This window comes from Rhodococcus sp. 66b (genome assembly GCF_002076325.1).
Lineage (GTDB): Bacteria > Actinomycetota > Actinomycetes > Mycobacteriales > Mycobacteriaceae > Rhodococcus_F > Rhodococcus_F erythropolis.
On sequence record NZ_MUZB01000001.1, the window covers coordinates 1 to 57,671 of the forward strand.

The 57,671-nt window shown below is 62.0% G+C and carries 49 protein-coding genes, 1 rRNA gene, 1 pseudogene and 1 riboswitch (1 of these 52 running past the window's edge); of the genes and pseudogenes, 30 read left to right on the forward strand and 21 right to left on the reverse strand.

What is annotated here, in order from left to right; all coding sequences use genetic code 11:
* Positions 1–75 (forward strand): 5S ribosomal RNA (gene rrf, locus B0E55_RS32575); the annotation flags it as partial.
* Positions 76–370: 295 nt separating this feature from the next.
* Here rrf and pdxR read toward each other — a convergent pair.
* The gene (pdxR, locus tag B0E55_RS00005) at positions 371–1,762 is read right to left on the reverse strand and encodes a MocR-like pyridoxine biosynthesis transcription factor PdxR (RefSeq protein ID WP_198538378.1); all 1,392 of its coding nucleotides are present in this window, start codon (positions 1,760–1,762) and stop codon (positions 371–373) included.
* A 49-nt stretch (positions 1,763–1,811) separates the two neighbouring features.
* On the opposite strand from pdxR, the gene B0E55_RS00010 reads away from it, so the two are divergent.
* The 4 genes from B0E55_RS00010 to B0E55_RS00025 all read left to right on the forward strand — a co-directional run bounded on the left by B0E55_RS00010 (position 1,812) and on the right by B0E55_RS00025 (position 6,040).
* The gene (locus B0E55_RS00010; RefSeq protein WP_020905998.1) at positions 1,812–2,270 is read left to right on the forward strand and encodes a carboxymuconolactone decarboxylase family protein; all 459 of its coding nucleotides are present in this window, start codon (positions 1,812–1,814) and stop codon (positions 2,268–2,270) included.
* 620 nt (positions 2,271–2,890) lie between these two features.
* On the forward strand, positions 2,891–4,339 hold the full coding sequence (locus B0E55_RS00015; protein WP_241895975.1) for a thioester domain-containing protein: 1,449 nt from the start codon (positions 2,891–2,893) through the stop codon (positions 4,337–4,339).
* Between the two features lie 127 nt (positions 4,340–4,466).
* Positions 4,467–5,165: a class F sortase gene (locus B0E55_RS00020; protein WP_070387124.1), complete on the forward strand. Its 699-nt coding sequence runs from the start codon at positions 4,467–4,469 to the stop codon at positions 5,163–5,165.
* A 77-nt stretch (positions 5,166–5,242) separates the two neighbouring features.
* On the forward strand, positions 5,243–6,040 hold the full coding sequence (locus B0E55_RS00025; protein WP_020906001.1) for an SDR family NAD(P)-dependent oxidoreductase: 798 nt from the start codon (positions 5,243–5,245) through the stop codon (positions 6,038–6,040).
* A 14-nt stretch (positions 6,041–6,054) separates the two neighbouring features.
* Here the strand turns inward: B0E55_RS00025 and B0E55_RS00030 are convergent, their stop codons facing one another.
* Complete coding sequence (locus tag B0E55_RS00030) at positions 6,055–7,176, reverse strand: GGDEF domain-containing protein (protein WP_019746669.1); 1,122 nt, start codon at positions 7,174–7,176, stop codon at positions 6,055–6,057.
* 175 nt (positions 7,177–7,351) lie between these two features.
* Here B0E55_RS00030 and B0E55_RS00035 point away from each other — a divergent pair, with 175 nt between their 5' ends.
* Both B0E55_RS00035 and B0E55_RS00040 read left to right on the forward strand, forming a co-directional pair.
* Positions 7,352–7,996 (forward strand): GntR family transcriptional regulator, encoded by a 645-nt coding sequence (locus tag B0E55_RS00035; RefSeq protein ID WP_021342704.1) that lies wholly within the window; start codon positions 7,352–7,354, stop codon positions 7,994–7,996.
* Positions 7,996–9,270 (forward strand): MFS transporter, encoded by a 1,275-nt coding sequence (locus tag B0E55_RS00040; protein ID WP_080908853.1) that lies wholly within the window; start codon positions 7,996–7,998, stop codon positions 9,268–9,270. The genes B0E55_RS00035 and B0E55_RS00040 overlap by 1 nt, the downstream gene beginning before the upstream one ends.
* A gap of 49 nt (positions 9,271–9,319) precedes the next feature.
* On the opposite strand, the gene B0E55_RS00045 is transcribed toward B0E55_RS00040, so the two are convergent.
* From B0E55_RS00045 to B0E55_RS00070, 6 genes and pseudogenes are all read right to left on the reverse strand, one after another.
* Positions 9,320–10,891 (reverse strand): flotillin family protein, encoded by a 1,572-nt coding sequence (locus tag B0E55_RS00045; RefSeq protein WP_020906004.1) that lies wholly within the window; start codon positions 10,889–10,891, stop codon positions 9,320–9,322.
* An 11-nt stretch (positions 10,892–10,902) separates the two neighbouring features.
* Positions 10,903–11,417: pseudogene (locus tag B0E55_RS00050) on the reverse strand (hypothetical protein).
* A gap of 148 nt (positions 11,418–11,565) precedes the next feature.
* Complete coding sequence (locus B0E55_RS00055) at positions 11,566–12,867, reverse strand: M1 family metallopeptidase (RefSeq protein ID WP_044480251.1); 1,302 nt, start codon at positions 12,865–12,867, stop codon at positions 11,566–11,568.
* 11 nt (positions 12,868–12,878) lie between these two features.
* On the reverse strand, positions 12,879–16,772 hold the full coding sequence (locus B0E55_RS00060; RefSeq protein WP_003941141.1) for a Pls/PosA family non-ribosomal peptide synthetase: 3,894 nt from the start codon (positions 16,770–16,772) through the stop codon (positions 12,879–12,881).
* A gap of 122 nt (positions 16,773–16,894) precedes the next feature.
* Positions 16,895–18,748 carry a BCCT family transporter gene (locus B0E55_RS00065; RefSeq protein ID WP_007727149.1) on the reverse strand — a complete coding sequence of 618 codons (1,854 nt, stop codon included), beginning with the start codon at positions 18,746–18,748 and terminating at the stop codon, positions 16,895–16,897.
* A 428-nt stretch (positions 18,749–19,176) separates the two neighbouring features.
* Positions 19,177–19,581, reverse strand: coding sequence for a hypothetical protein (locus tag B0E55_RS00070; protein WP_029254361.1), 405 nt, complete (start codon positions 19,579–19,581; stop codon positions 19,177–19,179).
* 39 nt (positions 19,582–19,620) lie between these two features.
* On the opposite strand from B0E55_RS00070, the gene B0E55_RS00075 reads away from it, so the two are divergent.
* Positions 19,621–19,947, forward strand: coding sequence for a hypothetical protein (locus B0E55_RS00075; protein WP_046377860.1), 327 nt, complete (start codon positions 19,621–19,623; stop codon positions 19,945–19,947).
* Between the two features lie 15 nt (positions 19,948–19,962).
* Here B0E55_RS00075 and B0E55_RS31795 read toward each other — a convergent pair whose 3' ends face one another.
* Positions 19,963–20,103 (reverse strand): hypothetical protein, encoded by a 141-nt coding sequence (locus B0E55_RS31795; RefSeq protein ID WP_003941170.1) that lies wholly within the window; start codon positions 20,101–20,103, stop codon positions 19,963–19,965.
* Positions 20,104–20,347: 244 nt separating this feature from the next.
* Here B0E55_RS31795 and B0E55_RS00080 point away from each other — a divergent pair, with 244 nt between their 5' ends.
* The 8 genes from B0E55_RS00080 to B0E55_RS00115 all read left to right on the forward strand — a co-directional run bounded on the left by B0E55_RS00080 (position 20,348) and on the right by B0E55_RS00115 (position 30,306).
* A complete protein-coding gene (locus B0E55_RS00080) occupies positions 20,348–21,079 on the forward strand; it encodes an SDR family oxidoreductase (protein ID WP_080908854.1) in 732 nt (243 codons plus the stop codon).
* Between the two features lie 166 nt (positions 21,080–21,245).
* Positions 21,246–22,613 carry a purine-cytosine permease family protein gene (locus tag B0E55_RS00085; protein ID WP_020906011.1) on the forward strand — a complete coding sequence of 456 codons (1,368 nt, stop codon included), beginning with the start codon at positions 21,246–21,248 and terminating at the stop codon, positions 22,611–22,613.
* Between the two features lie 30 nt (positions 22,614–22,643).
* Entirely contained in the window at positions 22,644–24,224 is a 1,581-nt protein-coding gene (locus tag B0E55_RS00090) for a hydantoinase/oxoprolinase N-terminal domain-containing protein (RefSeq protein ID WP_080908855.1), read from the forward strand.
* Positions 24,221–25,330, forward strand: a complete 1,110-nt coding sequence (locus B0E55_RS00095) for a DUF917 domain-containing protein (RefSeq protein ID WP_020968290.1) — start codon at positions 24,221–24,223, stop codon at positions 25,328–25,330. The genes B0E55_RS00090 and B0E55_RS00095 overlap by 4 nt, the downstream gene beginning before the upstream one ends.
* Positions 25,331–25,336: 6 nt before the next feature.
* Positions 25,337–26,395: a DUF917 domain-containing protein gene (locus B0E55_RS00100; protein WP_080908856.1), complete on the forward strand. Its 1,059-nt coding sequence runs from the start codon at positions 25,337–25,339 to the stop codon at positions 26,393–26,395.
* Entirely contained in the window at positions 26,392–27,927 is a 1,536-nt protein-coding gene (locus B0E55_RS00105) for a PucR family transcriptional regulator (protein WP_080908857.1), read from the forward strand. The genes B0E55_RS00100 and B0E55_RS00105 overlap by 4 nt, the downstream gene beginning before the upstream one ends.
* A 60-nt stretch (positions 27,928–27,987) precedes the next feature.
* A riboswitch (SAM riboswitch) is annotated at positions 27,988–28,102 on the forward strand.
* A 53-nt stretch (positions 28,103–28,155) separates the two neighbouring features.
* The gene (locus B0E55_RS00110; RefSeq protein WP_019746685.1) at positions 28,156–29,481 is read left to right on the forward strand and encodes an aminotransferase class V-fold PLP-dependent enzyme; all 1,326 of its coding nucleotides are present in this window, start codon (positions 28,156–28,158) and stop codon (positions 29,479–29,481) included.
* Positions 29,482–29,691: 210 nt separating this feature from the next.
* Positions 29,692–30,306: a hypothetical protein gene (locus tag B0E55_RS00115; protein WP_021342717.1), complete on the forward strand. Its 615-nt coding sequence runs from the start codon at positions 29,692–29,694 to the stop codon at positions 30,304–30,306.
* On the opposite strand, the gene B0E55_RS00120 is transcribed toward B0E55_RS00115, so the two are convergent.
* Entirely contained in the window at positions 30,285–31,163 is an 879-nt protein-coding gene (locus tag B0E55_RS00120) for a DNA-binding transcriptional regulator (RefSeq protein ID WP_030245214.1), read from the reverse strand. The genes B0E55_RS00115 and B0E55_RS00120 overlap by 22 nt on opposite strands.
* 143 nt (positions 31,164–31,306) lie before the next feature.
* On the opposite strand from B0E55_RS00120, the gene B0E55_RS00125 reads away from it, so the two are divergent.
* Together B0E55_RS00125 and B0E55_RS00130 are read left to right on the forward strand one after the other, a co-directional pair.
* The gene (locus B0E55_RS00125; RefSeq protein WP_198538384.1) at positions 31,307–32,305 is read left to right on the forward strand and encodes an alpha/beta hydrolase family protein; all 999 of its coding nucleotides are present in this window, start codon (positions 31,307–31,309) and stop codon (positions 32,303–32,305) included.
* On the forward strand, positions 32,298–33,509 hold the full coding sequence (locus B0E55_RS00130) for a saccharopine dehydrogenase family protein (RefSeq protein WP_080908859.1): 1,212 nt from the start codon (positions 32,298–32,300) through the stop codon (positions 33,507–33,509). Before B0E55_RS00125 ends, B0E55_RS00130 begins: the two co-directional genes overlap by 8 nt.
* Here the strand turns inward: B0E55_RS00130 and B0E55_RS00135 are convergent, their stop codons facing one another.
* Positions 33,510–33,854, reverse strand: a complete 345-nt coding sequence (locus tag B0E55_RS00135; protein WP_019746690.1) for a hypothetical protein — start codon at positions 33,852–33,854, stop codon at positions 33,510–33,512.
* A gap of 92 nt (positions 33,855–33,946) precedes the next feature.
* Entirely contained in the window at positions 33,947–34,324 is a 378-nt protein-coding gene (locus B0E55_RS00140; protein ID WP_080908860.1) for a hypothetical protein, read from the reverse strand.
* A gap of 63 nt (positions 34,325–34,387) precedes the next feature.
* Between B0E55_RS00140 and B0E55_RS00145 the strand changes: the two genes are divergently transcribed.
* Together B0E55_RS00145 and B0E55_RS00150 are read left to right on the forward strand one after the other, a co-directional pair.
* Positions 34,388–34,966, forward strand: a complete 579-nt coding sequence (locus B0E55_RS00145) for a CGNR zinc finger domain-containing protein (RefSeq protein ID WP_080908861.1) — start codon at positions 34,388–34,390, stop codon at positions 34,964–34,966.
* Between the two features lie 159 nt (positions 34,967–35,125).
* Positions 35,126–36,733, forward strand: coding sequence for an ABC transporter substrate-binding protein (locus tag B0E55_RS00150; protein WP_080908862.1), 1,608 nt, complete (start codon positions 35,126–35,128; stop codon positions 36,731–36,733).
* Positions 36,734–37,074: 341 nt separating this feature from the next.
* Here B0E55_RS00150 and B0E55_RS00155 read toward each other — a convergent pair whose 3' ends face one another.
* Entirely contained in the window at positions 37,075–38,577 is a 1,503-nt protein-coding gene (locus B0E55_RS00155; protein ID WP_019746694.1) for an MFS transporter, read from the reverse strand.
* Positions 38,578–38,735: 158 nt separating this feature from the next.
* Here B0E55_RS00155 and B0E55_RS00160 point away from each other — a divergent pair, with 158 nt between their 5' ends.
* Positions 38,736–39,410 (forward strand): TetR/AcrR family transcriptional regulator, encoded by a 675-nt coding sequence (locus B0E55_RS00160; RefSeq protein WP_080909042.1) that lies wholly within the window; start codon positions 38,736–38,738, stop codon positions 39,408–39,410.
* On the opposite strand, the gene B0E55_RS00165 is transcribed toward B0E55_RS00160, so the two are convergent.
* Positions 39,400–40,359, reverse strand: a complete 960-nt coding sequence (locus tag B0E55_RS00165; RefSeq protein WP_080908863.1) for a DMT family transporter — start codon at positions 40,357–40,359, stop codon at positions 39,400–39,402. The two genes, B0E55_RS00160 and B0E55_RS00165, sit on opposite strands and share 11 nt — an antisense overlap.
* Before the next feature lie 452 nt (positions 40,360–40,811).
* Here B0E55_RS00165 and B0E55_RS32085 point away from each other — a divergent pair, with 452 nt between their 5' ends.
* Positions 40,812–40,910 carry a YHS domain-containing protein gene (locus B0E55_RS32085; RefSeq protein ID WP_228117936.1) on the forward strand — a complete coding sequence of 33 codons (99 nt, stop codon included), beginning with the start codon at positions 40,812–40,814 and terminating at the stop codon, positions 40,908–40,910.
* 79 nt (positions 40,911–40,989) lie between these two features.
* Here the strand turns inward: B0E55_RS32085 and B0E55_RS00175 are convergent, their stop codons facing one another.
* From B0E55_RS00175 to B0E55_RS00185, 3 genes are all read right to left on the reverse strand, one after another.
* Positions 40,990–42,312, reverse strand: a complete 1,323-nt coding sequence (locus tag B0E55_RS00175; RefSeq protein WP_019746698.1) for an MFS transporter — start codon at positions 42,310–42,312, stop codon at positions 40,990–40,992.
* Positions 42,296–42,823, reverse strand: coding sequence for a carboxymuconolactone decarboxylase family protein (locus B0E55_RS00180; protein WP_021333740.1), 528 nt, complete (start codon positions 42,821–42,823; stop codon positions 42,296–42,298). Before B0E55_RS00180 ends, B0E55_RS00175 begins: the two co-directional genes overlap by 17 nt.
* Before the next feature lie 73 nt (positions 42,824–42,896).
* Positions 42,897–44,327, reverse strand: a complete 1,431-nt coding sequence (locus B0E55_RS00185) for an MFS transporter (protein ID WP_020968303.1) — start codon at positions 44,325–44,327, stop codon at positions 42,897–42,899.
* 251 nt (positions 44,328–44,578) lie between these two features.
* Between B0E55_RS00185 and B0E55_RS00190 the strand changes: the two genes are divergently transcribed.
* The 3 genes from B0E55_RS00190 to B0E55_RS00200 all read left to right on the forward strand — a co-directional run bounded on the left by B0E55_RS00190 (position 44,579) and on the right by B0E55_RS00200 (position 46,365).
* The gene (locus B0E55_RS00190) at positions 44,579–45,385 is read left to right on the forward strand and encodes a hypothetical protein (RefSeq protein WP_024487558.1); all 807 of its coding nucleotides are present in this window, start codon (positions 44,579–44,581) and stop codon (positions 45,383–45,385) included.
* Positions 45,386–45,583: 198 nt separating this feature from the next.
* Positions 45,584–45,949 carry a metal-sensitive transcriptional regulator gene (locus B0E55_RS00195; RefSeq protein WP_020968305.1) on the forward strand — a complete coding sequence of 122 codons (366 nt, stop codon included), beginning with the start codon at positions 45,584–45,586 and terminating at the stop codon, positions 45,947–45,949.
* 35 nt (positions 45,950–45,984) lie between these two features.
* A complete protein-coding gene (locus tag B0E55_RS00200) occupies positions 45,985–46,365 on the forward strand; it encodes a 6-carboxytetrahydropterin synthase (protein ID WP_080909043.1) in 381 nt (126 codons plus the stop codon).
* Between the two features lie 41 nt (positions 46,366–46,406).
* Here the strand turns inward: B0E55_RS00200 and B0E55_RS00205 are convergent, their stop codons facing one another.
* Entirely contained in the window at positions 46,407–48,008 is a 1,602-nt protein-coding gene (locus tag B0E55_RS00205; RefSeq protein WP_080908865.1) for an ABC transporter substrate-binding protein, read from the reverse strand.
* A 168-nt stretch (positions 48,009–48,176) separates the two neighbouring features.
* On the reverse strand, positions 48,177–48,614 hold the full coding sequence (locus B0E55_RS00210) for a hypothetical protein (protein ID WP_080909044.1): 438 nt from the start codon (positions 48,612–48,614) through the stop codon (positions 48,177–48,179).
* Positions 48,615–48,725: 111 nt separating this feature from the next.
* On the opposite strand from B0E55_RS00210, the gene B0E55_RS00215 reads away from it, so the two are divergent.
* On the forward strand, positions 48,726–49,400 hold the full coding sequence (locus tag B0E55_RS00215; protein WP_020968309.1) for a class I SAM-dependent methyltransferase: 675 nt from the start codon (positions 48,726–48,728) through the stop codon (positions 49,398–49,400).
* Here the strand turns inward: B0E55_RS00215 and speB are convergent.
* Positions 49,364–50,320 (reverse strand): agmatinase, encoded by a 957-nt coding sequence (gene speB / locus B0E55_RS00220; RefSeq protein ID WP_003941134.1) that lies wholly within the window; start codon positions 50,318–50,320, stop codon positions 49,364–49,366. The two genes, B0E55_RS00215 and speB, sit on opposite strands and share 37 nt — an antisense overlap.
* Before the next feature lie 146 nt (positions 50,321–50,466).
* On the opposite strand from speB, the gene B0E55_RS00225 reads away from it, so the two are divergent.
* From B0E55_RS00225 to B0E55_RS00240, 4 genes are all read left to right on the forward strand, one after another.
* Positions 50,467–51,102, forward strand: a complete 636-nt coding sequence (locus B0E55_RS00225) for a helix-turn-helix domain-containing protein (RefSeq protein ID WP_020968310.1) — start codon at positions 50,467–50,469, stop codon at positions 51,100–51,102.
* Positions 51,103–51,235: 133 nt separating this feature from the next.
* Entirely contained in the window at positions 51,236–52,081 is an 846-nt protein-coding gene (locus B0E55_RS00230; RefSeq protein WP_080908866.1) for a carbon-nitrogen hydrolase family protein, read from the forward strand.
* Positions 52,078–53,766, forward strand: a complete 1,689-nt coding sequence (locus B0E55_RS00235) for a flavin monoamine oxidase family protein (RefSeq protein ID WP_020906039.1) — start codon at positions 52,078–52,080, stop codon at positions 53,764–53,766. The genes B0E55_RS00230 and B0E55_RS00235 overlap by 4 nt, the downstream gene beginning before the upstream one ends.
* 127 nt (positions 53,767–53,893) lie before the next feature.
* On the forward strand, positions 53,894–57,115 hold the full coding sequence (locus B0E55_RS00240) for an NAD-glutamate dehydrogenase domain-containing protein (protein WP_080908867.1): 3,222 nt from the start codon (positions 53,894–53,896) through the stop codon (positions 57,113–57,115).
* Here the strand turns inward: B0E55_RS00240 and B0E55_RS00245 are convergent.
* Positions 57,092–57,671, reverse strand: the 3' end of a protein-coding gene (locus B0E55_RS00245; protein WP_019746725.1) for a PucR family transcriptional regulator. The gene runs 938 nt beyond the window's last position; 580 of the gene's 1,518 nt are visible here — the last part of the coding sequence; its start codon lies off the right edge, out of view; it ends in the stop codon at positions 57,092–57,094. The two genes, B0E55_RS00240 and B0E55_RS00245, sit on opposite strands and share 24 nt — an antisense overlap.

The window sequence follows — 57,671 nt, forward strand, 5'->3', positions numbered from 1 at the left end:
AACCCGGAAGCTAAGCCCTTCAGCGCCGATGGTACTGCACTCGACAGGGTGTGGGAGAGTAGGACACCGCCGAACACAACTTGAGAAGCCCCCCAACCAGTGATGGTTGGGGGGCTTTCTCGTACCCAAAACACCCCCCAAAAACCACCCCCCGGATCGAGCGAACGGTACTTTCGTCGCCTCAGATCGACCGAACGTACCGTTCACACCATCAAGGGGCGGGCGCACGGCCGGCTCACCACCCCGTCCGGGATCGAGTGAACGACACTCTCACCGCCTCCAACGAGATGAACGGTACGTTCACTCCATCAGGGCAGGGCAGGGCAGGGCAGGGCAGGGCAGGTGAGCGGATGGGTAGATCCGACAGGCGTTATCGCAGAGCCGCCTGCAACACCTCGCAGAGCACATCCAGCGTTCTGGAGTACTGCGACTGCGTCGGCGTGCTGTAACCGACGACGATGCCGTCACCGCCGACTGACGATACGTCGGGATGTCGGAAGACGGACAACCCTTCGAGCCCGAGATCGCGCGCCTGCGCCGCCGCAAGAACAGATTGTTCGGTGCCGGAGGGAAGGCGGATCACAGCGTGAAGACCCGCGGAGATCCCCGCGACCCTGACCCGGGGTACTTGCTGTGCAAGGGTCGCAACCAGTTGATCGCGTCGTCGTCGATAAGAGGTACGCATCTTTCGAATATGGCTGTCGAATCTTCCGGATTCAATGAAGTCTGCCAAGGTCAATTGATCCGTTGAACTTACCCAGCGTTCGTAGGGTCCCTTTGTTGCGAGGACGGGTTCGATCAGCCTGTCCGGCAACACCATCCATCCGATGCGAATGGCCGGCGACAGTGTCTTGCTGACAGTGCCCAGGTACGCAACGTGCTGCGGCGCGATTCCTTGGAGTGCGCCGACAGGCTTTCTGTCGTAACGGAATTCGCCGTCGTAGTCATCCTCGATGATGACGCCACCGGTAGTCGAGGCCCATTCGAGAGCGGTCGCGCGCCTCGCCGGCGTGAGGGGACCTCCGAGAGGGAACTGATGGGTCGGCGTCAGCAGAACACTCTCAGCAGACGTTGACGCCAATTCGTCTGTGCAAGTCCCTGATTCGTCGACTGAAATGGGAATTGTCAGCAGTCCTTCGTCGACGAGTAACTGTCGGTGCAGGTGAAGGCAGAAAGCATCGACCGCAATCGTTCCTCCGAGTGCACGGGCGAGGAGGGAGATCCCGTGACCCGAGCTGGCACTGATCACAATGCGGCTCGGATCGACGCGAACGCCTCTGGTGCGGCTCAGGTATGTGGTGAGGGCGTTTCGGAGTTCGACTCGGCCTCTGGGATCAGTGGTCGCGAAAGCGTCGGTCGGCGCGGTGGTCAAAGCACGTCTGGCGGACGAAATCCATGCAGTGCGGGGAAACGCCGAAGCGTCCGGTGATCCGGGGAGAAGGCTGTAGGTCAAGCGCCGTCGGGTCGGTGATGGATCGACCTCGCGACTGTGTGTGCTGGCGAGCGTGGCGACCACGGTTCCGGAACCCGGCCGCGTGACAAGCCATCCCGCGGCGGCGAGCTCGGCATAGCAGTCCGCAACGGTGTTTCGGGCAACTCCGAGGTCGAGTGCGAGGGTGCGGGAAGGTGGGAGTCTGGTGCCGGGCTTCAACAGTCCACTGTCGATCGCGTCGCGAAGCGTCTGAAGCAGCGCAGCGCGAACCCCGATTCCCTGTGGCAGCTCGATATGCAGATCGAACCCAAGATTGGCCCATGAATTCATCACCGGATTGAACCATGATTCGGGGTCTTTTCGGGATTACGGTTTGAGTATGACTACAACAACAGGCCAACGACTGGATATCGCAAAGCTGGCGCCCGAGGTCTACAAGGCGATGATTGCGTTGGATGCCGCTGCGCGCAAGGGACTGGAGCCGACGCTCGTCGAGCTGGTCCTCACGCGTGCGTCGCAGCTGAATCATTGCGCGTGGTGCCTGGACATGCACACTCGCGACGCCCGAAAGGTCGGCGTGACGGAGCAGAAGCTCTACCTACTGAACGCGTGGGAAGAAGCGCGAGGGATGTACTCCGATCGCGAACGCGCCGCACTCGCCTTGACCGAGGCCGTGACAGTCCTTACCGACGGTTTCGTTCCGGACGAGGTGTACAGCGAGGCGGCCGGCGAATTCTCGGAGGAGGAACTGGCCCAGCTCATCAGCGTCATCTTCACGATCAATGCGTGGAATCGCATTGCGGTTACCACAAGGAAGGCGCCTCCGGTCCGAGACTGATCCGAGGCTCGTACTCCGCTCTCTGTCGGGGGCAGATTGCCGCCGTCGAAGATCTGGGTAATCGACACAAAGAGGACCAAAAGATTGGTTAAGACTGTGAACAAAACCAACAGATTCTCTAAATGTGAGGCAAATCACATTTAGGGAATCGGTGGATTGTTCCGAGTATCTGCAAGTTGTCTGAATCCAGACAAAGCAGTCTCGGTTGGAAGTTCCGGTGAAGGGGTCCGCATTGCGGACCCCTTCTTTTGTGTGCGCGCTGAAAACGCCCCTTGCTGTGAGTTTCCCCAGAATGTCCGAGTTACCGACCGGCTAGCGTCGGAGGAATGCCGGGAACGCCCCGGTTACGTGAGCCGATTTTGAGTTGATCGCGATAGTTGTGCGGTTGGACAAAGGTGCAGTCATCTTGTTGGCTAACTCGTCGTCCGGAGGTTCAAGCTGCGTACGGGGGCTCGACGATCGGGTGGACTTTCTTGAAACATGCACTACATTGCCATCTAGTAACTGGCTGGTTGCCAAAAGCGATCAGCCGATCCTCTCGGAAGTGAGCGCTGGGTGGCGTGGCCTTGGGAATCCAAGCAACCTTCCCGCTACCGAAATGTCTTGAAAGGGAAGCTTTGATGACTGTGTCTGGTTCACGGCGTAGGCCGCTTGTTCTCCGGCTCTCGCTAACTGCAGCTATTGCCGTAACGGTGGCCGGTAGTAGCGTTGCTTTTGCTTCACCAGCTGTGTCCGCGCCGATGCCGGTGCGAACCGCGGCTGCTCCGGCGTTCACCGCCGGGTTGTGTGAGGGCACCGAGTACACGCCCTCAGAGCAGATGCTCGACATCTCCGGCATTCGGCTGGATCACTTCAACGACGGCAACATCGTGCCGATGTACGGCACCACCGATCGGGGTACATCGGCCGCGGTGGATGCTCCGGTCTGCGGTGTCCGCGACGTCGACGGAATTGCGAAGTCGGAATGGATGTACTGCACGGACTTCGATCTCGATCCATGTGCCGGCGTCGACGAAAACGGTTTGCCCGTGGACAAGCACAACGACGAGATGGGTGCGACGGTTCCGTCATCGGGCAATCCCGATCTGTCAGCCGACGATCGCGCTGTCATCAGTTGGTTGCTGCAGAATCCCGCCAAGCTCGACGGCGTCGTTTCGGGAAATGGCAGTGAGGATGCGCGTTCGGCGCGGCAGACGCTGGTGTGGTGCGTTTCGGACTACGACAATCCGCTGATGGCCGATTTCAAAAGCCTGTGCGACAGGAACATCGGCGACGACGAGCGAGCTCGCATCGTCGAGATCATGAACGTCACGCAGACGCTCGACCTCGTTCGTAAGACACCCGCGACGGGAACTCTGAAGGCCGGCGAGACTGCCGTGTTCACCCTGAACACGAATATGTACCGGAAGCCGATCAATGTTCAGTCCTCGGCGGGCACCGAACTCACCGTCTGTGGCGACAACGCCAAGGCAACGTTGAGCGCAAACCAATTGACGGTCGACGGCCGCGGCGACGCACCGACTGCCGTGGATCTGTGCCTCACCACTGCGGACAGCGGTGACTACTCCGTGACCGCAAGCGTCATTCCGGATTCGGTCGAGAACCTGCACTGGAACACGGCAGGCGCACAGTGCCAGATCTTCGCGTCGTTCGACACCGTTCGGCCGGCGTTGATGAATGCGTCTGCCAGCGTCGGATATGCAGCAGCGCCCACGACGACACCCGCAACGACGACACCGGCAACAACGACACCGGCAACCACGACGCCTGCAACTCCGGTCGTTCCGATTGTGCCCATCGTGCCGATTGTTCCGATCGTGCCCATCGTGCCGATTGTGCCGGTCGTGCCCGTAGTTCCGGGTGCGCCTGTTCCGTCGCAGCCGGTTGCAACTCCCGCTGCTCCGGCGCCGTCGGCTCCGAAGCAGGCCACCGGACCTCGCCCGGTTGCCATCGACGGTGGTGCCGCTGAACAGAATTCAGGCCGCAATGTTGCCGTCGCAGTGACGGGCCTCGGGCTTGTCGGTATGGCTGCTGCCGGAGCAGTTGCTCTCCGCCGCAAGCGTTCCTGACGCCAGGCAGATGTAGTAGACGTCGGCACCGGTCACGATTCGTGTGATCGGTGCCGACACAGATCAGACGCAGGGGGTCAATTCGCAAGAGGCGCCGGGGGTGCCTCATCCCGCAGGAGACAGTTCGATGACCATGTACGAGTCGGATCCCAATCCATCCAATCCATACGACGATTCCAACCGCGATCAGCCCGCGAACATCGGCAAGGGGCGTCGTGTCGCGTTCATCCTGGCCCTCGTCGCGTTGCTTGTCGCCGGTGCTTCCATGGCTTTCGTCGGCCTGCGATCCTCCGATGACGATGCTGCGATTCCGCCGAGTCCGGGAGTTGTCATGTCGCACTCTGCGAATCCGGCGGCGCCTTCGGATGAGTTGATGGCTCCCAATACCCTTTCGCTCGATCCGGTCGGTGTTCAGGCGCCGATCGTGGACGCCACCGTGCCGGAAGGAGTTCTCACTCCGCCGGAGAACGTCAAGAACGTCGGAATCTGGCTCGACGGTGCCTCGCTCAACTCGGTCACCGGCACGACTTTGATTGCCGGGCATGTCAATTTGACCGGCCAGGGTAACGGTGCGCTGTTCGACCTGGGCACGATCGAACCGGGTGAAGTGATCCGTACATCCGACGCGACGGGCAAGAGCACGTCGTGGAAGGTGACTGCGGTGACGACGCGCCCGAAGGCCGATGGCGTGGAGGAAAGCGTGCTGGCCGGCCCGGAGGGCCCTCGCAAGTTGGCAGTCGTAACCTGCGGCGGCGAACTGCAATTCGAGGACGGTGTGGGTAACTACGCCGACAACGTCTACCTGTACGCGGATCTGATGGTCTGAGACACAGAAACAATCCAGTCGGTCCCCGATCCCTCTTCGTAGAGATCGGGGATCGCCTGTTGGATAGTGTCGCAGGTATGGATCTTCACCTGTCTGGAAAGCGTGCGATCGTTGCCGGTGGTAGCAAGGGGATCGGTCTGGCAATCGCCAGAGGTCTGGCCGCTGAAGGGGTCGACATCGCGATACTCGCGCGCACTGAGCAAACGGTCGTGGATGTTGCCCGAGATTTGGCTTCGGAGTTCGGAATTCGTGCGACCGGAGTCGTGACGGACACACGAGACGACGACGCAGTTCAAGCGTCGGTGCGGCAAGTAGTAGAGGAGTTCGGCGGCGTCGACATTCTGGTCAACTCCGCAGCGACTCCGTTCAGCGCCGGAAAGCCGACGGATTTCGAGGCGACCACAGACGACGTCGTGCGCGACGAAGTCGAAGTGAAAGTGCTCGGCTACCTGCGCACTGCGCGTGCTGTAGCGCCGTATCTGATCGATCAGGGTTGGGGTCGGATCATCAACATCAGCGGTTTGGGTGCCAGACAGGCAACCTCGATCGCCCACACGATCCGCAACGTCAGTGTGTCTGCGCTGACCAAGAATCTTGCAGACGAGCTGGGCCCCAAGGGAATCAACGTCACCGTCGTCCATCCGGGCGTGACGCGGACCGAGAGGTTGACCGCGCGGATTGCGCGCGAGTCGGAAGAATCCGGCCGCTCGCAGGCGGAGGTGGAGCGGGGTATCGCGACGAATTCGATACACCGGATCATCGACGCCGAAGAGGTGGCTGACGTCGTGACCTTCCTGGCATCGCCGCGAAGCATCGCGATCACCGGTGACGCGGTGGCAGCGGGTGGAGGAGTGCCGGGGCCGGTCTATTACTGAGAACTCACGTACTGCTACCTGCTCGCGGTGGTGACGATCGTGTGAACACGTCCGCCGCCGAGTCTCTTGCTTTCGTACATCGCCGAATCGGCGACTTTCTGCATGTCGGTGAACGCTGTTGCACGCTCTTCTCCGGCGACGAATTTGTGGGTACGCACGGCGATTCCGATGCTCGATGTCGACGGTATCTCGTCGGTATTCGAGTGCATTGCCGGTCCGATCGAGTCGAGCATCGGGCCGATGGCCGGCACGGAAAGTCTTTGAGCGAGGATGAATTCGTCGCCGCCGACCCGTGCGACAACAGCATCGGCATGTGCCCAGGCGGACAACCGCTGTGAAACCCGGAGAATTATGCGGTCGCCCACGTCGTGACCGTGTACGTCATTGATCGTCTTGAACCGGTCGATGTCGATCGCGATCACGAGTAGTGCCGCCGATTCCTGACGCTGGAACTCCGCGAGTACCTTCTCGACGTGGCGGTCGAGGCCACGACGGTTCAGGAGCCCGGTGAGGGGATCGAGGTCGGAGCTGGACGCGTCCATGCTGAGCATCGTCAGCACGATCTGCGAGATGAACGCACAGACCACGAGTGCGGTGACGACAACCAGCACTTTCGAAACACCGAGCGCAGGATCTCGCTCCGGCCCGAAGAGGATCGGCTGCGCAGCCACCACGATCATCACAACCGAGAAGGTCAGGTGTGCGATCTGCAACTTCGGATTGTGAAAATAGGCGATGTAGATACCGATCAGCGCGTAGATGACACAGGTAAGTAATCGCGCAAGCTGCGAGGAATCTCCAAGTACGGAAATCGTGACTGCGATGTCGCAGAAGACTACGAAACCGAACGAGCGGCGCTTTGTCGGGCCGAAGACCCACCATGAGACTCCGACCATGAAGCACGAGATCACGACAACAGTGTTGAAGAACAGCGCAATCGTGCTTGTCGGACCAGCCGGACTGAATCTGTTGAGTAGTGCGCACACGCCCAGTCCGATGACAATGATGCCAAGTAATAGCCGGGTGGCGGTCGTGAGGCCGTTGTCGCGGAGATAGCGAGTGAATCGGTCGTATTGATCGGGGAGGGCCAGCCACTCGCGGGTCAGGGTCCTCATGGACTTCATCTGCGACGTCATGAGTGCATCAGTCTGCGATGGCGGGAGCGTGCGCCGTTCATCGTGAACTGACTCCTCTTCTGTCTGGCACCTTGCAATGCTAGCTGGATCGATGCCGTGTTGGACCGAGATGTTCGGATCGGCGACCCGAATGTCTGGGTTCCGCCAGCGTGGAGTATAAATACATCTTGTGTCTATGTTGTATTCCGCTTCGGAAACCGTCTTCCGCGAAGTCAAGGAGCTGATCCTTTCCGGCGAACTCGCCGGCGGGGAGCTGATCAGCGAGGGTGACATCGCCGCTCGGACCAATGTGAGCCGAACGCCGGTGCGTGAGGCGTTTCTGCGTCTCGAGTCGGAAGGTTGGATGCGCCTCTACCCGAAGAAGGGGGCGCTGATCGTCCCGGTCGCGGATGGGGAAGCGGAACACGTAGTCAGTGCCAGACAACTCGTCGAGACTCAGAGCGTTCGAGTGGTGTCGGTCCGACCGCACGCACGTGAAACGCTTGTCGCAGCGTTGCGCGCGAATCTGATCGAGCAACGTGAGATTGCTGATCGCGGGGACGTTGCCGCGTTCAGCGCGATCGATGCCGACTTTCACAAGATGATCGTTGCCGCCGGTGGGAACCCTTTGCTCGACTCGTTCTACGCGAGTCTGCGCGACAGGCAACGACGGATGACAGCGCGGTCGATCTCACGCGACCCCGGCCAACTGTCTCGCATCCTTGCCGACCACACCGCGCTTACCGACCTCGTCGAAACAGGCGATGCAGACGGATACAACACTGCCGTCCTCACACACATGCGCCAGGTGCACGGCCTCGGCTTCGAAGGAACTCTGTGATGAGCACCCAAACGATAGACGCTGGGACCGCAGCCGAACGTCGTCCAGGCAGTGAACGTGGCACCGCCGGAAAATGGCTGTGGCTGACCGTTGCCGCCAGCATGTTCGCCGCGGCCTGGGGCGGCAACGAATTCACGCCACTGCTGGTGATGTACCGACTCGATCACGGCTATTCGCCGGTGATGGTCGACTTCTTCCTCTTCGCCTACGTCGTCGGAATTGTGCCGGCCCTGCTGCTCGGCGGCCCGCTGTCCGATCGATTGGGTCGACGCCCGATCATGCTCCCCGCGCCGATAATCGCGATCGCCGGTTCGACGCTGCTCGCTTTCGGGGCCGACTCCGCTGCCGCTCTCATTCTGGGAAGAATCCTCTGCGGCATCGCCTTGGGGATCGGTATGGCCGTCGGCGGCTCCTGGGTCAAGGAGTTGTCCACGCAACCTTGGGATTCGACGGCGTCGGAAGGCGCAGGTGCTCGGCGAGCGGCGATGAGTCTGACCGCTGGCTTCGCCTTGGGGGCGGGTGCCGCGGGAATCTTGGCGCAGTGGGCGCCCATGCCGAGTGTGTTGGCGTACGTCCTGCACATCGCGATCACCGTCCTCGCCGCCATCGCGCTGTGGCGTGCTCCCGAAACACGACCGGCACAGGCGAAATCCGACCGTCGCAGGTTGATCGACGACCTCAAGATCCCTTCGGCAGGTCATCGTAGATTCCTCTACGTTGTTGTTCCGTTGGCGCCGTGGGTGTTCGGTGCTGCCAGTGTCGCGTATGCAGTTATTCCGGCACTCATGACCGGGCACAGTGGCGATGCGCCCGTGGCCTTTTCGGCTCTACTGTGCATGGTCGCGCTGACATGCGGATTCGCGATTCAGTCGTTGGGGCGCAAGATCGACACCGACCGCAGTGCTCGTGGCGCCGTTGTGGCTCTGGTGTTTCTGGTCGTCGGTATGGCCGGCGCTGCTCTGGTTGCGTCGACGCTGACCGTGGCGATCGCGATCGTGGCTGCAGCGATCCTCGGTTGCGGGTACGGCATGGCATTGGTTTCCGGGTTGCTGGAGATCCAGCGAATCGCGGGGCCGGACGATCTGGCAGGACTGACCGCGGTGTTCTACTCGATCACCTACATCGGTTTTGCTGTGCCTGCGTTGCTGGCGATGCTGTCGGAAAGCATTCCGGCGCTGAGCTACACGGTGACTCTTCTGTTCGGATCAGCCGCCGCCGCTGCCTGCTTGATTCTGATTCTCTTCAAGTCGCGTTCACATCTTCCGAGCGCGTGATGCCGTCCGGTCCGCCGACCCCTGCGAGAGTCGGCGGACCGGGGCGAAATCACGCGTCTACAGTTGCGGAACCGTTTTCCGAATTGTGGACCGAATTGTGTACCGAACCAACCGGAACCGATGCGGTCTTGTTCAGGCCGTTGAGCAATCCGGTGATATCGACGCCTGAGCTTTCGAGAGTTTCGATGACGCCGGCGATCACCTGGGGGCTGATGCCCAGGATCGAGCCGATCGAACCCTGGGCCCCATCACTGCCGCCGACGATGGAGATGCGGTCGATGTCGCCGACCGGCTTCGCCGCCGCTGCGGTGGCGTCGACCAACGCCGCCAGAACATCGGGCAGAGTGAGCAACTGCGCGGCCTGCGGGGTGTAGGAATTGAGCGCCTCGGCGATCTGACGCTTACCGGCAGCTTCGGCTTCGAGCTTGGCGCGCAAACCATCCGCCTCGGCTTGTTGCTCGGCACGAACCGCGTCTGCCGCTACCTTGCGGCCGTCGGCTTCGGCTTCCAGACGTGCTCGAAGGCCGTCGGCATCAGCCTGTTGTTCCGAGCGAACGGCGTCGGCGACGAGCTTTCGTGCATCGGCCTGAGCGCCGCCGGCCTGCCTTGCTGACTCGGCCTGTGCCTGGGCGCGGAGGATCGCGGCCTGTCGCTCACCCTCTGCGCGTGCGATGGAGGCTTGGCGTTCGGCCTCGGCCGGTGCAATGACATCTGCCTGCAATGCCGCTTCCGATTGCTGGGCGCGACGACGCTCGACCTCGGTGCGAGCTTCGACGCGGGCCGCCTCGGCCTGCTCACGTGCGATGCCGACGGCCTTCTCGGCTGTTGCCTGCGCGAGAGGTCCGGCCTGGTCGGCTTCTGCGTTCTCGGCTTCGGTCTGTGCTCGCAGGCGAGCGAGTTCGACGTCGCGCTTCTGATTTGCACTCGCGATCGCGGTGTCGGCCTCGGCCTGTGCGACCGAACCTGCCTGTCGCGCCTTTGCCGACTGGATCTGCGAATCACGCTCTGCTTCAGCAGTTCCGATCGCGGCATCACGTTTGACCTCGGCGATGCGGCGCTGACCGAGCGATTCGAGATAGCCGTTGAAGTCGGAGATTCCCGCGATCTTGATGACATCGACTTCCATGCCGATGCGGGCGAGGTCGCCGCCTGCCTCCTCGACCACGCTGCGAGCGAGCGAATCGCGATTGGAGTTCAGATCCTCGACCGTCATGGTCGCGGTGATTCCGCGCAGGCTGCCTGCGAGGATTTCGTTGATCTGCTGCTGGAGCTCGTCCAGGTCGGAAGTCAGGAATCGTTGCACCGCTGTCTGAACCGCTTCGTCGGCGGAACCGATTCGCACCAGGCCGACTGCCTCGACGTTGACCGGAACACCGTCGTTGGAGAGCGCATTCTTGAGATTGATGCTGACGTTGAACGGCTCGAGCGACATGATGTCGACGCGTTCGATTCCGGGAATCTTGAATCGGGCTCCGCCGCGGACGACTTTCGGCTTGCCTCGTCCGGTGAAGACCGCCACTTCGTTCGGCGGGACCTTGACGTAGTTCTTCACGTAGATCGCGGGGAGAACGATGAAGATGATTACTGCGACTACAACCGCAATGATGATGATTGGCAGCATGTATCGAGTCCTTAGATCGCGTCGTCAACCGTGACGACGTGAAGGTATTGATCGTCTACATCGGCGATGTAGACGGTGGTGCCGGTGGTGAGCGCCATCGGCTGTGCACTGACGGCCTTGGCCTGGACGCGATTGCCTTCGGCGTCGACGAACGAGACTTCTCCCAACCTTCGGCTGCGATGGTGAGGGTGACCGTGCCCAACAGTCCGTGGTATGAATTGCGCCCGATGTGCGAATTATCTTGTTGTTTAAGGAGATAGGGGAGAAGAAGGCCGCGCGTGACGACAACGAGAACGGCGGCGAGTGCGAGTGCTGCAATCACCGCTACCAACGTCGGAGCGTCCGCGAGAGTGGCAGCTACGCCGCCGGCGCCGAAGCCGAAAAGTGCTGTGGCCAAAGTTGTCAGGCTCAGAAATGGCAGCCCGTCTGCGTGGCCGCCGCCCAGATCTGCAACCTCGCCGACGGCAAAGGCTCCGATCAGGGCGACGACCCCGATCACGAAACATATTGTGAATACAACAAACATCGATCCCCCGATCTACCTGTCGAGGAAGCGTGCCCTGAGAATTGTGTTGTCGGGGTCGTCCCTCGGCCCACCTCTATAGTAAAGGTAAGACAAAGCTAATCGGCGCATTCGGAATGTTTCGGCGTGGTGCTACGGCTGGGGGAAAGCGTCAAAGCCGAGGTAGCGGGCGTTGATTCAGCCAAGCATCCCAGAGAGGGCGCAGTGGGGTGTCGGTGAAACGTGAAGCGAGATCGGTGAATTGCTCGGTGCTGACCGTGCTGTGCCGATGCTTCGTAGTCCACTGGCGAATCAGTTCGAAGAACTTCTCGTCTCCGAGAACGCCGCGCAGGGCGTGCAGAGTCAACGCGCCCCGCTTGTAGATTCGATCGTCGAACATCAGGGCAGGCCCGGGATTGGCGACGATCAAGTCCTGAGATTTACGCCCGAGCCCTTGATAGGCGTTGGTCGCGAGTTGGTTCGAGGATGGGCCACCGGAATTCTCGGACCAGATCCACTCCGCGTAACAGGCAAAGCCTTCGTGTAGCCAGATGTCGCACCACTGCCCGAGAGTGAGGCTGTTGCCGAACCATTGATGGGCAAGCTCGTGTGCGACAAGACGTTCGGAACCGCGCCTACCCGTGCAGTGGTTGGCTCCGAAGATCGAGAGTCCCTGCGCTTCGATGGGGATTTCGAGTTCGTCGTCGGTGACCACAGCGGTGTAGTCGGCAAAGGGATACGGGCCGAACAGCTTTCCGAATACCTCCAGCATCTGGGGTTGGCGCCCGAAGTCGACGTCGAACGCTGCGCGCAGCCGAGGTGGGTGAACGGCGAAGACCGGTACCGGCCCGGCGCTCACTTGTCGGTGCTCGTACTGACCGATCTGAATCGTCGCCAGGTAGGTTGCCATCGGTTCGGTCTGCTCGTAGACCCACGTCGTCTGACTCGCACGGGTCTGCTTGCGGATCAGCTTGCCGTTGGCGAGGGCATAGAACGGGGAATCGGTGGTGATCGAGATGCGGTACGACGCTTTGGAAATCGGATGGTCGTCGCACGGGAACCAGGACGCCGCGCCGTTGGGCTGACTTGCGACCAAAGTTCCTTCGTCGAGTTCCTCCCAGCCGACTTCGCCCCACAGGCTCTTGATCGGCTCGGGGTTGCCGCTGTACGCGATGGTGACCGACAGGGCACCGCCCGCGGGGATCTTGGTAGACGGCGTGAGGATCAGCTTGTTGTTCAAGTGCGCGTACTTGGTGCCGCGGGCACCGTTGACGGACACCTTGGACACCTGCAGGTTCTGCGCGAGGTCGAAGCTGAACTTGGATCGGCTCTCGGTGGTGACAGCGGTGATGACTGCCTTGCCGGCGAGACGGTTACTGAAGACCTTGTACGTCAGTTCCAGTTCGTACCGAGACACGCGGTAACCGCGGTTGCCGTTGTGTGGCAGGTACGGATCGAGCGGCTCTTCGAGCATTCTGTTCGGCTTCACGACGCCACCCACGGTGCAATCGGATTGCCCTGCCAGCGGGTGGAGGGCGGAACGGTGTCACCTCGCATCACCAGAGATGCAGGCCCTACCGTCGCTCCCGCGCCGATCCCGGCTGCGGGTAGCGCGACACAATGCGGTCCCAGCGTTGCTCCTGCTCCCAAGGTGACGGTGTCCATGGACATGATCCGATCATGGAAGAGATGAGTTTGCACGACGCACCCCCGTTCCACTGTCGCTCCGTCGCCCAAAGTCACAAGATCTGCCTCGGGTAGCCAGTACGACTCACACCAAACGCCCTTGCCGATCTTGGCCCCGAGCCCACGCAAGAAGATATTCAGTACGGCAGTACCAGTCGCCGCGCGAGCGAACCACGGCGCCGCGACGGTTTCGACGAACGCGTCGGCGACCTCGTTGCGCCAGACGAACGAACTCCACAGCGGATGCTCGACCTTTGCGATGCGTCCGACGACGATCCACTTGGCGGCGATGGTGATGGCGCCAGCCACTGCTCCGGCAACGAGCAGAATTACGCCGCTCAACAGAGCCGCGAACCAGAATCCGACGGCGCCGACCAGTGCTTCGAGTGCAAACAGAACGCCGAGACCGATGCCGAACGTGACCATCACGGGGATCAGTCGGCAGGTTTCGACCACTCCGCGGGCGATCTTGAGTCGCATCGGCGGATTGAACGTGCGGGCGGCGTCGGTGTCCCCGGCAGCCCTTCTCAGACGTACCGGTGGACTACCCAGCCACGATGATCCGGACTTGGCCTTGGACGGGGTGGCCGACAGAACCGCCACGAGACCGTTCTTGGGGACGCGTCGACCGGGTGCGGTCATACCGGAGTTGCCGAGGAACGCACGCTTGCCGATCTTCGCCTGTTCGATGTGCATCCAGCCGCCGCCGAGGCCGTAGCTCGCAACCATGGTGTCGTCGGCGAGGAATGCGCCGTCGGCGACCGTCGTGAACTTGGGAAGGAGGAGCACGGTGGATGCTTCGACGTTCTTGCCGATCTTGGCGCCGAGGAGGCGGAGCCATCCCGGCGTCAGCAGGCTCGCGTAGAGCGGGAAGAGGAAGGTTCTGGCCGAGTCGAGCAGGCGTTCGGTCGCCCACACCTGCCAGCCGATGCGGCTGCGGACAGGGTGGTAGCCGGGGGTCAGCCCGATCGAGAGAAGACGAACGGCCACCAGTGTGACGACTGCGAAGACGAGCAAACTCAGGATGGTCGCGACGGGAAGCATGATCAGCGATTGGAGCACTGCACTCGCGAGCGTGTCGGTGTCGCGGATCCACCAACCGATCAAGGCGATTCCGGCCATCAGAGCGAAGATCGGCATACCGGCCAGGAAGACCGAGGTGACGCCGTATACCGGCACCCAGCCGGGTGCGCGCTTCGGATGTTCGGCCGGCCAAGGATGATTCGCTTTCCCGACCTTGGTGGCGGGGGAGCCGGCCCACTGCTGGTTTGCCTTCACTCGGCCGAACACCGCAGATCCGGGTTCGACGACGGCGTCCCGACCGATACGCGCGCCGGGCAGAAGCGTCGAGCGTGAACCGACGGAAGCGCCGTCGCCGATCTTGATCTCACCGATGTGAATGACGTCGCCGTCGATCCAGTGGCCCGAGAGGTCGACTTCGGGTTCGACGGAGCAGCCGTCACCGAGTTCGAGCATGCCGGTGATGGGAGGAAGTGTGTGGAGATCGACGCCGCTGCCGATGTCGGCGCCGAGGGCGCGGGCGTAGTAGAGCATCCACGGTGCGCCCGAAAGGTTGGCTGCGCCACTGGCTTCGGTGAGTCGCAGCGCTATCCACAGACGCAGGTGTTCACTACCACCTCGCGGGTACGTTCCTGGTTCCAACTTGCGTAGGAGCAGGCGCGCCCCGACGACGGCGATGGTCATACGGCCGATCGGCGTGATGAACACGATGAACGCCAACAGGATCCACCACCACGAGACCGTGGGTGCCCAGCTGACGTCGACGAACCAGCCGAGGACGTTGTTCGCGATCGCCAGCCACGTCACCCACTGCAGTCCGGTGAGCGTCGTGAGTGGAACGGTGACGGCGATCTGCGCCAGCTGAGTTTTCAAGGGTGTTGGAGCGACGATGCGCGGCTCCACAGTTTCGGTGGGTGCCAATTCGTCGAGATATTCGGCGAGCGATCCCAACCGTGGATGGTCGTAGAGTTGTGCGACGGTCACTTCTGGGAACCGCTCGCGCAGGGCGGTCACCAACTGAGCAGCAGAGAGGGATCCGCCGCCCACTTCGAAGAAGTCGTCGTCGAGTCCAGTGATCTGGGCTCCCAGGATCGATCCCCACAGGCCGGCAACCCAGGCAGCGGTGCCGTCGAGGCCCAACGCGGCCCCGGCATCTTCACCGGCGCCGGGCAACGGCCACGGCAGCGCATTGCGGTCGACCTTGCCTGACGTACGCGTCGGAAGTTCGTCCATCAACGCCAGACGCGGCACGAGGGCTGCTGGTAGCTGCTCGCTGAGCAGTGCATGAGCGGCCTTGAGATCGAAGTCGGGATCCGTGCTGGCGATGTACCCGACGAGGAGCTGGTTGCCGGCTGCCGTCTTCTTCACGGCTGCGGCAGCGCCGCTCACGCCCGGCAGATTCTGCAAGGCGTTGTCGACCTCACCGAGTTCGATGCGCCTGCCGCCGAGCTTGACCTGATCGTCCGCGCGGCCCTGGAACATCAGGCCGGTGGTCTCGAGCCGGACCAGGTCGCCGCTTCGGTAGGCGCGTTCCCACCCGAGCGAGGGCATCGACGCGTACTTCTCGGCGTCCTTCGCGGGGTCGAGGTAACGGGCGAGGCCGACGCCGCCGATCACCAGCTCGCCCACCTCGCCGACCGCGACGGGATTGCTCTGGGCGTCGACGACGGCAAGGTCCCAGCCGTCGAGGGGGAGGCCGATGCTGACGGGGCTCTTGCCGTCCATCAGTGCGCCGCAGGCGACGACGGTTGCCTCGGTGGGGCCGTAAGTGTTCCAGACCTCGCGGCCCTCGACGGCCAGGCGCTCTGCCAGTTCGGGTGGGCAGGCTTCGCCGCCGAAGATCAGGAGTCGAACGGCTTCGAGGGCCTCGGCCGGCCACAGAGACGCAAGCGTCGGCACAGTGGAGACGATGCTGACGTCACGCGAGACCAGCCACGGGCCGAGGTCCATGCCGCTGCGAACCAGCGAACGAGGAGCCGGGACGAGGCAGGCGCCGTGGCGCCACGCGAGCCACATCTCCTCGCAGGACGCGTCGAATGCCACGGAGAGTCCCGCGAGGACGCGGTCACCAGGCCCGATGGGCTCGTCCTGGAGGAACATGCGCGCCTCGGCGTCGACGAAGGCTGCGGCATTGAGGTGAGTGACCGCGACGCCCTTGGGGGTGCCCGTGGATCCTGAGGTGAAGATGATCCAGGCGTCGTCCTCGGGTTCGGGTTCGCGAACCGGTGGATGTTCGAGCCGCTTCGGCGCCGTCCCCGGCTGGATTCCGTCGCCGGTGATGATCGCCGCTACCTGCGCCTCGCCGAACACCAACTCGGCGCGCTCTTCCGGATCGTCGGCGTCGACGGGAACGTAGGCGGCGCCCGCCGCGAGGATCGACAGGATCGCCACGTACAGCGAACGCGAACCTGACGGCATCCTGATTCCGACGCGGTCACCTGCGCCGACGCCGGCATCACCGAGCCAGCGCGCACCGAGCGCGATCTCGTCGAGCAACTCCGAGTACGACAGTGTGGTGTCGCCGTCGTCGATGGCAGGTGCTTCCGGGTTGGCCTCGGCTGAGGCCCGCACGATGTCGATGAGCGTGCGCGGCGCAGGTGCATGCGCCGACCGTAGGAATACGGACGGAATCCCGAAAGATTGTTCCGTCTCCGACTGCGACTGGAGTGGCAAACCCGTTGGTCCTGTTCTACTCACGAAACTTAGAGTCCTGCGAACTGTCGAGTTGAAAGTCTCATGACAAGTTTGCGAGTTGGTGAACAGATATGCCTAATGCAACATGCCGAACGTGCCGGTCAGTCCGTACTGGCAGCTTGCGCGTGGCCTTCTGCCGAGTCGGCGAACTCGGGTGTGTCGAACACCTCTCCGCCCAGCGGATCGACGACCTTCGATTCCTCGGAGAAGTCGACGGCGCCGGTATCCGGGTCGATGTTGACCGCATGGGCGGGAACTTCGTGGACCGCGACGAGCATGTGGGCGTCGGAGGGATCCGTCATGATTCCGCTTTGTGACGGGGTGAGCCCGGCGAAGGTCGACGAGATCTTCAGATCGCGGAGCCGCTTTTCGGTGGGTTGCGGAACGTCGGTCGAGGCCGAGGCATTTGTGGAAACCCGCAGGTAGCGTGGTGCCGACGCGACCTCGTATCGGAACGCCTTCAGCATCGACAGACATGCAAGCACCATGATGACCGAGAACGGTACAGCCGTGGCGATGGCAACGGTTTGCAGCGCCGTGAGCGATCCACTGCCACCCACGATGAGGAGAACTGCGGCCGCGGCACCGGAGAGGAACGTCCAGTAGACACGCGTGATCTTGGAGGTCTCCAAGCTGCCACCGGTCGCGAGGATGTCGATGACGATCGAGCCGGAGTCCGCGGACGTGACGAAGAAGAACACGATCACGACGATCGCGAGAACACTCGAAATCGTTCCGAGCGGAAGTCCGTCGAGAAGCGTGAACAGCGACGTGTTGGTGTCCACTGCGCCGGATGCGTCGAGCATCGTGCCCTCGTTGCGCTGACGCAGAATGCCGGAGTTACCGAAGATCGTGAACCACAACGAACCAACCAGCGTCGGGGCCAGCAGCACACCGAAGACGAATTCGCGGATGGTGCGGCCGCGTGAGATGCGCGCGATGAACATGCCGACGAACGGTGCCCAGCTCATCCACCAACCCCAGTAGAAGATGGTCCATGCGCCCTGCCAGCCGTCTTCGGCGAACGGGGACGTGCGCAGCATCAGTTCGGGCAAGGCCTGGACGTATCCGCCGAGGTTCTGCACCCACGACTGCATGAGGAACAGCGTCGGTCCCAGAATCAGGACGAACAGTGCCAGCGCGGCAGCGAGCATCATGTTGATGTTGGAGAGCCACTTGAGGCCCTTCGTGACACCGGAGACGACCGAGAAGGTCGCCATGCCCGTCACGATGACGATGATGGTGATGACCAACCAGTTGTCGGTCTCCACCCAGCCGAGGTAGTCGAGGCCGGCCGAGATCTGCTGGACACCGAAGCCCAGCGACGTCGCGACACCGAACAGCGTGCCGACGATGGCGACGACGTCGATGGCGTGGCCGATCTTTCCTTCGATGCGAGCCCGTCCGAGGAGCGGCTCGAGCAGCCAACGGATCGACAGCGGGCGACCCTTTCGGTAGGTCATGTACGCCAGACCAAGGCCGACGACGACGTAGATCGCCCATGCATGCAAGCCCCAGTGGAACAGCGTCAGTTCCATGGCTTGATTGGCTGCGGCGTCCGTGGATCCGGCGATCTGCCCGGCGACGGGTGGGGTCACGTAGTGCGAAAGTGGTTCGGCTACTCCGTAGAACACGAGCCCGATGCCCATGCCGGCGCTGAAGAGCATCGCGAACCACGAGAGCATCCCGAACTCGGGCTGCTCGTCGTCACGTCCCAATCGGATGTTGCCGATGCGGCTGATTCCGCAGTACAGAGCGAAGATCACGAAACCGGTGGCCGAGAGGATGTACCACCAGCCGACGCCGTCGCTGATCACGTTGTTGAGTGTTTCGAAAGCATCCGCGGCGGTTCCCGCGTAGATCACGGCAAAGGCGATCAGGGCAAAGATCACTATCGACGCGGGGATGAACACGGGTTTCCGTAGTTCACGCCACGCAGTTTTGACCGCAGTCATTCCACTCCTCGAACGTTCAGGCATTCACAGCGCCCATCAGGGCGGCCACGTGTCACGCGTAGGTGGGCGTTTCGCTCACACCATCGCAGGTCAAGACCGGGCTATTGCTTTGAAATTCAACGTAACGTCAAGTTTCGGTCAACTCAACTGGACGAAAGATGCTGCACTGTCGCGAAAGTTCTCACTGGATGCCGTAGTTCCGGTTGTAAATCGTTGGGTAATAGTGGCATTGGGCCATGAGTGGAATGCTGAACGGCGAATTCGATTGGTACGGTGAGTTGAATCGGTCGAGTCGACGCTCACCGATTGACCACATTTGTCAAACTCGGCGAAACAGCCTGTCTGTCAGGTGGTTAACTCCTGGCGTGCTTGCCCGATCGTGGCGGTCAGGTGTCGATACCTAACTGTGATTGTGATGGTCGCAACTATCAGTGATGCGGGCCCTGTTCGCCCCGCTGAGCGTCGATCAGATCCATCGCATCCTTCAGACCCAAGCCCGGATGCAGTTCGCGTAGTGCCTTGATTGCCGGAATACGGTCGTCAGTCGACGCGAGTGCACTACGGACGTCGTCGGCAGGGATTTCGGTGGGGGCAGTTGTCCCTTCCCACCACACCGACTGAGGTTTGTTCCTGTTTCGCCAGGCTTGGACTGCGTAGTAAGCAGACCCGACCGTCGCGAAAAGCCAGATTGCGAGGAATGTCCAATTCCAAGCTGTGGGTTCTGTGATGACCTTGTCGATGGTGCTTGGGCCGAAGAAAACGAGTAGCCAAACCAGCACGATCGTCTGCCACCATCGCTCGACGCGCCTGCTCGGATTCCACCACTCGGCCATCGACCGATACTCGCACAGGGCTGCTGTTTCGGTGCGACGATGGAGATCATGGAGATTCGTGATGCGGTGGAGCGACTTCGGGCGGATTCCGGGACCTCGATGATCTTCGGAGAACCGCACCAGACCAGCGACGGATCGACGATCATCACGGTTTCGCGACTACACCGGCAGTGGCGGGGCGACCCGATACCGGTGCCAGTGGGAGTGTTCTCGATCCACGAGGGTGAGCCGTCGTGGTCACCGGCCGTCGATCACACCAGGGCGGCTTTGATGGGGGAGTTCATCGGGCTGGCGGCCGCGGTGATCGCAACCCTGGCAGTTCTACGTCGACCGCCCTGGCCTGATGTGACGATTCGGAAGGGGTGACTCAATAGGGGCGACTCAGAAGGGGTGACCCAGAATTACGCCGATCAGTTGGAACGGCATCGCGAGGAACATCGATCCGACGTAGAGCGGATAGCGAATCGGGTCGCCGGCGAGGTAACCCTCGGCGAGCCAGGCCATGACATCTGCTGATCCCATATTCGTTACTTCCCTTCGCGGTTGTGGTTCACCGACATTTTCGGTCGTGGGAGTTGTTTTGTTACAAGCGAACTCGAAGGAGGAGTGCATGTGACGGCAGTTTCGACGCAGCAAACGTCGTCAAGCGAGATCCCCGGGGGCGGCAATCTCTACCAGCTAAGTCTCGATACTTAGCACCGTGTAGTGGTGAAATCTGTGCATTCTGCACATGTCGGGACAATTCGGTGAGCCTTACAGTCGCTGCATGACAACGACACCTTCTCCTCTCTCAGGCAAGACCGTCGTACTGATCGGTGGCGGAACAGGCATCGGGCTGCGGGTGGCGCACCTTGCCGTCGACGCCGGCGCGCAGGTAGTTCTCGGTGGCCGAACCGCATCCAAGCTGGAAGCAGCGGCCACGCAGCTGGGTGAGGCGGCGCACTGGTTCACCGTCGACACCTCCGACGACGACTCGGTGAAAGCGTTCTTCACCAACATCCCCAGCGTCGACGCTCTCTTCACCACGGCTGCCGATTACCAGGTCGGCTCGTTCCGCGAACAGAGCGTCGAGGAAGCGGCGTCGCCGTTCACCTCCAAGTTCTGGGGGCAGTACCGCGTCGTGCACGCTGCGCTCGACAGGCTGACACCCACCGCATCGGTGGTCCTCATGTCCGGTGCTGCCAGTGTGCGGCCACCCGCGGCTGCCGCGGCCTACGTTGCGGCCAATGCGGCAATCGAGGGACTCGGGCGGGGGCTGGCGGTCGAACTGTCGCCGATTCGCGTCAACACCGTTGCTCCCGGAACCATCGACGGGCATCTGTGGGCTCAGCGCCCGGCGGAGGTTCGGGAGGCGGCGTTCACCTGGAGTGCGGAGAACAACGTGCTCGGCCGTGTCGGGAACGAAGACGAGATTGCACAAGCGGTGTTCTATCTCTTCACCAACACGTACACAACGGGTTCCACGCTGTACCCCGACGGCGGGTACGCGTTGCGCTAGACCCGTGCCATTTGACGACTGAGTGAAATGACGACTGAGTGAAAGACGACTGTGCGAAATGCATTGTCGTAACACGAAGAAACGCCAATTCGCCCATAGGCGTGACCCCGGCCACATTCGTACCGTCTTCTCCAAGAACACTTCCCAACTATTCGAGGAGTCCGTCATGAAAAACACATCAACGACCGCCGCCGGCGGTGAAGTGTCCGACGGTGACGACTACGCGCTCACCCGCGTTCCCGACGAAGCACGGTATTCGTGGTTCTCGGTGGCAGTACAGCGATTCGGTCAGGTATCGGCACTCGCACAGTTCCTGCTCGGTGCGACGCTCGGCTACGGCATGACGTTCTGGAATGCCTTCTGGGCATTGACAGTCGGGGCGGTGATTCTCGAGGTCGTCTGTATTTTCATCGGCATTATCGGGGTTCGTGAAGGGCTCAACACGTCGGTGGTCGCACGCTGGTGCGGATTCGGGCACGCTGGTTCCGCGGTGATCGGCCTGGTGATCGGAGTCAGCCTGATCGGTTGGTTCGGCATCCAATCTGCTGTCTCTGCATCAGGTTTGCACGGAATCATGCCGTTTCTGCCGCAGTGGGCGTGGGCCCTGGTCTTCGGCCTTCTGATCACCGCGATAGTCCTTCGCGGATTCGGCTCCATGCAGCTGATCGCCAACATCACCGTTCCCCTGTTCCTGCTTCTGGTGGGTTGGGCCGTCATCTCCGAACTGCGCAATCACTCGCTGTCAGATCTGATGGCATCTGCTCCAGCCGGGCCGGAGCTCAGCTTCCTCGCCGGAACCACCATCGTCGCAGGCGGTTTCATTGCCGGAGCAGTGATCACACCCGACATGACGCGATTCAACCGCACGGCGGGTGACGTCGTGAAGCAGACACTCGTCGGAATCACATTAGGCGAATACGTGATCGGATTGACCGGTGTACTTCTTGCGCATGCCGTTCGCAGTTCCGATATCGCCACGATCATCCTGTCGTCGGTCGGCTGGGTCGGCGTTCTCATCATTGTTCTCGGAACTTTCAAGATCAACGACTGGAATCTGTACAGCTCGGGGCTCGGCATCGTGAACTTCATCGACGTCGTGTTCGGGCGACGCATCAATCGCGCCGTCGTCACCGCTGTGGTCGGTGTGACCGGTTCGATCCTCGCGGCTGCCGGAATCCTGAACTCGTTCACCGACTTCCTGATCCTGTTAGGCGTCGGATTCCCGCCGATCGCCGGAATCATGGTGGCGGAGTACTTCATCGTCAAGACCTGGCGCAAGGACCTGGAAGAGAGTCGAGCCGCGGGTACCCTCCCGAACTCGGCGCCCACTTGGGTGCCGGCCACGTTGGTGATCTGGATCGTCTCGGCGCTGATCGGGCATTACAGCACCTTCGGTTTGCCGTCCATCAACGCGGTGGCCTCGGCATTCGTTCTCTACGTCGTCGCGGGTCGACTCGGCCTGATTCGCGGGGTCGGACGCACCACAACCGAAGCGCCGCAAGAGCCTTCGGGAACATCTGCGCTCACGCACTAGCACTGCAAACACTGTAGAAGGGAGTTCGCGATGCGAATCGGAATCGACGTCGGTGGTACAAACACCGATGCGGTCCTGATGGACGGGACCACCGTCATCGGGCATGTCAAACACTCGACCAGCAAGGACATCACCGGCGGAATCGGCGGAGCTCTGACGGCGCTGCAGCAGCAGTACTCGTTCTCTCCCAGCGCTGTTCAAGCAGTGATGATCGGCACGACGCACTTTCTCAACGCTCTCATCGAGCAGCGAGGACTTGCACCAACAGCGGCTCTGCGATTGGGGCTTCCGGCGACCGCAGCGCTTCCGCCGATGGTGGGGTGGCCGCGAGACCTGGTCTCCGCTGTGCAAGGAAGGCACTACCTCGCTCACGGTGGGCACGAGTTCGACGGTCGTCGTATCTCACCGCTGGATCCCGACGAGATTCGTCGCCATGCCGCCGACATGGCTCGCAGCGGTACTCGTTCGGTCGCAATATCGTCGGTGTTCTCTCCGGTCAATCTCGAATGCGAAGCGGCGGCAGCGGAGATCGTGCGTCAGGAACTCGGTCCGGACGTCGCAATTTCGCTCTCTCACGAGATCGGTCGAGTGGGTCTACTCCAGCGGGAGAACGCGACCATCATCAACGCTGCGCTGCGCGAGCTTGCCGATCACATCGTCGACGGTCTTGCCAGTTCTTTGGTCGAGCACGGCATCGCCGCACCGCTGTATCTGAGCCAGAACGACGGAACCTTGATGGACATCGAGTACGCAAGGCGTTATCCGGTGGCGACTTTCGCGTCGGGACCGACCAACTCCATGCGAGGCGCCGCTGTTCTGTCCGGTCTGGCCAGCTGTGCGGTGATCGACATCGGGGGCACCACAACCGACGTGGGCGTACTGACCAACGGTTTCCCCAGAGAAGCCACCACGGAGGTGACGGTCGCGGGGGTACGGACCAATTTCCGTATGCCGGACGTCTTCTCGATCGGTATCGGTGGTGGTTCGCTGGTGGATGCGGACGGACTTACAGTCGGACCCGAATCTGTGGGATACGAATTGGGTTCACGGGCACTCGTATTCGGCGGTGACACGTTGACGGCCACCGACATAGCCGTCGCGGCAGGCTTGGCCGACGTCGGAGATCGCAGCGCGGTGGCGCACCTCGACCGCGGTCTGGTGTCGACGGCACTCGACCGGATCTCGCGCCGGGTCGCCGACGCCGTGGAACAGATGCGGACCACGTCGGATCCACTTCCCGTTGTGGCGGTTGGCGGGGGATCGGTTTTGCTGGAGCACGAACTTCCCGGCCTGGGAACGGTGATTCGTCCTGAGCGCTTCGACGTTGCCAATGCGATCGGCGCTGCGATCGCGCAGGTCAGTGGTGAGGTAGATCGAGTCGAAGCGGTACGGGACGGGCGCAGGCAGATTCTTGCCGACGACGCTCGCCAGGAGGCGATCGATCGGGCAGTCGCAGCAGGCGCACGGCCCGAGTCGGTGCAGATCGTGGAGTTCGACGAGGTCCCGATTCCGTATCTGCCGGGCAACGCAACACGTATTCGAGTGAAGGCAGTCGGTGACTTGGCACTGCACAGTGCTCTGGTCTCCACCGGTCAGGAAGGCTCACGATGAGTTGGACACTACGAACGGCAGACCTCGACGACCTCGCCAGGGGCGCAGCTTTGTTGGGGACCGGCGGCGGGGGAGATCCGTTCGTCGGCAAGATGTTGGTCACGCAGGCGCTCGGGGAAGCCGGTGAAATAACGATTCTGGATCCGGAGGAGCTCGACGACGACGCGTGGGTGATCCCCGTCGCGCAGATGGGTGCACCGACCGTCGTGGTCGAGAAGATGCCGCGCGGAACCGAACCCGAGCTGGCGCTGATCACGTTGGAGAAGCACACGGGGCGAACTGCAGATGCCACGATGCCGATGGAGTGCGGCGGGATCAATTCGATGATTCCGTTGCTGGTGGCAGCGCGGCGCGGACTGCCGGTTGTCGACGCCGACGGGATGGGACGAGCCTTTCCTCAGCTCGAGATGGAAACCTTCTCGGTGTACGGGATTTCGGCGAGTCCGCTCGCCATGGCGAACGAGCACGACGAGGTGGCGATCTTCGACACCGGCAGCGACAACAGCAGATTGGAGGGCCTCGCACGCGGGGTGACGTCGAGGTTCGGTGGGATGGCGCATATCGCGCAGTACTCGATGACGGGTGCAGATGTGAAGCGGACGGCGATCCCCCGGACTCTGTCGTTGGCCTTGGCCATCGGTCGGTCCATCAGGCTTTCACGTGAGCAGCGGGTGGACCCGGTTCAGGCGCTGGTGGACGGTCTCTCCGACACGCTTTACGGATACGGGCGAGTTCTCTTTCACGGCAAGGTGATCGATGTCGACCGGCGAACCGATGAGGGGTTCGCTCGAGGTTCGGTGCGGATCGCCGGCGTCGGAGACGAAGAGCTGGAAGTTCAGTTCCAGAACGAAAATCTGATCGCCGTGCAATCCGGAGTAATGGTGGCGATCGTGCCAGACCTTATCTGCATCGTCGAGGCCGACACTGCCGAGCCCATCACCACCGAGGGATTGCGGTACGGGCAGCGAGTTGCGGTCATCGGGATCGCGACTCCGCCGATCATGAGAACACCGGAGGCACTGGCGGTCTTCGGCCCGGCAAGCTTCGGACTCGATCGCCCGTTCCTGCCGGTGGAGACACTCGAGCAACCTGTACTGGCAGAATAGCGAGCCGTGAGCAGGCTGCACGCAGTCCGGGAGGCCGACCTCGACGCGATCGCAGCGGGGGCGGTGGTCTTGGGCTGCGGTGGGGGTGGCGATCCACGCCTGTTCGTGGAAATGCTGCGTCCACTGATGACGTCAACGTCCGTGGAAGTCATCGCGCCGGACCAGTTGCCGTCCGGGGCGCTGATCATGCCGGTGGGAATCGTCGGATCGGCCCTGGCTTTGGAAGAGCAACTGCCCTCCGGGCATGAGTTTGCCGACACTGCAGCAGCTTTGACGCGGTGGACTGGTAAACGTCCGACCTCGGTGATGACTTTCGAAGGCGGTGGACTCAACGCTCTCTCCGGCATTGCGGCGGCGTTGGCGTTGGGGATTCCCGTGGTCGACGCGGACCTGCTCGGTCGAGCGATGCCTCGGCTCGATCACTTCTCTCTCGCCGCAGCCGGGTTGGAATTGTGCCCGGTCACTCTCGCCCAGCCCGGCGGCCTCATTACCGTCGTCGACGGAGTGGATGTGCTGGGCGCCGAGGTAGCAGTGCGGTCGTTGATCGGGAGAACCAGCGGTTGGGGCGCTCTGGCGATCGCGTCGATCGATGCGCGGACTGTGCAGGAGGCGTGCATTCCGGGAACTCTGTCCCGAGCATATGAACTGGGTCAGCACGTCGGGACCCTCGGCAGTTGGCGGGAGATCGCCGAAAGCTCCGGGGGGCGAGTAATGGGGACAGGCCGGGTGCGTGCGGTGCGTCGTAGTCGCCCGAACGCCGGCGATCGTCGGGGCAACGTGATTCTCGAACACGATTCTGCGGTGATACGAGTCGAATTCGAAAGTGAGTTCCTGACCGTCGCGTCGGACGGCGAGATGATTGCGACATGTCCGGACATCGTGACGTTGCTCGACGTCCGGACCGGTGCCTTCGTCTCGTGCGAATCAGTGCACCAGGGGCAAGATGTGGCCGTGTTGGTTCTGCCCGGCCCTCAGTGGTGGGCGGAAGATGTGAGCAGGTTGAAAGTTGTCGGCCCGCGGGCCTTCGGGATCGACCATGACGCAGTGCTGATGGAGGCGCAATGAGCGCGAGTGTGTCGGCGTTGCTGAACAACCCGATCTTTGTCGGGTTGTATCGACTTGCCGGCGAAGGTGATCCCGTCGTGACGACAGTGGGAGCGCTCACCGGGGAATCGGCACAGTCAGCCGAGGCCGTGTCGGGTGCGGCGGGTGCAGGATCAGTTCTGGTGATTCTCGATCGAATCGACGTCGGGGAGTGGAGATTCGACGCTCTCCTTCGACGCACGGCGGCGACCGGCTGCCGGGTGCTCGCGGTACACAGCACTGCGGCGGAGGATGCGAATCTCTCGTTGCTTGCCGATCGCCTCGGACTGGTGGTGCTCGGAGTATCCGACCCGTGGCAGTTCAGCGTGGATCTTCGTGATCTTCTCTCGAATTCGCGGGCGGTGATGGCCGACGCGGTACTGCGGGCGACACACGCGGGCCAGCGGGCCGGCGGAAGCGTCGAGAATCTTCTGTCGGTGCTGCTGAACACATTTCAGCGTTCGTTCATCCTCCTGGACGCGTCCGGACGCCCGCTGACCGGCGCCGATTTGTTGTCCGACGCTGATCGAGCAGCCGCCGGTATGTTGTCGGGCCGCGGGGCGCCCACCACTGTTGAATTGGACTCCGGCGGGGTCCTGATTGCGTGCCCGGTGATGTCCGGCGCAGCCCGAGAGCCCTGGCTGGCGGTGCTGCTCCCGGTGCGTCAAAGCGTCGAAGAGGCTTCTCTCTCAGTGGTTCTCGACGTGGCCTCGTTGGCTGCCGGGCACCGACTGGCCGTTGCACGCATGGTCGACGAGCGTGAAGCGCGCCGGCGTAGCGCGCTACTCGGTGAACTGATCGACACGTCAGCAGACGCCACACCCGGACTGCTCCGGCGCGCACTCGACGCGGGTTGGGCACTGGACGGATGGCATATCGGCATCAAAGTCCTGGCGGTCGGTGAGGTCGACCTGGTGGCCAGGCGCAGTGAGGTCGCAGACGCCCTCGCCGCCGAGGGAATCGACGCCAATGTCGTGGAACAGGCTGACGGCTGGGCAGCGTGGACCACTCTGCCGGGCGAGCCGCGACCGGAGTCGATCACCAGGATCGCCGAGAGCATCCGTGCAGCTCAGGCGAGGTTGGAACCCACGATGGAGACCTGGGTCGGTGTGGGACGCGCACACGACGGTCCGGCTGGAATCGGTGCGTCCCTGTCTGAGGCCGGGGATGCCGCTCGGCTCGCGGGTTCGAGGTCGCAGACAGGCCGCTTCCTGCACGTGGACCGCCTGGGTCTGGCGCAGTTGCTGCTGGCGTGGACGCGAACCGACACGTTTCAGCCCGCAGCCGCGGCACTGCTCGCGCCGCTACGCGATTCGAATGGAGAGTTGCTCGAGACTCTGTCGACGTACCTCGACAAAGAATCGTCTCTGGCTCACACCGCAACCCGAATGGGCTTGCACCGCAACACCGTATCGAGTCGGATCGATAGAATTCAGCGCCTTCTCTCGGTGGATCTCGCAGATCCGGAAACGAGACTCGCGCTCCACCTTGCTTGCCGGACCATCGCGCCCTGACGGAGATCTTCGCGGCTTCGTCTTGACAAGCACGGGAGGTTCCTGCCATCCTCGTTGCCAGGTCACGAGTACCAGTGTTCAGCCCCGGCTTGCTGGTCGGCAACCCTCCTCCGCGGTGGGGTGCTCCGGGTGACGACCCGGCTGCGTTCGAAAACGAATGCGGCAAGCGCGGACTCTTCCGGGGCCATCACCCGACGAACGAGTCCTTGAACGTGAGGATTGTCTTCGATGACTGCTGTATTGAGTGCCGACACCTGCCGCACCACCGCGATTGCCAAGGTTTCGGGTGCTGACCTGCAGGTTCCATTGGTTCAGGGCGGCGAATGCTCCTACGCCAACTTCGACTACGCCGCGAGTGCGCCGGCATTGGCCCAGGTCACCGACCGTATCGCCGAGTTGCTGCCGACATACGCCAGCGTCCACCGCGGTGCCGGCTACGCGTCTCGGATCTCCACGCTCACCTACGAGAACGCTCGTGAATCCGTTGCTCGTTTCGTGAACTGTGCCGACGATCAGGTTGTCGTCTTCACCCGGAACACCACCGATTCGCTGAACCTGCTTGCGCAGTGCGTCCCCGGCAGCACCGTCGTCCTCGATGTCGAGCATCACGCAAACCTGTTGCCGTGGAACGACGCTCGTATCGTCACCGCTGCAGACACCATCGAAGAGACGATCGAGCGTCTGATCGGTGAACTGTGCACCAAGCCTGCAGCGCTGCTCGCAATCACCGGTGCCTCCAACGTGACCGGCGAGATCCTGCCGATTGCACGCTTGGCTGACATCGCTCATCGTTGCGGCGCACGTATCCTCGTCGACGCAGCTCAGCTGGCTCCTCACCGTCGCATCGACCTGCAGGAATGCGGGGTCGACTACATCGCTTTCTCCGGTCACAAGCTCTATGCGCCCTTCGGCGCGGGTGTTCTGGTCGGACGCCGTGACTGGCTCGACGAAGCTCAGCCGTACCTCGCCGGCGGCGGCGCCGTGCGTGAGGTGACCATCGAGTCCACGGAGTGGGCCTGCGCGCCTGCCCGCCACGAGGCAGGTTCCCCCAACGTTCTCGGTGCGGCAGCCATCGCGACCGCATGCGAAACCCTGCACGCGCTGGACTTCGACGTCATCGCCGAGCACGAGAAGGCACTCACCGCCCAGCTCACCGACGGATTGTCCGCCATCGAGGGCGTCTCGCTCGTGCGACTGTGGAATGACGCACCGGACGCCGTCGGAATCGTCACCTTCACCGTCGACGGATTCGAAGCGGGCGAAATCGCCGCATTCCTCTCCGCCGAGCACGGCATAGGAGTTCGCGACGGTCGCTTCTGCGCACACCCGGTTCTCGCACGCCTCGGCCTCTCCGGCGGTGCAGTTCGCGCCAGCCTCGGCCTCGGTAGCAGCTCGGACGACGTGACGCGGTTGGTAGACGCCGTGAACATCCTGGTTTCGAATCAGCGTGATTGGAACTACGCCAAGACTGCCGGTGCGTGGAACCCCGTGCCCGAGACCCGCCCCTTCCTCGGAGCCGCAGACGACAACGCCGGCGCAGCCGAGTGCGTCTGAGCTGAGCTCGGTCCCCGAAAACTCGAACGGACAACTAGCATGGCAGCCATGGCACCAGCGGATTTCCCCGCCACCCCTTTGAGAGTGAGCATCACTCTCGGTCAGTGGTGCCGTCGCCATGTCGATCTGTGCCGCACCTCGTCAGGAATGTGTTCGGGCTGACGATTCGTCTCGCTCATCCCATACTTTTCTGATTTTCGGAGGTCTCACATGTCTTCACGCGCTTCGCATTCTCTGCACGTAGCGGTCGAGTTGACCGGATCCGGTCACCATCCGGCAGCTGAGGGCGCACCCGGCAACCTGCCCATCATCGGCGGCGACTACTGGGTGGACCTCACCGAGGGCGAAAAGGCTCTCGATTTAGCTTCATTCCCTACCAATGTGGTTCGGATTCGCGCTGCGGACCTGCGTGAGGCACAGCTCGAACGTGCACGGATACGCGCTGCTGTCGCCGAAGAAGGACGCGATCCCGACAGCGTCGCAGTACTGGTCGATCTCGAGATTCTGATCGCGCCGGAAGCTCGCTCCGCCCGTAAAGAGCTTGCACAGTTGGACAGCGCGTTGACGGCGCCGCGGGTTCCCGTTTCGCTTCACTACGTCGGAACGCCTTCCGGTCTCGGCAGTTTGATCGCCGATGTCCGAGCTGCCGAGGTCGCCGACGGCGTTACGTTGCTGCCTCTCGCATTGCCTCGCACGCTCGAGCATCTGGTGGACAGCACCATTCCGTGGCTTCAGGATCGCGGACTTGTCACACCGTCCACCGCAGTCGACGAGGTTCTCGGGCGTTTCGGACTGCCGCCCCGTCAGCGCACGCTTGCGTCCTGATCGTCACCGATTGCATCTGCGTACAGGTGGAACAGCGACGGTAATTCGTCGGCACCGTCCACCTGTGCCAGAAGCGTCCAGCATTGCGCAGTGATCGACCGAGCCCTCGTGCCGATCCAGTTGGTGGGCAGTAGTTCCGGCGGCAACAGCGGATCCGGTTCCATGGCTCGCGTGAATTCCGCCGCGAGTTCGATGGTCATCGTGACAGCATCAGTACCCGGACTGTTCTGCAGTTTGTGCAGACGTGCGGTCGCTACGTCGAGTAGTCGTTCGTATCCGTCAGCGATCTGGTCCAGCGGCCACAACTGCGCGGCAATCTTCACGGGGTCTTCGAGCATGCCCACTTTCAGATCTCGCGTGGTGAGAGAAGACAGGTGCTGTTCGACGTCGAGTTCGGCGGCCGCATCGCGAATATACGGTTCCCAGGCGTGCGGCGAGACGTACAGACCGCCCTGGACGAGCGCGCCGCCGAGGTAAACGACCCTGGTACGCAGCGCATCTCGCGCTTTCCGTGACGACTCCGGAATTGCGAATCCGGCCAGGTGCCAATACCCGTCCCACCGCGTCACAGTGTCGCGGTCTTGTTGATAAGCCAGCCGAACGAATTCGACGTCGGGTTCCATCTCGCGCACGGCTTTCGGCGTTGCTCGTAGCGTGGCCTGCCGCCCGCGACCTTCCTGAGTGAACTTCCCCTCGGTGACCAACCGCTTGATACACAGCCGAACCTGTTGATCAGTTTTGTCGAGGGCGTCGGCGGTGGCATAAAGGGTGCGTCCGTCGACAGTTCCGTCCGTGCGCAGTAGTCCCTCGATCAGGATCCTCGTGGGTACATCGACGTCCCTGTCGGTCATCGCCATGTCCTTTCCTCGCTTCTCGACATCTTCGCCCACAACTGTACTATCGAATGCAATACGATCGTTTCAAATTCGTACGTTAGGGCGGGAAGATGGCAGCGGTATCGATGAGCGAGGGCAAGAGTAAGCCTCGTTTACGCAGGTGGATGGTTACTTCCCTGACGGGGGTCGTTGTTCTGATCGCGACTCTGGTGGGCTGGACGCTGTACCAGAACACCTATGACATCCGTGAGGAAAAAGTGACGATCACCGGGGGATCGGTGCCGCTCCAGGGAGTCCTTGCACTGCCCGAACACGGTGACGGTCCCTTCGGCCTCGTGGTTTTCGTCCACGGAGACGGCCCGGTCGATGCAACACATGAGACGTTCTATCGACCGGTGTGGGAGGCGTTCGCAAAGGCGGGGTACGCGTCACTCTCCTGGGACAAGTCGGGGGTGAATGGGGCACCGGGCAATTGGCTCGATCAGAGCATGGACGATCGCGCGGCAGAAACGGAAGCGGCAATCGAGTGGGCACGGGGACGTTCGGATATCGATCCGTCTCGTATCGGTCTGTGGGGTGCAAGCCAGGCAGGGTGGGTGATGCCCAAGGTGGTGAACCTCGACCCGGACGTAGCGTTCGTCATTGCCGTGGGTCCCGCGATCAACTGGCTCCAACAAGGCGAATTCAATACCCTTGCAGAACTTTCCGAGAGAAATGCGTCGGCCGACGAGTTCGAGAAAGCGCGGGTCGATCGTGCGAAGAACTTGGATCAGTTGGCCCGTGATGCATCGTACGACGATCTCGTGGCCTCCGGCGAGGCCGACGGTCTCACCGAAGACCGGTGGAACTTCATTCGAAAGAACTACCGATCGGATGCGCGAGCCGATCTCGAATCCGTGAGGGTTCCGGTGCTCTTGATCATCGGCGGACAAGACGTCAACGTCGACGTGGCCGATACCGAAAGGGTGTATCGCGAATTACTTGACTCGCCAGGGCAACTGGTGGTCAAGAAGTATCCCGACGCCACTCACTCGATTGTGGAGAAGGACCTCGAAGACTCGGAAGTGATGTCGGCTCTGGTGGCCGTCCTTGCTCCCCGTTCTATCTTCGCTCCCGGTTATCTAGCGGATCAGACTGCATTTTTGGAGGGAATTCATGGCTGACGGAATCACGGTTGTCGCACTGGGCGGTGCCGGTGCCATGGGCTCGGCAGCAGTTCGTCTTGCTGCAACATTGCCGGGAATCGGCAAGGTAGTAGTCGCGGATCGCGATATCGATGCTGCGAAGCGTCTTTCAGTTGAACTGGCTCAGGCGTCAGCGCAAGTCGAGGCGCGCAGCATCGACGTCACGGACGGTCGCACGCTACGTGAATTGTTGGATGGCGCAGACGTGATCATCAATACCGTCGGCCCGTTCTTCCGTTTCGGTGTCGGCGTTCTCCAGGCAGCGATCGAGACCGAGACGCACTATCTCGACATCTGCGACGACTGGGAACCTGCCGTCGACATGCTGGAATTGGACTGTGCTGCCAGGGAAGCCGGAATCTGCGCGGTAGTCGGCATGGGCGCAAGTCCCGGGATGAGTAACCTCCTGGCCGCGATGGCAGTCTCGCGATTGGACGTGGTCGACGATCTGTACACAGCCTGGCCGGTTGATGTCGAGGGCGAGGACGAGTCGGTGGACACACTGAGTGCAGCGGCCGTTCACTGGATGCAGCAGATCAGCGGCACGGTTCCAGTGGTTCGTGCGGGGCGAATCGTCAACGAAGAACCGTTGCGTTCCATCGCACTCGAACTGCCCGGCGGACGTCGGGGGAACGCTTACGTGGTCGGGCATCCGGAGCCGGTGATGTTTCATCGGACCATCAATCCTGCAGGGCATTCGGCAAATCTGATGGTGATCTCACCGGAAACTGTGGCGTTTCTCGACGTTCTCCGCTCAGATATCGACAAGGGGAGAATTGATCTCGACTCGGCTGCTGAAGAATTGGGCAAGCCCTCGCTCCGGCGGATGATCCGTGCTGCGCCTCGAATGCTCACGCGTGCCGGTCATGGATCCTTGCCGTTGTTTTTCGCCTCGGCGACCGGGGTGCGCGAAGGTCGAGAGATGCGCGTCGTGGCACGGATCGCTGACGATTCACCGGTATCGGCGTTACTGTCGGACATGGCCGGTGCAACCGGAATCCCCTTGGCGCTCGGCCTTGCTCAGGTGGTGTCCAGGCTGGCCGACGGAACGATTCGGGATCGGGTCGGTGTGCACTCAGCCGAGAGCGTCATCGACCCGGAAGTTCTGTTCACTGCACTGTCGCGGTTGTTCGATCGAACCGACTGGAGTGACATCGTTACCGTCGAATCCGAGTTTCGCTAGTCAGTTCGCGGCGTGCGATCCGATGCGACTGCGGATTTCGGTCTCGACGCGATCTGCGTCCTTTGGGCTGAATGAAGGCGCTCCGCGGCCGGCGAGGGTGAGTACCACCGCGGTCTCCTTCCACGGGCGTGAAAGATCCAGGCTGTACCACGAGCTGAAATCTGTTGTTCCCCAAATTCGTAAGCGTCCACTCAGCCATGACATGACTCCGAGGTCGACGGATTCGATCTGTGAGTACGGAACGAACTTGCTGACAAACGGGAAGTAATAGTGGCGGATCGTGACGCCCTGATCGTCGATTCGGACGGTCCTGTCCTCGTAGATCGTTGATGTCCCTGTACTCACAGTGAAAACCCGGTCCCTGCTGTTCGACGGTCTCGGCGGATGCCGAAAACCAACCATACAGTCTCTACTGGGACGGGTGGCCCGCCCGAGTGTCAGGCGCTGGTAGTCCTCGCGACGACGAGATCGCTCACCGCGATCTGAGCGTTGCCGATTGCCGCCTGAACCGGTTCGCAACTACTCGATGCTCTGGCGAGTGCAAGAACTGCGGTGAGTAAGGCGGCGTCGGGCTCTCCTTCGAACGGTCCGCTCTGGACGTCGAACTTTCCAGCTCGCAACTGCTTTCGGGCATTGACTCCAAGTTGTGAAATGACCTCGTCCATCGCGGTCAGGCACTGGGCGAGCGCGCCGATCGACCAGTAGAGATCGGCAGCGACGACAGGCGTCTCCGATGCCACGGTGCCGGCGCGGCGCAATCGGTGATGAGTGTCTCGGAGTATCTCGGGCAGTCTGTGGTCTGCGCAATGTTCCATCCCGCTGCCTCCGTAAGGTGTAAAGTTGGGTTATTCAATTACGGTAAGGCAGGGCGGTAAGGGATGCAAGTAGTTTTAGACGATTACGTCGTCGGTGCGTCGTTCGCGACCGACCTGGTCAACACCTCGCCCCGGGTCTGGGTGGAGGCAGGTGACGCGTTGGCTGACCCTCAGGCGCTTCACGATCTACTGGATGAACATGGACTCTCGCCGGATGCGCTCCGCAACGGGCGTCGGCTTACCAGCGGTGAACTTGCCGACGTGCAGGCACTCAGAGAGGCGATTCGTTCGATTCTCGATGCTTCGACCTCCGACGAACTCGTTGATCGCACTGATCGACTCCTGCAGACTGTCCCGCATCACGTTCGACTCGTGCCTGATGCCCAGTTCGACTATCGATGGAATGCGGTACCGGACAGAAGAATCGATCTTGCGGGTGAGCTTGCGTTGTTGATCGGCTTCTCGTTGCTGGGGACTCTGCGCACATTGGGGTACGAACGATTCCGCCCATGCGCGTCGCCGACGTGCAACGGGGTGTTTGTCGATACGAGCCGGGGAGGGCGACGCCGCTACTGCATGCCGGCGTTGTGCGGCAACCGAATCAACGTCGCGAATCACCGTCAACGGCAGCGTCGTACTTAGTCGTCAACGATGGCGTCGTACTTAGCGTCTGCGATTGCCCGGTCGATAGTGACAATCGAACAGCGTACGGCCGACTGTATGGGGAACTTCAACGAGATACAGACCACGTCAGTCCCGCACGATTGTCGCCATGGCAACTCCTAGTAGATGGCGGCTCGTATGAAAGCCCGTTCTGTCTCCGCGACAGCAGTTATCAGCGTTGGCGTATTCACTCTGGCCGGGTGTGGCGGCGCATCCAGTCCCGAAGGTTCGGTCGGTGAGTATGCAAAGGACGGCAGTTTCACGACTGTCATCAACGCCGATCCCGGAAATCTGCACCCTCTGATCACAAACCTTACGTCGACTCAGATCGTGAACGCGTACTCGTACGATTCGTTGATCGACATCGATGCGCAAACCCGCACGGTGCGTCCGTATCTGGCGGAGAGTTGGCGTGAAGAAGGAAACACGCTGAAGTTCGTGCTCAAGAAGGGCGTCACTTGTGCCGACGGCACTTCCTTCACCGCGCAGACCGCAGCCGATGACATCAACTGGGTCATGGACCCTGAAAACGCTTCACCGCTACGAGGATCCACCGTGCCGTCGTCGACGGTCGCGTCCGCGAACGGTGACGAACTGACGGTCACTACAGCCGAACCGGCACCCTTCTTGCTCTCCCGAATAGGCTCGATGCGGCTTCCGTGCGCTGCGACGCTCGAAGACCCGGCCAGTATCCGTTCGAGTAGTAACGGAACGGGTCTGTTCAAGGTCACCGAAGTTGTTCCCAACGATCACATCACGATGGAACGCCGCGACGGTTACACCTGGAGTCCGAACGGTGAGACCACTTCCGACACTCTCGGGGTGCCGAAGACAGTGACGATCAAGATTGTCACCGATCCGAGTACGACGGCGAATCTTGTTCTCACCGGTGGAGTGAATGCCGCGGCGGTGACCGGTTCGGACGAGGAACGAGTCTTGGCAGCGGGTCTGGATTCGAAGACCTACACCACGTTGTCCGGCGAGTTCATCTTCAATCATTTCGCGGCCCTACCCACGGCAGACCGTGCTGTACGGCAGGCCCTCGTGCAGGCAGTAGACCTGGACGACTACACCGAGATCACCACCGGCGGTAAAGGAACCCGTGCACGCGCCCTCGCGGTTTCGGAACCCCTTGCCTGCGACTACAACAGTGTCGAAGGGACGATCCCCGATTTCGACGTCGATGCAGCAAAGAAAACGCTGTCCGACGCAGGTTGGAAGGCGGGTCCCGACGGCCTCCTGACGAAGGACGGTCGACCGCTTGCCCTCAACGTAATTTTCAACAACTCACGCGATACAAACTCTGCCGCCGCGGAATACGTAGCAACACAGTGGGAAGGACTGGGCGCGAAGGTGAAACTGACTGGCGGCGACTACAGTTTCGTCATTGCCAACACATTCAGCACCACCGACCTGTCGTCGTGGGACGTTTCCATCGGTTTGACGCTGGGGAGTGATACGCCGAGCATCTTTGCGAAGTACTTCACCGGCCCGCCCAAACCTGAAGGAGTGAACTTCGCTTCCCTCGACAACAAGAAGTACATCGAATTGTCCACTGAGGCTTCGCTTCTTCCCGGTGACGAGTCCTGCAAGGTCTGGGAGGAAAGTGAGCGCGCGTTGTTCAACGACATCGACCTGCTGCCGGTATCCACGACTCCCGCTCACATGTTCTTCAACGGCGCAACGTCGATCTACCCGCCGTCGAGCGGAATCCTTCCGGGCTCGGCGATCCGTGTCCTGAAGTAGGACCCTCGGCAAACGCTCACTTTCGGGTATTGATCATCCGAAGTGCAAACCGAAATACCACTGCAGCACCGGCACCTGCAGCCAGGCCGGCGACGACATCGGCAAGAAGAACACCGACGCCTATGCCCAGGACGGCAGCAGCGGCGACGGCAAGGGCGACGTCAGCACGAGGAGCGGCGATCGCGGCATCCTTTCCCCGAGTATCGAACGAGCACCCATCTCAACGGAGCATGTCACGAAACGGTCGTCTGCAGGTGTATCAACCGCAAAATGTGTGAAACGCGTCGGCCCCGGCGGAGTTGGACTCCGCCGGGGCCGTGCTGTGTGTGTTGCGCACTTGCTCAGTGCGTCGGGACGGATTCCTTCGACGTGGTCGGGGACGTATCGGTGTGCTGGCTACCAATCTCCTTGCGGGAGTTCGAGCCGTTGAACCGAGGGAGGAAACCGGCCAGGACGAGTGCGATGACGGCGGATCCGGCAGCGAGGGCCATGACGACGCGGAAAGCGTTCTCCGACGGCAGCGTTGCCCCACCGACGGACATGGTCATCTGGGCGATGACGACACCCGCGATGGCGCTGGCGAATGATGTACCGAGGGAGCGCATCAGAGTGTTGAAGCTGTTGGCCGCTCCGGTCTCGGACGGAGGAACAGCCCCCATGATGAGAGCGGGCATTGCGCCGTAAGCCATACCGGTACCGGCGCCGATGATTACTGCGATCACGATCAGTTCCCAAATCGAGTGCATGGCGAAAATGCCGATGCCGTAACCGATTGCGACCACAATGGCGCCGAGCATGAGCGTCACCTTGGGGCCGTGCGAATTGGTGATGCGTGAGGACAGCGGAGAGATCAGCATCATGATGATGCCGGAGGGAGCCATGACCAGACCTGCGGTGAGCATCGAACCGCCGAGGCCGTAACCAGTGATTTCAGGCAGCTGGACTACCTGGGGAAAGACCATGCTGGCGGCGAACATCGCGAATCCGAACACGATGGATGCGAGGTTGGTGAAGAGCACCTGGCGGCGGATGGATACGCGTAGATCCACCAGCGGCTTGGGGGTGCGTAGTTCCCACCATGCCCAGAATCCGAATATCAGGATCGCAGCGCCGAACAGGGAAAGCGTGAGCGTGCTCGTCCAACCCCAGTCGCCACCCTTGGAAATTGCGAGTAGAAGAGCGATGAGGGCGGCTGAGAGTGAGATTGCTCCGCCGAAATCGAACGTGCCTCCTGTGCGAACCGCCGATTCGGGGACCAGGACGACAACAAGAACGGCCGCAAGCGCGCCGAGCACGGCTGACGCCCAGAACAGGACGTGCCAGTCGGCGTACTCGGCGATCAAAGCCGCGATCGGAAGCCCCAGAGCGCCACCGACTCCCAGCGAAGCGCTCATCATCGCAACAGCGCCGGCGAGCTTCTTGGGTGGAAGCACGTCGCGCATCACACTGATACCCAGCGGAATGACACCGGCAGCAAGGCCTTGCAGGATTCGGCCGGCAACGAGGGGGATAACGCTTGAACTGAGGGCTCCGACCACGGAACCGGTTACCAACAGCGCCATGCTGATCAGGAGCAGACGGCGTTTGCCGAACATGTCGCCCAAGCGGCCCATGGTCGGGACGGCGACGGCGGCGGCGAGCAACGTGGCGGTCACAGCCCACGCGGTATCGGACGCCGGCGCGTTCAGGTACTCGGGCAGATGCGGGATGATCGGGATGACCAGCGTCTGCATGAGCGAGACGACGATGCCGGAAAACGCCAGAACAGCCACCACTGCGGTGGTGGCTGGCGACTTCGTTGTCTGTGGCGGCGTTGTCGGTGGTGGAGAAGTGGTTGACGACATTGCGGTAACTCCATCGGAGGAAGAACGAATAATGGTTTAAGTCAGTTGATTGAACTAAAGTTAAATCAAGTGACTGACTTAACGGAAGGGTGCGCCTCCGATCGTGACGAATATCTCCGGTGCCGAGCAGCTTCGGATGGTCGAGGATGATGGTGTCCATGACTACGAGGACTGAGGACGCGTCGGCCGACGTCGGCGGCGCCGCAAATTCCGCGCGCTCTGCTGCAACCCGAGACCGCATTCTCGCCGTCGCCGAGCAGCTGTTCGCCGAGCACGGAGTCTTCGCGGTTTCGAACCGCCAGGTGAGTGAAGCGGCAGGTCAGGGCAACAATGCAGCCGTCGGATACCACTTCGGGACCAAGACCGATCTGGTCCGCGCGATCGTGAACAAGCATTCCCAGCAGGTCGAGAAGAAGCGTGGCGAACTGCTGCGTGAGATCGAAGGGTCCACAAACGTTCGTGACTGGATTTCGTGTCTGGTTCGGGCGTCGACCGATCACTACGCCGAAATGGGTGGCCCGACTTGGTACGCGCGGTTCAGTGCACAGATTCTCACCGACCCGGTCCTGCGGAAAATCGTCTACGACGAGGTATTGGCCTCGCCCACCCTGCAGGAGACGCTTCGGGGACTCTCTGACTGTCTGGCCGACATGCCGATGAGTGTTCGACGCGCCCGCGCGGATATCGGACGCAATGCGATCGTGCACATGTTCGCCGAACGTGAGCGCACGCTTGCCGAAGAGGGGCCGGACGCGGTCACGTCATGGGAGGACTTCACGACCGACCTCGTCGACGCGCTGGTCGGACTTTGGACGGCTCCGATCAGCCGCTGACCGGCCGTTTGTCCGCGCTAGCCGCCCGCCCCGGGGCAACCCTGCGCAATGGATCTCGCGTCGGCGGAAGATCCAGGAGCAAGCCCACTCCGGCAAGAATGATGACAAGACCGCCAACGAGCGCGAAGGTAACAGGCTCGTTCAACCACAGCACTCCGATGGCTGATGCCGAAATCGGAACGAGAAGAGTGACGGCCGATGCCGCGACTGGACCCGCCTGACGAATTATCCAGAAGTAGACCAGGTAGCCACCGGCGGTAGCCCCCAGCCCCAGGGCTGCCACGGCGATGAGTGGACCGACGGTTATGGGCCCCGGTGGGGGAGCGACGGCGGACACGGGAACCAATAGGGCAACCGCGGCAAGTTGTTGTCCGAGGGCCAGTGTCATCGGTGGAGTGTCCTGGAACGACTTTCGTGCGTAGACACCTCCGACTGCGTACAGCAGCGCCGCGGTCAAAGATGCGCCAATGGCCAGCATTGCGCGACTGTCGAGCGCTGACGGAATTCCACCGACGAGCACCGAGACGCCGACGATGCCGATCGCGACCCCCGAGAGTTTTCGCCAGGTGATCTTTTGTCGAAGCCAGAAAGCGGCGACGAATACGGTGAACATCGGCGTCGTGGCATTCAGGATCGACGCCGTCGACGAGTTGAGGCCGACGATCGCAGTTGCGACAAGCGTCAGGGGCCCAGCGACGTTGAGGGCTGCCAGCAGTAGGAATGCAGGAAACCGGTGACCGACCGCGCGCCAGGTCGATCTGCTGGAAGCCGTTATCAGTGCGAGAATCAACGCTGCAACAATGAAGCGGCCGTGCGTCGTGCCGACGGCGCCGAGTGTTGGTGCTGCCACAGCAACGAGGGGGAACGAGCTTCCCCAGAGCGCGCCGACCAACAGCAAAGCTCCAACTACGGCGAATCGGCTGCTGCCGATTGCTTTCCAGTTCTTCATTGCGCCTCTTCGTCGACGACCTCGTGGACATGGATGGCCGATGCCAGACCTACCCTATACCCCCATTAGGTATAATGCTTCTTGTGTCATGATGCTGTAGGTGATCCGAGACTGGGGACGCATTATTCGTTCTCCTGCAATGGTTTATGTGTCGAGGTGCTGTACGCGCAGACCTTCAAGTTATCTCCAATATACCTATAGGGGGTATATTGGTGGTTGTGTCGGGCTCGCTTTCCGGGCCACATCCGTCCAGCAAAAGAACAGGAATCCCAATGAGTAGTTGTGGCTGTGGAAATACCCCGAAGGCCGACGCCAATGGCGCTGTAGGCACTGTCGGTACGGCGATGCCGACCGGTGGGAAAGACCTACTCAACTCTGGCAGTAGTGAACTCGTCGAATGTCGGGTCATGCCCGGCAGTGTGATCGAAAAGGCGCGTGCCGAAGCGGAAGGCATGTTCCGTGACTACGAAGGTAATCGGTACTGGTTTTGCTGCAAGGGTTGTGGTCCTCGATTCGACGCAAATCCGCGGAAGTACGCTGACGTGAGCTGAGCGAAAAGTGGTGGTGCAGGCGATGGCTGCACCACCACTTTCGTTGAGGCCCAATCGGGGTTCGGGCAGACCGTCGACATCAGACGGTGCGAGCGCACGCGCACTGGGTGGCCGCCAAGGTGCATTCGCCTCGCGTGGTTTCGTACGTCGCTTGTCCGGGCAATTCAGCAACTGTCTCCCGAGGCCAAAGTGCAAATCCTGCAACGGCTCCCACTGCGGCAAGCGCTGCAAGGATGCTCCAGGTGACCGCAAATCCCGCGCTCGAACCAACCCATCCGGCGATCGGATAGGTGACAAGCCAGGCGAGGTGTGACAGGGAGAACTGGGCTGCGAATACCTCCGGTATACCTGCGGGCTCGACGGAGCGCCGAAGTACTTTTCCGGTCGGCGTGACGATCATGGCCATCCCGGCGCCGACGAGTGCCCACACTGCGGCAGTGAGCATCCACGTGAATACACCGGCCACGGCGAGGGCTGCTGCCGCGCTGGCACTGACGACCAGGACAACGGAACCTGCTGTCATCACAGTGCGTTCAGCGGTTCTGTCGAGAACGCGTGGAAGAAGCAGCGCGGTCACCAACGTGCCGGTGCCTGACGCGGCAAGCATCCACGCCACGTCGGATTGGGTTCCACCGAGCTCGTCGCGGACGTAGTTGACGGTGTTGACCACGACGATCGAACCGGCTGCTGCCACCACGAGATTGAGTGCCATGATGCCGCGCAGTCGCGGTGTGGTCACGAAGATTCGCACCCCCGACGCGATCCGATCCCACGCCTTGCGGTGAGTACTCCGGCGAGCGTTGGGGATTCGGGTGGCCAGCACGAGCAGTGCCGAGACCGCAAAGCCCACGGAGGTGGCGACGAACAACAGGTTGAATGTCATGAAGGACAGTGCGACTGCGGCAAGAACAGGGCTGAGCAGGCTTTCCATAGTGTAAGCGACCTGCGATGCAGACAGTGCGCGGGTGAAATCGGCCTCGTCGGTCACGATGTCAGGGATGACCGCTTGGAACGTGGGAGTGAACGCTGCCGACGCAGCTTGGAGAACGCCTACCAGCACGTAGATGTGCCAGATCTCGCTGACGAAGGGCAATGCGATCACGACCGCTGCACGAAGGGCGTCGAGGGCAACGAGGAAAGCACGTCTCGGCAACCGGTCGACGTACGCCGCCGCGAGTGGAGCGATCACGACGTACAGGGACATCTTGATCGTCAGCGCGGTGGCCAGCACAGCTCCGGCGCTCGGCCCAGCGAGTTCGTAGGCGAGTAGACCCAGCGCAACCGTCGCCAATCCGGTGCCGAACAGCGCGATGATCTGGGCGCTGAAGAGCAGGCGATAGTCGCGAATCAAGAACAGACGCATGCTGTTCCGTTCCGGTGCGGTCCTAGCGGTCCGGTTCATCTGGTTTCACTCCCGCGACAAGATTGAAAGCTCCGGTCAGGACATTGAGGGCGACGATTCCGACTACGTCGGCGATCTCGCGATCACCGTAGCCGTGCGCTCGAAGGCCCGCGATGTGTTCGTCTGAAATCGAGGCAGGCTCCCGATAGACGCGAAGTCCGAGGTCGATCATTGCCGCGATGGCGGGATCGGCGGACGTGCCCGCGCGGGCACGCTCGATCTCGTCCGCCTCGACGCCGTTGGCGTGCGCGGCGGCAACGTGGGCTTCGAGGCAAACAGCGCAACCTTGCTGGACCTGCACGGCGATCGAGATTCGCTCGGTGATCTTGCGGCTCAGTTTCGCTCGCTTCATTGCCCGGCTGAGTTGCAGATAGCCACCCAGTACGGCGGGCGAATGAGCCATCGCCGCGACCATGTCACCGACCTGTCCATGACGGTTGACGAGTTCGGCGAGAAGGTCTTTAGATGCACCGACAGCGGTGGCGGGTGTGAGAGATGCAAGGCGCGACATAACGAGTCCTAAGTGGTTCCGCCGGTGGTGGGTTCGGCTGGTGACAGCCGGACGAACCCACCACCGGAGTTGGTCAAGAATTGACGGTGGATTGAACGGTTCGAGGATCGTCGACCTTGGTCGACCGCATCACGACCGCGGTGATTGCTGCGCCCACCACTGCGATGGCGGCTGCTCCCAGGAACACGGCGGAGAAACCGTTCGTCAACTCCGTCAGGTCACCGAGTTGATCAGCGCCGAACACTGCTGCGATCGCGGTCATCACCGCGAGGCCGACAGCCGAGCCGACCTGGTAGCTGACGTTGACGATGCCGGAAGCCAATCCGCCCTCTTCCGGGCGTGCAGCCGAAATCGCCGTACCGAGTGAGGGAATGAACGCCAGCGTCATACCTGCCGCAGCCACGAGCGACGCCGGCAGTACGTCGACCCAGAAGTTGCCGGTGGGCCGGATCAACGACATCCAACCCAAACCGATTCCCAGTACCAGCAATCCGGTCACGATCATCGCTTTTGCACCGAAGCGTGCCATGGCCCGTGGTGCCACGACGACCATGCCGAGCATGACGAAGATCGTCATCGGCAGCAGCGCCGCACCGGCCGGGAAGGCGCTGTATCCGAGCACTTGCTGCAGGTACAGGTTCAGGAAGAACCACATCGGTATCCAGGCAGCGCCGAGGACGAGCTGAGCGATGTTCGCGGCACCGAGGTTGGGCGCCTTGAAGATTCCCAGACGCACCAGAGGTTCCCGACGCTTGGACTGGATCAACACGAATGCACCCAACAGAGCGGCCGAAACGGCGAGCGCCAGCCACGTCTGCCCGGATCCCCATCCGACATCAGGTGCTCTGACGATGCCGAAGACTCCGACAGCAAGACCTGCGGTGACAGCGAGTGCGCCGAGGAAGTCGATCGACCCGGTACGTGCCGGTGCGTTCGGCATCAGGAGGGGAGTAGCGATCAGCGCGATGACGGCGATGGGAATGTTGAGGTAAAACACCCAAGGCCAGCTGGTGTATTCGGTGATGACGCCGCCGAGGAACACTCCGGCCGTACCGCCTGCCGGGGCGGCAGCGCCGTAGATGGACAGCGCCTTGGTCATCTCTTTCTGCGTGCTGCCGAACAGCATCATCAGCAAGGTGAGCGCCGATGGTGCGATGAGTGCGGCACCGGCACCCTGAACGGCGCGGCCCGCAAGTTCGACGGCAACGTTACCGGCGGCACCGGCGACAACGGAACCGATCAGCAGGATCAGCCAACCAGCGGAGAACACTCTGCGGGCGCCGAACAGGTCGGACAGGCGGCCGCCGAGGAGGAGTAGCCCGCCGAATGCGATGACGTACGCATTGAAGACCCAGGTCAGGCCTTCCTGGGAAAAGCCGAGATCGCTCTGCATCTGGGGGAGAGCGACACCGATGATCGAGGTGTCCATGATGACCATGAACTGAGCGGCGGCGATCAACGCCAACGCCCACCACTTACGGGTGGATTTCGGTTGTGTGGACATTCTGAGTTCCTTACCTCTACGGGGTATAGGTGATGCTCGTGTGGTCAGGGGGTGTCGAAAGCGAGCCTGGGCGACATCGGCGCAGCGCTTCGTTGAGGTGCGCGGGGAAATGCTGTTCTTGGAACTCATTCGGCCGGCGCTCTGCGTAGATGCGCATCGGATCTCCTTCGAGTGAATTCATGGTGTTCGAGTAGTTCGTTGCATACCCTAGGGGGGTATGGTACAAATTGCAACAGGTTCGAATTCAAGGAGTGTCGAACCCGACGCAGACGGCAACGGAAGTGCTGCCGACCCAAACTTTGGAGGGCAAGATGTTCAGCGGCAACGGCTACACACTGGAATTGGCAACGTCGGAGGCGGCCGTCGGCAGCCATGTCCCCTTGCAGTTCCGGATCCTGGATTCGGTTGGAACTCCGTTGACCAGGTACACCGACACCCACGACAAGCAGTTGCATCTGATCGTGGTCGGTCTGGACCTGACCGGATTCCAGCACGTGCATCCCGAATTGGACGAGAACGGAAACTGGCGTGTGTCAGTCGATTTCGATCACGCGGGAGACTACCGAGTCTTCGCTGACTTCACCCCGGACGGGGGTGACGGAATGACGCTGAGTGCGGATGTACGCGTCGCCGGGTCCTATGATCCTCGGCCGTTGCCCGCCGCTGCTGCCGTCACGACGGTCGACGGCTATACCGTCTCTCTCGAAGGCGCGGCCCATGCCGGCCAGACATCGAAGCTCACGCTCTCGGTCAGTCGTGACGGAATCCCAGTCACAGACTTGCAGCCCTACCTTGCCGCGTACGGGCATCTGGTCGCGTTGCGTGCCTCCGACCTCGCCTATCTCCATGTGCATCCGGATGGTCATCCGGGTGACGGTGTCACGCCGGCTGGACCGGCAATCACCTTCTACGCCAACATGCCGAGCGCTGAGGACTACCGGTTGTTCCTGGACTTCAAACATGGCGAAGTGGTGCGTACGGCGGAATTCACTCTGACTGCCGACAATGCGACCACGCCTGGGGCCGAACACTCGAGCCACTCGCACCACGGGCACTGAGACCGAATGAGTTTCGCAGCAACGGGAAAACGGGCATGGGCGATCACCATGCACCCATCTGTTCGTGCAGTAGCGAAATGCGTGGCGATGTGCGCAGTGATTGCTCTGCAAGACAACGGAAGTCGAAGAGTATCCGCACATCGCCCCGGTAACGAGAATTGTTGCGAAGTCACGCGTTGACGAACAGGAGGACATCGAATGTCGGAAGCGACAGAAGTGGGCAACGCTCCAAGCAGTGCCCCGGGCAATGATACGACCGGCGATGTGTGCTGCACGGGTGATTCCCACGGCTACATCACCGCCAAGGACGACTACCTAGGGCGCCTGCGTCGCATCGAGGGTCAAGCCCGCGGCCTGCAGCGCATGGTCGACGAGGACAAGTACTGCATCGACATTCTCACGCAGGTTTCGGCGATGACCAAGGCTCTCCACGCGGTGGCCATGGGGCTGCTCGAGGACCACATCAGCCACTGCGTCGTCAAAGCTGCCGTTGACGGTGGTCCCGAGGCGGAGGCAAAGGTGAAGGAAGCGACCGACGCGATTGCGAGGCTCGTTCGCTCGTAGAACTGTGCTCGACGAACATTGATACCGTGGTCGTCATGTTCAGCATCGAGATCCGTCGTACATTCGCTGTGAGGCAAGGGCTTCCGGCACCCGTGCGGGACGCAAAGAATTTGCCGCCGCTGATGCCTGCCGAGGGATTTCGCGTGACGATGCGAGTCGGGTTCTCGTTCGAGGACGACCAACTCGGCGAACGTGGATGGTTTGTCGACACGGACGCTCTGGACGAGTCCGTCGATCGGTGCGCCGAGCGATTGGCGAGCGGTGTCTGGCAGGAGATTTTCGATTTCCGTCCGTCATTCGAGAATGTTGCGAAGTGGTCTTTCACGGAACTTGCGTCCACGATTCCTCAGCTGACCTACGTCGAGCTGGACAACGAGACGATAGGTGTGGCAACGAGATACGTCAGATCGCACTGATCTGACATATCTCGTTGCCACAGGGGTTTCGATCGATCGGACTACTGGTAGAGACGCAGTGCAGACCCGATGAAGGACTTACCGAATGCGAGCCCGGCCTTGTTGAAGTAGAAGCTCATGTTCGTATTCGCGAACGGCACCGCGGACACCGTCTTGGTGATCTGCGACTCGGCGTCTGCCCACTCTGCGCACGCTGCGTCGCCGGTCAACCCGGAAGCCTTGGCCACCGCTGCTTCGTAGGCGGGGTTGTTGATCGAAGAGAAATTCTTACCGGCTGCCGGAGCAGGTCCGGTGAAGAACGGGGTGAACCCGCTGGGAATCGAATTGTTGATCTGGATCCATGCGATGTCCCACTGATTGTTGTCTTTACCGCTGAGCATGACGTCGACAACTTTGGTCTGGTCGGCTCCCGTTACCTCGACGTTTGCGCCGAGATCCGACCATGCAGATTGAGCGAGTTCGGCTGCTGCGCTGCGAGCCTCTTCGCCTCCTGCGTAGAAGAGGCGGAGTGTCAACGGGTTTCCGTCTTTGCTTCGTTTTCCGTCCGACCCGGCGGTCCAGCCGGCCGCGTCCAAGGTTGCCTTCGCTGCGCTGACGTCGTAGTCCGGAATGTTGCCGGTGACGGAGTCGTACACGCAGGCGCGGGGCTCTACACCGACGAGACTTGTTGCGCGGGTGCCCTGGCCGGCAGTGATAACTTCTGCCAGATCGTCGAGATTGACTCCCTGGATGAGTGCTTTGCGAACGGCGGGATCGCTGGTGGGATTGTTCGCGATCTGGTTGAAGTACATCTGACCGGACGGCATCGGGCGATTGATCGAGGCGAAATTGGCGGCTTCGATCCGGTCCTTGTCCGGACCGGCGATCGGAGATGCGTTGAGTTCGCCGGAGAGAAGCTGGTTTGCGGCGGTGCTGACATTGGGTGCCATGACAGCGATGACGGTCTTGGGGACACCTGGTGTGTCGGAGGTGGTGTCGTCGGGGCCCCAGTTGTAGCCGTCACGACGCTCGAACGTGTAGTGGTCGTTGGCGGCGACTTCGGTGACTTCGAACATCCCGGAACCGAGAGACTTCTTGTTCGAGGCGGTCGGGTCCGCGAGTCCGGCGTCGCACATGATCGGGAGGCGACTGACCGTGAGGAGGAGGAAGGGGCTCGGCGCCGGAGTGGTGACCGTGATGGTGCGGGTCGCGGGATCGGCAGTGGCCGAAGCGCCTACGGGGACCGTAGTGCCGCGTTGTTGTGAACCGTTGGCCGGATCGGCCACGAAGTTGATGTTGTTCGCGACGGTCTGCGCGTTCAGCGTCGACCCGTCGGTACAGGTCACTCCCTCGCGGATGGTGAAGGATGCGGAGGTCGGCGTCTCTTCCCATTTCTCTGCCAACCACGGTTTGAATTCACTGGTGTCCGGATCCTGGTAGACCAGGGAGTCGTAGGCCAGCCTCGAGATGTCAGCGGTTGCCGCGGAGCCGGACATGATCGGGTTGAGTGCACCCGGATCGGCTTGCAACGCATAACGGAAGGTTCCGTCTGTCAGAGGTTCACCGCCGTCGGAGCCCGAGGACGTGTCTCCCGAGCTGCAAGCCGACAACACGAGTGCGAGCCCCGCGGCCGTTGCAAGTGCCGGATAAGAGCGGTGTTTCATTGTGCCTCCGTGAAGGAGCCAGGGCCCGAGCGAAGTTCGAGAGGGCGCGGTCGAGTGTGACCGCTAAATCTTGGCGTAGGACGTGACGGGCATCTCGGTCGATCTTCACGAAAATCATGCCGATTTTTGTTCGATCTCACGAGAACCGGGGTGATGAACTAGTTCAGCTCAAGGTGAGTCGAGGTCATTTCGCTGTGGCCACCCGGTTGCAGTGAGTACAACGGCAGGGACCGACGTCAACGGAGAGATCGGGCCGAGGGCGAGGAGATCTTCGTCTTCGTCGATCTCGGACCAGAATTCTTCAGAAGAAACATCGAGGCCGAGAACGATCCACGGCGGTCCGGCTTCTTGAAAGGCAAAGGAGACGCTGCCGGTTCGCGGAACCGTCGCAACGAACAGGTGGGCTCCGACTGGATATCCCTGTTGCTCGCCCACCAACGTCAGGGTTGTCGGTTCGAAGGACGCCTCGCGCAGCATCTTCTCGACTGCGCGGTCGAAACTCTGCTGGGTGGTGAACTCTTCGTCCGCGTTCGAACCGCTGAACTCGGGGAAATGCGCACAACACAAAACGTGTGAGCCCTCTGAGTTGCAGTAGAGACGAAACACGGGAAATCCACCTGCCACGAAGCGTGACGTTAGCAGAGCGTCGAAATGGAGAAGTTGCTGTTTCAGCAAAGATGGTTGCGTGAGTTGTGGAAGGTCGTTCATCCTGGGTGCATGAGCCACGAACACCACAATCACCACGAAAACTCTGAAACCACCGAGAATCCGTACGCCAAGGCGGACGCACAGTTCTGGAACTCGCTGTACGAGGAACGCCCCGCGCGCTGGAGCGGAAATCCCAACCCACAGTTGATTGCCGAAGCCTCCGACCTGGAACCGGGCACGGCACTCGACGTCGGTTGCGGCGAAGGCGCCGACGCTTTGTGGTTGGCGCGTCGCGGGTGGAAGGTCACCGGCACCGACATATCGTCGGTTGCGCTCAGCCGCGCCCAGGCTCACGTCGAGGGCGAGGGCGTCGACATCGAATGGCTGGAAGCCGACCTGACGAAGTGGGATCCGCAGGGTCGATCGTTCGATCTGGTGTCCGCGCAGTTCTTCCACATGCTCGAACCCGCGCGCGGGGAATTGTTCCGTGCTCTCGGAGATCTGGTCGCGCCGGGCGGGCATTTGCTGATCGTGGGCCACTCGCCCCACGAGTCGCCCACCGAACATCATCGGGCAATGCTGCATACACCCGAATACGTGGAGTCGCTGTTCACCGATGGTTGGAAGGTGTTGGTCTCGGAGTCGCGGGAACGTGATCTTCCCGCGAACCCCGAGATGCATCACACCACGGATACCGTTGTGCTGCTTCAGCGATTGAGTGCGAGCACCGACAGCAACTCGTAAGCGACGTGAGCCGCTGCGATACCGGTGATCTCGGCGTGGTCGTACGCCGGCGCTACCTCGACGATGTCGGCGCCGACCACGTTGAGTCCCACCAACCCGCGCAGTGTGTTCAACAATTCGCGAGAGGTCATGCCGCCCGCTTCGGGTGTTCCGGTACCCGGAGCGTGTGCGGGATCGAGCACGTCGATGTCGACGGAGACGTACACCGGGCCACCGTCGAGGCGCTTACGCATGCGCTCGACGATGCTGGCGACGCCGTCGACCTCGTAGTCGTCACTGCGGATCACCTGGAAGCCGAGGACGCGGTCGTCTTCGAGGTCTTTCTCGCTGTAGAGCGGTCCACGGATACCGATGTGCTGCGAACGCTCCATGTCGATCAGGCCTTCTTCGCTGGCGCGGCGGAAGGGGGTGCCGTGGGTGAAAGGCTGACCGAAGTAGGTGTCCCAGGTGTCGAGGTGAGCGTCGAAGTGCAGGACGGCGATCGGGCCGTGATCGCGGGCCAGTGAGCGCAGGATCGGAAGTGCGATGGTGTGGTCGCCGCCGAGCGTGAGCACGGAGGAACCGTCGGCGCGCAGGTCGGTGACGGCGGACTGAACCGTCGTGAGAGCTTCCTGAATGTCGAAGGGGTTGACGCCGATGTCACCGAAATCGGCTACCTGCTGGTTGGCGAAGGGCGAGACCTTGAGCGCGGGGTTGTACGGACGCAGCAGCTTCGATGCAGCGCGGATGTGCCCCGGACCGAACCGAGCACCGGGGCGGTAGCTGACACCCGAATCGAAGGGGATGCCGAGGATTGTCACGTCGGCGCGCGAGACCTCATCGAGGCGCGGCAGACGCGCAAAAGTGGTCGGCTCGGCGTAGCGGGGGACGCGCGTGGCGTCGACGGGTCCGATGAACGATCCGGGGTTGTTGGTAGCCATGTGCAGAGGTCCCTGCTCTCGATTCGGCGCACACCGGGCGCCCTTCAGTGATGTAGCTCTCTGAGCAAGTATGGTTTCTTCAAGAGGCTCGGTTGTCAACCCCTGTTTCCTGAAAGGGACACGGCGGTCGTGAAGGAGTGGGTTCAGTGGCCAAGGCGAAGGAAGCGGTCGAGCCGGTCGGACCGCGCATCGGGGCGAGGCTCAAGGCGGCACGTCAATCGAAGCGGTTGACCCTCGACGACCTGGCCGAGGCATGTGGTGTGACGAAGGGGTATCTCTCGAAACTCGAGCGCGATCACGTCAACGCGTCGGTGGCGACCCTGATCAAGGTGTGCGCGGTGCTCGAGATCCCCGTCGGATCCCTGTTCGAGAATGCGTCCGCCGGTGAAGTAGTCCGCGCCGACGCCATGCCGCAAATCAGCTTCGGTGGCGAAAAGATGACGGAGTACCTGCTCACGCCTACCAACGAGCGTCGAATTCAGGTGCTGCTCGGCGAGCTGGAACCAGGCGGCGGAAGTGGTCAGGAGTTCTACAGTCTGCCGATCGACGTGAACTTCGTGCACGTGCTGGAGGGCGGCTTGCGGGTCTCGTTCGAGGGCGGTCGGACGGATCCGAACGGTGAGGCCGTCGATGCCGAGGACGTCGTGCTTGCGGCGGGCGATTCCTTCACATTCACGCCGACGCACAACCATAGTTTTCAGGCCGAAGGCTCGGTTCTGGCGAAGGTTCTGTGGGTCTTGAATCCGGCATTGCCGGAAGGGCCACGCGCGTCGCCTTCGTGAGACCCGAATCTGTGAATGTTGATTCTTAGGAAACAAGAGTTGACATGATTGGCGGCACCCGTCACGCTGGTAGTTGTCCCCGTCACACACGCCGTCGAAAATTGGCGTCACGGAACTCCTGAAGGAGCGCGCCATGCATGTCGATTCAGTTCGAGTTGGCCTGTTCCAAGGTCCGCTCACCACCCCGGACACCTTTGCGTCGGTGGAGTTCAACCTCGCTGCAATCGACACCGCTGCCCGCGAGGCTGCGGCATCCGGTGCGAAGATCCTGCTGACGCCGGAGATGTCCGCAACCGGCTACGACATCGGCGAACTGGTGTCGCTGCGCGCGGAACCGGCCGACGGCCCTATCTTCGATTCCGTCGCCGAGATTGCTCGAAGTGCAGGCATCGCCGTCGTCTACGGCTACCCCGAACTCGACGGGGGAGACATCTACAACAGCGTGCAGGTGGTGGACCGCGACGGCACTTCGCTTGCGCACTACCGCAAGACGCACCTGTTCGGCACGCTCGACCGCGAACATTTCCGGCCAGGTGAGACCCTGGTGGTCGGGTTCGATTTCGAGGGCATCCGCTGCGGATTGTTGATCTGCTACGACGTGGAATTTCCCGAAGCGGTTCGGGCCCATGCCGACGCCGGTACCGAATGGCTCATCGTGCCGACGGGGTTGATGACTCCGTACGAACACATTGCGCAGCAAGTGGTTCCGGCCCGCGCATACGAGAGTCAGATGTTTGTCACCTACGTCAACCGCTGCGGCGCCGAAGCCGAGCTGACCTACTGCGGTCTCTCGTGCGCCATCGCACCCGACGGTGCCGAGTTGGCGCGGGCCGGGGGCGGCCAGGAATTGCTCTTCGCGGATATCGCCGCCGCCACCGTCTCGCAATCGCGCACCCTCAACACGCATCTCGACGATCGACGCCTCGATCTGTATCCAGACCTTTCTGTCACGACTGTCTCCAAGGAGAACCGTAGATGACCATCCCAGTAGCTCCGGACAGTTCCTCGGAACCCGGCAAGCAGCCGCCCCTCACGATGTTCGGGCCGGATTTTCCGTTCCCGTACGACGACTACGTTTCCAGTCCGGCGGGACTCGGCTCGGTGCCCGATCTGGCACTGGGTACAGAAGTTGCCGTGATCGGTGGTGGACTCTCCGGCATGATCGCGGCCTACGAGTTGCTCAAGGTCGGTCTCAAACCGATTGTCTACGAAGCTGATCAGATCGGTGGCCGGATGCGGTCGGTCGAGTTCGACGGGCACCCCGGGGTTGTCGCCGAGATGGGCGCAATGCGTTTCCCACCGTCGTCGACGACGTTGTTCCACTATCTGAACGAACTGGGTCTGCAGACCGAGGAGTTCCCGAATCCCCTTGCCGAGGTCACGCCGAGCACGGTCATCGATCTCAAGGGTGAGAGCCACTACGCGCACACTCTCGAGGATCTGCCTCCGATCTACACCGAGGTGGCGCAGGCCTGGCAGCGCACTCTCGAAGAGCACGCCGATCTGATTCCGTTGCAGCAGGCCATTCGTGACCGCGACACCGCAGAGATCAAGCGGATCTGGAACGACCTCGTGGTGCGCTACGACGACCAGACGTTCTACGGATTCCTCGCCGCGTCGAAGCACTTCAAGTCCTTCCATATGCGGGAAGTGTTCGGGCAGGTCGGATTCGGTACGGGTGGTTGGGATACCGACTACCCCAACTCGATCCTCGAAATCCTTCGTGTGGTCATCACGGCCGCCGACGACGACCACCGCGGCATCGTGGGTGGATCGCAGCAACTGCCGATGCGGTTGTGGAACCGCGCCCCGGAGCACATGGCGCATTGGCCTGCCGGTACGACGGTCGCTTCGCTCAACGACGGCGAGACGCGTCCCCGCGTCACCGAACTCCGGCGTACCGAGCCCGGCAACATCACGGTGACGGACTCCGAAGGTTTCATTCGCACGTATGCGAGTGCCGTTGTAACAGTGCAGAGTTGGATGCTGCTGAACAACATCAGGTGTGACGACGATCTGTTCCCGATCGACCACTGGACTGCGATCGAGCGAACTCACTACATGGGTTCGACCAAGGTGTTCGTTCTCGTCGACCGCCCGTTCTGGAAGGACAAGGACCCCGTGACCGGCCGTGATTCGGTGTCGATGACACTGACCGACCGTATGAGTCGCGGCACCTACCTGCTCGATCAGGGCGAGGGCAAGCCAGGCCTGATCTGCTTGTCGTACACCTGGTCGGACGATTCGCTGAAGCTGCTGGCGCTCGACGCCACCGAGCGCATGAACATCATGCTGCGTTCGCTCGAAGAGATCTACCCAGGCGTGGACTTCCGCAGCCACATCATCTCGAGCCCGGTGACGCTGTCGTGGGAAACCGAGCGAGACTTCATGGGTGCATTCAAGGCGAACCTTCCGGGGCACTACCGGTACCAGGAGCGCCTGTTCTCTCACTTCGTGCAGAATGATCTCGAACCGCGTCATCGGGGAATCTTCCTCGCCGGAGACGACGTGTCGTGGACTGCCGGCTGGGCCGAGGGCGCGATCCAGACCGCGATCAACGCGGTATGGGGCGTCGTCAACCATCTCGGCGGCGCTGCGCCTACCGAGAATCCCGGACCCGGCGACGTGTTCGAGGAGCTCGCTCCGATCAGGTTGGGCGACTGAGCTCACCGCAACTGCCGAAATGTCGTGCCCGATGGGGGTTGGTACTCCTATCGGGCACGACCTCTTTCCGGTGATCCACGCAACACTGGAAAGTGTTCGGATCCAATAATTTCCAGGAGGGTGTTCAATGGCGAGCACATCATCGGCGACCAAGACCGCAGCTGCAGAATCGAGACCCGCGGGCGGTGATCGATCCGGTGACCCGGCGCTCGAACTGGTCGCCGAATTGGCAGCAGCGGGCCAGCGACTCGTCTTCCGTCAGGGCGACGACTTGAACAGCGACGACTTGAACAGCGATGCCCTGAACAGTGACGATCTGACCTGCGTGGTGCTGTGGCCGTCCGGAGAGCCCTCCCTCTCCGATCTGTGCGAGAACTTCGAGTCCCTCGGACTCCGAGTTTCGACGCACCGCCCGCTTCCGACCGTTCTGGGTTCGGCACACTACTTCACCTTCGAGCCGAGCACTTTCGGCGGCAGTGCGCTGGAGAAGATGGCGGACGCCTTCGAAGCCGTCATCGCCGGACAGACCCGTATGGACGCATTCTCCAGTCTGATCGGACGAGCAGACATCACGTGGCGCGACGCAGAGTTGCTGCGCGCTGCGTGCCGTTTCCTCGCTCAGGCTCGTATCGGGTTGTCCGAGAGCTACATCGTCGGAGTGTTGGCAGCGAAGCCGCTTTTCGTACGGCAGGCAATCGAACTCTTCACCGCGCGTTTCGATCCCGCAGTAGCAGGTTCGCGTGAGACGGCCGTGGCCGCCGCGGCGGCGGCCATCGACGAATCAGTCGACGGTGCAGACACTCTCGACGAGGATCGCGTCTTGCGCGGTGTGCGTTCATTCTTGCAGGCGACTCTGCGCACCAACTGGTACCTGCGCGGTGAGGCCGGCGAACCGCTGCCGTACGCGTCGTTCAAGATCGACTCGCAGTTGCTCTCCACCCCGCAGAAGACAGTTCCTTTCCGCGAGATCTACGTCAGCGCACCCAATGTCGAAGGCGTGCATCTGCGTAGCTCCTCCGTCGCCCGTGGTGGCCTGCGTTGGTCGGATCGATACGAGGACTTCCGCACCGAGGCTCTGAGTCTGATGAAGACCCAGAGCGTGAAGAATTCGCCGATCGTTCCCTCGGGAGCCAAGGGTGCGTTCGTGGTTCGGGGCACGTCGTCACCGACCCCGGCGCAGGTGCAGGAGTCGTACAGCACCTTCATCCGCGGCTTGCTGGACGTGGTGGACAACATCGTCGACGGCGCAGCGGTGCACCCGGCAGAAGTAATCGAGTACGACGGTGAAGACTCCTACCTCGTCGTGGCGGCGGACAAGGGGACCGCACGGTTCTCCGACGTCGCGAACGGCATCGCCGTCGAACGTGGTTTCTGGCTCGGCGACGCTTTTGCTTCCGGCGGTTCGGCCGGCTACGACCACAAGGCGATGGGCATCACCGCTCGCGGCGCCTGGGTAGCGGTTCGACGCCACTTCGCCGAGCGCGACCTCGATGTCGACACCGATCCGTTCACCGTCGCGGGCATCGGTGACATGTCCGGCGATGTGTTCGGTAACGGAATGTTGCTCTCGCACAAGATCCGTCTGGTCGCGGCATTCGATCACCGCCACATCTTCATCGACCCGAACCCCGACACCGAGACGACGTTTGCCGAACGCGCTCGCCTCTTCACCGTGCCGCGCTCGTCCTGGGACGACTTCGACCGCACCGTGATGTCGCCTGGTGGTGGCGTCTGGCCGCGTAGCGCTAAGTCGATCCGCCTTCCGCTCGAGGCGCGTCAGGTCCTCGGTATCGCCGAGGAGAAGCTGACTCCGCAGGAACTGATCCGAGCGATCCTGTGCGCTCCGGTGGACCTGTTGTGGAATGGCGGCGTCGGTACCTACGTGAAGGCGTCGACCGAAAGCAACGTCGACGCGGCCGATCCGTCCAACGACGCAGTTCGCGTCAGCGCTGACGAGTTGCGTGCAACCGTGGTGGGTGAGGGCGGCAACCTGGGTTTCACCCAGCGTGCCCGCATCGAATATGCCGCTGGCGGAGGACGAATCAACGCCGACTTCATCGACAACGCGGCAGGCGTGGCTACCTCGGACCGTGAGGTCAACATCAAGATCGCACTCGCAGAGTTGGACGCGACCTCGCGCAATGAACTACTCGCGGCGGCCCAGGACGAGGTAGCCGCATCGGTACTCGAGGCCAGTGAAGATCAGACCCTCGCGATCAGCCTGGCCGAGCACCGCGCTCCCGCCCTACTCGATCAGCACGAACGGTTGATCGAGAACCTGGTCTCGGCGGGCGCGATGAAGCGCCTCGAAGAATCATTGCCGGACGCCAAGGCGCTGGCGGTCAGGGCGCGAGCCGGGCAGGGCCTACTCCGTCCGGAACTTGCTGTGCTGGTGGCGCAGTCGAAGAACGTGCTGACGGCGGAATTGGGGGCGTCGACCGTCCCGGACAATCAGATCTTCGCCGATCGTCTCCCGCAGTACTTCCCGCTCTCCGTCGTCGAGGCAGCACCGGACGCGATCCGCGCACATCGGTTGGGCCGCGACATCATCATCACCTCGGTGGTCGACGAACTGGTCAACCGCGTCGGACCCGGCGTGCTGTTCCGGCTGGAGGAACACCTCGGAGTCCACAGTCCGGAAGCGGCTCTGGCCTACGCAGTGGTCAGCGAAGTGCTCGGCACCGAGGAACTTCGGCGCGAGATCTTGAACTCGGAGCTTCGCGCCACCGAGCAGTTGCAGGCTCTCGATCGCTTGCAGCAGTTGTTGGAATCCGAGATGAGCTGGGTGTTGCGTCGTCCGGGAGCAGCCGGCCGGTTCACCGTGAACCCGCGAGCCGACATCGATCGATGGGCAGCGCCGGTGCGGGCTCTCACCGAAGGGCTGTCGGCCAGCGACCGCATCGAGGCGTCTTTCGGGGCGCTCGCCCTGGCTGACATTGCGTTGCAGGAGAATACGACGGTTCAGGCCGCGGCTGCGATCTACCGGGAACTCTCCGACACCCTCGATCTGGGCGACGTTCTCGGGGGCGTCGACGTTGCCGTCGGTGCCTCGCATTGGGAGGTCATGGGCAGCGCTGCCGTCCACGCCAGGTTGACGGCGCGTTTCGCGGACCTCGTGTCCGGAGCGCTCGGAGAAGGTATTCCGGAGGTCGTCGAGTTGTGGACCGCCGCCAATCCGCAAGCGGTGCGCCGGTTCACGGCTTTGATGTCGAGCGTGAGCCGCAGTGGAGCGCTGGACACCGCCCGTCTCTGCACGGTCGACGCCGAACTCGAACTACTCGTTCGCGGTGCGTCCGGTTTCGCTTCGGTGCACGCCGCGGAGCGTTCAGCGACCCTCCCAGGCGAGTAGCGATAGCAGCAGTTCGGCTCTGACCCTGGCCTGTCCGAGGTCGCATTGCAGCAGTTCCTCGATGCGTGCGATGCGACCTCGGAGGGTGTGCCGATGAACACCGAGTTCGGCTGCGGCCGATTCCCATTGGCCGTTTGCCTCGAGATAGGCGCGCAAAGACGCGACCAGCGCGGTCCCGTGTGCCTGGTCGTGTTCCGTCAGCACCGGGATGGTGTCCGCAGCCATTGCGATCAGTGCCTCACGGGCAGGCTCGGATGCCAGAATCGTCGAACCACTCAGAGCGTCGAACTCGAGAATGCGGGCAGTGGCCGTCGTGAGATTGGCCGCGGCGCGGGCCTGGACGAGTGCGCGCGGTGCGTCCAGAAGACGGTGAGGGGTGCTGATTCCGGCCCGCACCGTCTTCGCCTCGGTGGGGGAGAGCTGCGCCAGTAGTGTTTTGGCGGTGTCGATTGTGTCGGTTCCGCGAAGGAGGACGGTCAGCGAACCGTCCTCGGATTGCGCGAACAACGGCCGGCCTGCTCGCGCGAGAGCGTTGTCGAGTTCGCGAAGAACAGGG

Bases quoted from the DNA above. Each gene is read 5' to 3' on its own strand.
- pdxR (WP_198538378.1), bottom strand. From the start codon at position 1,762: ATGAATTCATGGGCCAATCTTGGGTTCGATCTGCATATCGAGCTGCCA.
- B0E55_RS00010 (WP_020905998.1), top strand. From the start codon at position 1,812: ATGACTACAACAACAGGCCAACGACTGGATATCGCAAAGCTGGCGCCC.
- B0E55_RS00015 (WP_241895975.1), top strand. From the start codon at position 2,891: ATGACTGTGTCTGGTTCACGGCGTAGGCCGCTTGTTCTCCGGCTCTCG.
- B0E55_RS00020 (WP_070387124.1), top strand. From the start codon at position 4,467: ATGACCATGTACGAGTCGGATCCCAATCCATCCAATCCATACGACGAT.
- B0E55_RS00025 (WP_020906001.1), top strand. From the start codon at position 5,243: ATGGATCTTCACCTGTCTGGAAAGCGTGCGATCGTTGCCGGTGGTAGC.
- B0E55_RS00030 (WP_019746669.1), bottom strand. From the start codon at position 7,176: ATGACGTCGCAGATGAAGTCCATGAGGACCCTGACCCGCGAGTGGCTG.
- B0E55_RS00035 (WP_021342704.1), top strand. From the start codon at position 7,352: ATGTTGTATTCCGCTTCGGAAACCGTCTTCCGCGAAGTCAAGGAGCTG.
- B0E55_RS00040 (WP_080908853.1), top strand. From the start codon at position 7,996: ATGAGCACCCAAACGATAGACGCTGGGACCGCAGCCGAACGTCGTCCA.
- B0E55_RS00045 (WP_020906004.1), bottom strand. From the start codon at position 10,891: ATGCTGCCAATCATCATCATTGCGGTTGTAGTCGCAGTAATCATCTTC.
- B0E55_RS00055 (WP_044480251.1), bottom strand. From the start codon at position 12,867: ATGCTCGAAGAGCCGCTCGATCCGTACCTGCCACACAACGGCAACCGC.
- B0E55_RS00065 (WP_007727149.1), bottom strand. From the start codon at position 18,748: ATGACTGCGGTCAAAACTGCGTGGCGTGAACTACGGAAACCCGTGTTC.
- B0E55_RS00070 (WP_029254361.1), bottom strand. From the start codon at position 19,581: ATGGCCGAGTGGTGGAATCCGAGCAGGCGCGTCGAGCGATGGTGGCAG.
- B0E55_RS00075 (WP_046377860.1), top strand. From the start codon at position 19,621: ATGGAGATCATGGAGATTCGTGATGCGGTGGAGCGACTTCGGGCGGAT.
- B0E55_RS31795 (WP_003941170.1), bottom strand. From the start codon at position 20,103: ATGGGATCAGCAGATGTCATGGCCTGGCTCGCCGAGGGTTACCTCGCC.
- B0E55_RS00080 (WP_080908854.1), top strand. From the start codon at position 20,348: ATGACAACGACACCTTCTCCTCTCTCAGGCAAGACCGTCGTACTGATC.
- B0E55_RS00085 (WP_020906011.1), top strand. From the start codon at position 21,246: ATGAAAAACACATCAACGACCGCCGCCGGCGGTGAAGTGTCCGACGGT.
- B0E55_RS00090 (WP_080908855.1), top strand. From the start codon at position 22,644: ATGCGAATCGGAATCGACGTCGGTGGTACAAACACCGATGCGGTCCTG.
- B0E55_RS00095 (WP_020968290.1), top strand. From the start codon at position 24,221: ATGAGTTGGACACTACGAACGGCAGACCTCGACGACCTCGCCAGGGGC.
- B0E55_RS00105 (WP_080908857.1), top strand. From the start codon at position 26,392: ATGAGCGCGAGTGTGTCGGCGTTGCTGAACAACCCGATCTTTGTCGGG.
- B0E55_RS00110 (WP_019746685.1), top strand. From the start codon at position 28,156: ATGACTGCTGTATTGAGTGCCGACACCTGCCGCACCACCGCGATTGCC.
- B0E55_RS00115 (WP_021342717.1), top strand. From the start codon at position 29,692: ATGTCTTCACGCGCTTCGCATTCTCTGCACGTAGCGGTCGAGTTGACC.
- B0E55_RS00120 (WP_030245214.1), bottom strand. From the start codon at position 31,163: ATGGCGATGACCGACAGGGACGTCGATGTACCCACGAGGATCCTGATC.
- B0E55_RS00125 (WP_198538384.1), top strand. From the start codon at position 31,307: ATGGTTACTTCCCTGACGGGGGTCGTTGTTCTGATCGCGACTCTGGTG.
- B0E55_RS00130 (WP_080908859.1), top strand. From the start codon at position 32,298: ATGGCTGACGGAATCACGGTTGTCGCACTGGGCGGTGCCGGTGCCATG.
- B0E55_RS00140 (WP_080908860.1), bottom strand. From the start codon at position 34,324: ATGGAACATTGCGCAGACCACAGACTGCCCGAGATACTCCGAGACACT.
- B0E55_RS00145 (WP_080908861.1), top strand. From the start codon at position 34,388: ATGCAAGTAGTTTTAGACGATTACGTCGTCGGTGCGTCGTTCGCGACC.
- B0E55_RS00150 (WP_080908862.1), top strand. From the start codon at position 35,126: ATGAAAGCCCGTTCTGTCTCCGCGACAGCAGTTATCAGCGTTGGCGTA.
- B0E55_RS00155 (WP_019746694.1), bottom strand. From the start codon at position 38,577: ATGTCGTCAACCACTTCTCCACCACCGACAACGCCGCCACAGACAACG.
- B0E55_RS00160 (WP_080909042.1), top strand. From the start codon at position 38,736: ATGACTACGAGGACTGAGGACGCGTCGGCCGACGTCGGCGGCGCCGCA.
- B0E55_RS00165 (WP_080908863.1), bottom strand. From the start codon at position 40,359: ATGAAGAACTGGAAAGCAATCGGCAGCAGCCGATTCGCCGTAGTTGGA.
- B0E55_RS32085 (WP_228117936.1), top strand. From the start codon at position 40,812: ATGTTCCGTGACTACGAAGGTAATCGGTACTGGTTTTGCTGCAAGGGT.
- B0E55_RS00175 (WP_019746698.1), bottom strand. From the start codon at position 42,312: ATGAACCGGACCGCTAGGACCGCACCGGAACGGAACAGCATGCGTCTG.
- B0E55_RS00180 (WP_021333740.1), bottom strand. From the start codon at position 42,823: ATGTCGCGCCTTGCATCTCTCACACCCGCCACCGCTGTCGGTGCATCT.
- B0E55_RS00185 (WP_020968303.1), bottom strand. From the start codon at position 44,327: ATGTCCACACAACCGAAATCCACCCGTAAGTGGTGGGCGTTGGCGTTG.
- B0E55_RS00195 (WP_020968305.1), top strand. From the start codon at position 45,584: ATGTCGGAAGCGACAGAAGTGGGCAACGCTCCAAGCAGTGCCCCGGGC.
- B0E55_RS00200 (WP_080909043.1), top strand. From the start codon at position 45,985: ATGTTCAGCATCGAGATCCGTCGTACATTCGCTGTGAGGCAAGGGCTT.
- B0E55_RS00205 (WP_080908865.1), bottom strand. From the start codon at position 48,008: ATGAAACACCGCTCTTATCCGGCACTTGCAACGGCCGCGGGGCTCGCA.
- B0E55_RS00215 (WP_020968309.1), top strand. From the start codon at position 48,726: ATGAGCCACGAACACCACAATCACCACGAAAACTCTGAAACCACCGAG.
- speB (WP_003941134.1), bottom strand. From the start codon at position 50,320: ATGGCTACCAACAACCCCGGATCGTTCATCGGACCCGTCGACGCCACG.
- B0E55_RS00230 (WP_080908866.1), top strand. From the start codon at position 51,236: ATGCATGTCGATTCAGTTCGAGTTGGCCTGTTCCAAGGTCCGCTCACC.
- B0E55_RS00235 (WP_020906039.1), top strand. From the start codon at position 52,078: ATGACCATCCCAGTAGCTCCGGACAGTTCCTCGGAACCCGGCAAGCAG.
- B0E55_RS00240 (WP_080908867.1), top strand. From the start codon at position 53,894: ATGGCGAGCACATCATCGGCGACCAAGACCGCAGCTGCAGAATCGAGA.